General features: G+C 65.4%; 38 protein-coding genes, 1 tRNA gene and 1 pseudogene (2 of these 40 cut by a window edge). 13 read left to right on the top strand and 27 right to left on the bottom strand.

Translation table 11 applies throughout. The features are described 5' to 3' along the window. The 6 genes from QW863_RS07660 to QW863_RS07635 all read right to left on the bottom strand — a co-directional run. Nucleotides 1–85, bottom strand: the 5' portion of a protein-coding gene (locus tag QW863_RS07660; protein ID WP_315714603.1) for an ABC transporter permease. It extends 833 nt beyond the left edge of the window; 85 of the gene's 918 nt are visible here — the first part of the coding sequence; it begins with the start codon at nt 83–85; the stop codon falls past the left edge of the window. After that, nucleotides 82–1,023, bottom strand: a complete 942-nt coding sequence (locus QW863_RS07655; RefSeq protein WP_315714604.1) for an ABC transporter permease — start codon at nt 1,021–1,023, stop codon at nt 82–84. Before QW863_RS07655 ends, QW863_RS07660 begins: the two co-directional genes overlap by 4 nt. 15 nt (nt 1,024–1,038) lie before the next feature. After that, nucleotides 1,039–2,640, bottom strand: coding sequence for an ABC transporter substrate-binding protein (locus QW863_RS07650; RefSeq protein ID WP_315714605.1), 1,602 nt, complete (start codon nt 2,638–2,640; stop codon nt 1,039–1,041). A gap of 228 nt (nt 2,641–2,868) precedes the next feature. Then, on the bottom strand, nt 2,869–3,828 hold the full coding sequence (locus QW863_RS07645) for an N-carbamoyl-D-amino-acid hydrolase (RefSeq protein ID WP_315714606.1): 960 nt from the start codon (nt 3,826–3,828) through the stop codon (nt 2,869–2,871). Between the two features lie 75 nt (nt 3,829–3,903). Beyond that, nucleotides 3,904–5,433 carry an aldehyde dehydrogenase family protein gene (locus QW863_RS07640; protein ID WP_315714607.1) on the bottom strand — a complete coding sequence of 510 codons (1,530 nt, stop codon included), beginning with the start codon at nt 5,431–5,433 and terminating at the stop codon, nt 3,904–3,906. A gap of 10 nt (nt 5,434–5,443) precedes the next feature. Further along, nucleotides 5,444–6,325 (bottom strand): NAD(P)-dependent oxidoreductase, encoded by an 882-nt coding sequence (locus QW863_RS07635; protein WP_315714969.1) that lies wholly within the window; start codon nt 6,323–6,325, stop codon nt 5,444–5,446. 107 nt (nt 6,326–6,432) lie between these two features. Between QW863_RS07635 and QW863_RS07630 the strand changes: the two genes are divergently transcribed. From QW863_RS07630 to QW863_RS07620, 3 genes are all read left to right on the top strand, one after another. Next, nucleotides 6,433–7,389, top strand: coding sequence for a LysR family transcriptional regulator (locus QW863_RS07630; RefSeq protein ID WP_315714608.1), 957 nt, complete (start codon nt 6,433–6,435; stop codon nt 7,387–7,389). A gap of 83 nt (nt 7,390–7,472) precedes the next feature. Beyond that, entirely contained in the window at nt 7,473–7,796 is a 324-nt protein-coding gene (locus QW863_RS07625; RefSeq protein ID WP_315714609.1) for a hypothetical protein, read from the top strand. A gap of 126 nt (nt 7,797–7,922) precedes the next feature. Next, the gene (locus tag QW863_RS07620; RefSeq protein ID WP_315714610.1) at nt 7,923–8,576 is read left to right on the top strand and encodes a hypothetical protein; all 654 of its coding nucleotides are present in this window, start codon (nt 7,923–7,925) and stop codon (nt 8,574–8,576) included. Nucleotides 8,577–8,773: 197 nt separating this feature from the next. Here the strand turns inward: QW863_RS07620 and QW863_RS07615 are convergent. Both QW863_RS07615 and QW863_RS07610 read right to left on the bottom strand, forming a co-directional pair. After that, a pseudogene (locus QW863_RS07615) lies at nt 8,774–9,481 on the bottom strand (transposase). 264 nt (nt 9,482–9,745) lie between these two features. Further along, the gene (locus QW863_RS07610; protein WP_315714612.1) at nt 9,746–11,071 is read right to left on the bottom strand and encodes an FAD-binding oxidoreductase; all 1,326 of its coding nucleotides are present in this window, start codon (nt 11,069–11,071) and stop codon (nt 9,746–9,748) included. 241 nt (nt 11,072–11,312) lie between these two features. On the opposite strand from QW863_RS07610, the gene QW863_RS07605 reads away from it, so the two are divergent. After that, nucleotides 11,313–11,789 carry an Lrp/AsnC family transcriptional regulator gene (locus QW863_RS07605; RefSeq protein WP_008962239.1) on the top strand — a complete coding sequence of 159 codons (477 nt, stop codon included), beginning with the start codon at nt 11,313–11,315 and terminating at the stop codon, nt 11,787–11,789. A gap of 8 nt (nt 11,790–11,797) precedes the next feature. Here QW863_RS07605 and QW863_RS07600 read toward each other — a convergent pair whose 3' ends face one another. The 7 genes from QW863_RS07600 to QW863_RS07570 form a co-directional block, all read right to left on the bottom strand. Continuing rightward, nucleotides 11,798–13,450 carry an ABC transporter ATP-binding protein gene (locus QW863_RS07600; protein ID WP_315714613.1) on the bottom strand — a complete coding sequence of 551 codons (1,653 nt, stop codon included), beginning with the start codon at nt 13,448–13,450 and terminating at the stop codon, nt 11,798–11,800. Beyond that, on the bottom strand, nt 13,451–14,305 hold the full coding sequence (locus QW863_RS07595; protein ID WP_315714614.1) for an ABC transporter permease: 855 nt from the start codon (nt 14,303–14,305) through the stop codon (nt 13,451–13,453). Then, nucleotides 14,302–15,252, bottom strand: a complete 951-nt coding sequence (locus tag QW863_RS07590; RefSeq protein WP_315714615.1) for an ABC transporter permease — start codon at nt 15,250–15,252, stop codon at nt 14,302–14,304. The genes QW863_RS07595 and QW863_RS07590 overlap by 4 nt, the downstream gene beginning before the upstream one ends. Nucleotides 15,253–15,334: 82 nt before the next feature. Next, nucleotides 15,335–16,942, bottom strand: a complete 1,608-nt coding sequence (locus tag QW863_RS07585; protein WP_315714616.1) for an ABC transporter substrate-binding protein — start codon at nt 16,940–16,942, stop codon at nt 15,335–15,337. A gap of 50 nt (nt 16,943–16,992) precedes the next feature. Further along, a complete protein-coding gene (locus QW863_RS07580) occupies nt 16,993–17,712 on the bottom strand; it encodes an HAD-IA family hydrolase (protein ID WP_315714617.1) in 720 nt (239 codons plus the stop codon). 156 nt (nt 17,713–17,868) lie between these two features. Continuing rightward, on the bottom strand, nt 17,869–19,245 hold the full coding sequence (locus QW863_RS07575) for an aspartate aminotransferase family protein (protein WP_315714618.1): 1,377 nt from the start codon (nt 19,243–19,245) through the stop codon (nt 17,869–17,871). 13 nt (nt 19,246–19,258) lie between these two features. Next, nucleotides 19,259–20,101, bottom strand: coding sequence for a GNAT family N-acetyltransferase (locus tag QW863_RS07570; RefSeq protein WP_315714619.1), 843 nt, complete (start codon nt 20,099–20,101; stop codon nt 19,259–19,261). 169 nt (nt 20,102–20,270) lie between these two features. Between QW863_RS07570 and QW863_RS07565 the strand changes: the two genes are divergently transcribed. Together QW863_RS07565 and QW863_RS07560 are read left to right on the top strand one after the other, a co-directional pair. Then, complete coding sequence (locus tag QW863_RS07565; protein WP_315714620.1) at nt 20,271–20,939, top strand: haloacid dehalogenase type II; 669 nt, start codon at nt 20,271–20,273, stop codon at nt 20,937–20,939. A gap of 14 nt (nt 20,940–20,953) precedes the next feature. Continuing rightward, complete coding sequence (locus QW863_RS07560; RefSeq protein WP_315714621.1) at nt 20,954–22,228, top strand: FAD-binding oxidoreductase; 1,275 nt, start codon at nt 20,954–20,956, stop codon at nt 22,226–22,228. A 21-nt stretch (nt 22,229–22,249) separates the two neighbouring features. On the opposite strand, the gene QW863_RS07555 is transcribed toward QW863_RS07560, so the two are convergent. Next, nucleotides 22,250–23,173, bottom strand: coding sequence for a glyoxylate/hydroxypyruvate reductase A (locus tag QW863_RS07555; protein ID WP_315714622.1), 924 nt, complete (start codon nt 23,171–23,173; stop codon nt 22,250–22,252). Between the two features lie 215 nt (nt 23,174–23,388). On the opposite strand from QW863_RS07555, the gene QW863_RS07550 reads away from it, so the two are divergent. Further along, nucleotides 23,389–24,285, top strand: a complete 897-nt coding sequence (locus QW863_RS07550) for a GNAT family N-acetyltransferase (protein ID WP_315714623.1) — start codon at nt 23,389–23,391, stop codon at nt 24,283–24,285. A 130-nt stretch (nt 24,286–24,415) separates the two neighbouring features. Next, the gene (locus QW863_RS07545) at nt 24,416–24,853 is read left to right on the top strand and encodes a DeoR/GlpR family DNA-binding transcription regulator (RefSeq protein WP_315714970.1); all 438 of its coding nucleotides are present in this window, start codon (nt 24,416–24,418) and stop codon (nt 24,851–24,853) included. Between the two features lie 203 nt (nt 24,854–25,056). Here the strand turns inward: QW863_RS07545 and QW863_RS07540 are convergent, their stop codons facing one another. Beyond that, entirely contained in the window at nt 25,057–25,323 is a 267-nt protein-coding gene (locus QW863_RS07540) for a hypothetical protein (RefSeq protein ID WP_315714624.1), read from the bottom strand. 866 nt (nt 25,324–26,189) lie between these two features. Between QW863_RS07540 and QW863_RS07535 the strand changes: the two genes are divergently transcribed. The 3 genes from QW863_RS07535 to QW863_RS07525 all read left to right on the top strand — a co-directional run bounded on the left by QW863_RS07535 (nt 26,190) and on the right by QW863_RS07525 (nt 28,336). Beyond that, a complete protein-coding gene (locus QW863_RS07535; protein ID WP_315767524.1) occupies nt 26,190–26,363 on the top strand; it encodes a hypothetical protein in 174 nt (57 codons plus the stop codon). A 132-nt stretch (nt 26,364–26,495) separates the two neighbouring features. Beyond that, on the top strand, nt 26,496–27,695 hold the full coding sequence (locus QW863_RS07530; RefSeq protein WP_315714240.1) for an IS256 family transposase: 1,200 nt from the start codon (nt 26,496–26,498) through the stop codon (nt 27,693–27,695). 182 nt (nt 27,696–27,877) lie between these two features. Continuing rightward, a complete protein-coding gene (locus QW863_RS07525; protein ID WP_315714626.1) occupies nt 27,878–28,336 on the top strand; it encodes a hypothetical protein in 459 nt (152 codons plus the stop codon). 57 nt (nt 28,337–28,393) lie between these two features. Here the strand turns inward: QW863_RS07525 and QW863_RS07520 are convergent. The 3 genes from QW863_RS07520 to QW863_RS07510 all read right to left on the bottom strand — a co-directional run bounded on the left by QW863_RS07520 (nt 28,394) and on the right by QW863_RS07510 (nt 30,510). Further along, nucleotides 28,394–28,467 (bottom strand) — tRNA-Gly (locus QW863_RS07520). A gap of 424 nt (nt 28,468–28,891) precedes the next feature. Beyond that, nucleotides 28,892–29,500: a TMEM175 family protein gene (locus QW863_RS07515; protein WP_315714627.1), complete on the bottom strand. Its 609-nt coding sequence runs from the start codon at nt 29,498–29,500 to the stop codon at nt 28,892–28,894. Nucleotides 29,501–29,658: 158 nt separating this feature from the next. Next, nucleotides 29,659–30,510: a hypothetical protein gene (locus tag QW863_RS07510; RefSeq protein WP_315714628.1), complete on the bottom strand. Its 852-nt coding sequence runs from the start codon at nt 30,508–30,510 to the stop codon at nt 29,659–29,661. A gap of 372 nt (nt 30,511–30,882) precedes the next feature. On the opposite strand from QW863_RS07510, the gene QW863_RS07505 reads away from it, so the two are divergent. Continuing rightward, nucleotides 30,883–32,772 (top strand): acyltransferase family protein, encoded by a 1,890-nt coding sequence (locus tag QW863_RS07505; RefSeq protein WP_315714629.1) that lies wholly within the window; start codon nt 30,883–30,885, stop codon nt 32,770–32,772. 6 nt (nt 32,773–32,778) lie between these two features. Here the strand turns inward: QW863_RS07505 and QW863_RS07500 are convergent, their stop codons facing one another. Then, a complete protein-coding gene (locus QW863_RS07500) occupies nt 32,779–34,677 on the bottom strand; it encodes an acyltransferase family protein (RefSeq protein ID WP_315714630.1) in 1,899 nt (632 codons plus the stop codon). Between the two features lie 234 nt (nt 34,678–34,911). On the opposite strand from QW863_RS07500, the gene QW863_RS07495 reads away from it, so the two are divergent. Beyond that, a complete protein-coding gene (locus QW863_RS07495) occupies nt 34,912–35,382 on the top strand; it encodes a hypothetical protein (protein ID WP_315714971.1) in 471 nt (156 codons plus the stop codon). A 92-nt stretch (nt 35,383–35,474) separates the two neighbouring features. Here QW863_RS07495 and QW863_RS07490 read toward each other — a convergent pair whose 3' ends face one another. The 6 genes from QW863_RS07490 to QW863_RS07465 all read right to left on the bottom strand — a co-directional run. Next, nucleotides 35,475–50,534 (bottom strand): VCBS domain-containing protein, encoded by a 15,060-nt coding sequence (locus QW863_RS07490; protein WP_315714631.1) that lies wholly within the window; start codon nt 50,532–50,534, stop codon nt 35,475–35,477. 411 nt (nt 50,535–50,945) lie between these two features. Continuing rightward, nucleotides 50,946–51,263, bottom strand: a complete 318-nt coding sequence (locus QW863_RS07485; RefSeq protein WP_315714632.1) for a hypothetical protein — start codon at nt 51,261–51,263, stop codon at nt 50,946–50,948. Nucleotides 51,264–51,376: 113 nt separating this feature from the next. Beyond that, on the bottom strand, nt 51,377–52,360 hold the full coding sequence (locus tag QW863_RS07480; RefSeq protein ID WP_315714633.1) for a transglutaminase-like cysteine peptidase: 984 nt from the start codon (nt 52,358–52,360) through the stop codon (nt 51,377–51,379). 301 nt (nt 52,361–52,661) lie between these two features. Further along, entirely contained in the window at nt 52,662–53,996 is a 1,335-nt protein-coding gene (locus tag QW863_RS07475) for an HlyD family type I secretion periplasmic adaptor subunit (protein WP_315714634.1), read from the bottom strand. Nucleotide 53,997: 1 nt separating this feature from the next. After that, on the bottom strand, nt 53,998–56,181 hold the full coding sequence (locus QW863_RS07470) for a type I secretion system permease/ATPase (RefSeq protein WP_315714635.1): 2,184 nt from the start codon (nt 56,179–56,181) through the stop codon (nt 53,998–54,000). Nucleotides 56,182–56,433: 252 nt separating this feature from the next. Next, nucleotides 56,434–57,671, bottom strand: partial view of a TolC family outer membrane protein gene (locus tag QW863_RS07465; RefSeq protein ID WP_315729346.1) — the 3' portion only. Its footprint extends 292 nt past the window's final position; 1,238 of the gene's 1,530 nt are visible here — the last part of the coding sequence; its start codon lies off the right edge, out of view; the stop codon is at nt 56,434–56,436.

Raw genomic sequence — 57,671 nt, 5'->3', positions numbered from 1 at the left:
GGATCTTCGGCGCGACCATCAGGTCGGGCAGAACAGGCGCGAGGACGAGGCCTGGCGGCGGCGATATGGAGGTCGTGGCGGTCAATAGCGGATCCTCGGGTCGACCAGGGTGTAGGTGACGTCGATCAGGAGATTGACGAGCACGTAGACGAAGCTGAACAAGAGCACGATGCCCTGGATGACCGGATAGTCACGGCGCAGGATGGCATCGATGGTGAGCCGGCCAAGGCCCGGAATGGCGAACACGCTCTCGGTGACGACGGCGCCGCCGATCAGGAGCGCGATGCCGATGCCGACGACGGTGACGATCGGCACCGCGGCATTCTTCAGCGCATGAATGAACAGGATGCCGCCCTGCCCCAGGCCCTTGGCGCGCGCGGTGCGGATGTAATCCTGCTGCAGCACCTCGAGCATCGCGGCGCGGGTGATGCGCGCGATCAGCGCGATGTAGACGCAGCCGAGCGCGACCGCCGGCAGGATCAGGTTCTGCAGCCACGGCCAGAACCCTTGGGCCAGCGGCGTGTAGCCCTGCACCGGAAGCCAATCGAACTTCAGCGCGAAGACGTAGGCCAGGATGTAGCCGACCACGAACACCGGGACCGAGAAACCGAACACGGCGAAGGCCATGATGATCCGATCGATCCAGGTGCCCGCCTTCCAGGCCGCGATGACACCGAGCGGCACGGCGATGATGATCGTGAGGACCAGGGTGACCATCATCAGCGACAGCGTCGGCTCGATACGCTGGGCAATCAATGCCGACACCGGCAGGTTGGTGAAGATCGAGGTGCCCAGATCGAAGTGCAGCAGGCGCCAAACCCAGCTGCCGAACTGGACCAGGAATGGCTGGTCCAGTCCGAGATTGGCTCTGATACGCTCGACGTCGGCCGGGCTCGCCTGGTCGCCTGCGATCACAACGGCCGGATCACCCGGCGCGATGTAGAGCAGGCTGAAGACGAACAGCGCGACGATCGCCATCACCGGCAGCGTCGACAGGACTCGGCGGAGCGCATAGGTGAGCATGGGAGGTCTTTCGCCCTATGCGGTCTTCGACACGCCCCAGAACAAGGGGATCGGCCCCTTGGTCACGCCCGAGACGTTCTTGCGCCAAGCGGTATAGCCGAGGAAGAACCCGGTGGGTGCGAACACCACGTCGTCGATGGCCGCCTTGTTGATGCGGCCGGCGACCGCCTTCTCCTCGTCGAGCGACTTGGCGTTGAACCAGTTGGTGATCTCCTTCTCCACCGGCTCGCTGGTCGGCCAGCCGAACCAAGCCTTGTCACCATTGGCCCGCAGCGCGGTGTAGGCGGCCGGGTTGATGCAGTCGGCACCTGCGTGCCAGGTGTGGAACATGTGCCAGCCGCCTTGCGAAGGCGGCGTCTTCTGCGCGCGGCGGGCGCCGACGGTGCCCCAATCGGTGGCGACGAAGTCGACGGTCATGCCGAGCTTCTTGAGGAGATCGGCGGTAACGTCGCCGAATGCCTTGGTGATCGGCTGGTCCTGCGCGACCACGCAGGTGATCGGCTCACCCTTGTAGCCGGCTTCCTCGAGCAGCTTCTTGGCCGCCGCGAAGTCGCGCTTGCCCTTGAGGATGTCGCCGCCGGCCTCGGTGTAGAGCGGCGTGTCCGGGGTGAAGAAGCCGGGCAGCGGCTTCCACAGCGCGTTGTCGTCGCCGACCAGCGCGCGCATGTAGTCCTCCTGGCTCATCGCCATCAGGATGGCCTGGCGCGCCTTCACATTGTTGAACGGCGCATGCAGGTGGTTCATGCGGAAAGAGCCGACATTGCCGAGCGGATCGCCGATGTCGACGCCGATGTTCTTGTTGCCCTTCAGCACCGGCACCAGGTCGGTGATCGGGTTCTCCCACCAGTCGACCTCGCCGTTCTGCAGCGCGGCGGCGGCGGTCGCGGGGTCCGGCATGATCACCCATTCGACGCGATCGACCAGCACCTTCTTGCCGCCGGCGAGCCACACCGGCTTCTCCTGGCGCGGCACGTAGTCGGTGAACTTCTCGAACACGGCCTTGGCGCCCGGCACCCACTCGCCCTTGACGAATTTGAACGGGCCAGAGCCGACATATTCCGACATCTGCTTGAACGGGTCGGTCTGCGCAATGCGCTCGGGCATGATGAAGGCGCAGGGCGCATTGCCCTTGCCGAGCGCGAACAGCATCTTCGGATAGGGCTGCTTCAACACCCATTTGAAGGTCTTGTCGTCGACGACCGTCAGTTCGTTCTGCAGCGCCTTCAGCATCAGGCCCATCGGATCGCGCGCCGACCAGCGCGTGAGGCTGGCGACGACGTCCTTGGCGAGCACCGGCTCGCCGTCATGGAATTTCAGTCCCGGGCGCAGCTTGAAGGTCCAGGTCAGGCCGTCGTCGGACACCTGCTCGGATTCCACCATCTGGCGCTGCGGCACGAACTGGTCGTCGATGCCGTACAGCGTGTCCCACACCATCGCGGCCGCGTTGCGCACGACATATTGCGTGCCCCAGATCGGATCGAAATTGGCGAGATTGGCCTGTGGCACAAAACGCAAGGTGCGTGCGGCAGCGCCTTGTGCGATCGCCGGTGCCGCAATCCCCGTCAGCGCCAGACCACCCGCGCCCGCCAATCCCTTCAATACCGTCCTGCGATCCATGTTCTCTCCTGATGCAACATGCCAAGTTCAATTGCCGAAATTATAAGCAAGGTCCATGCCATGCACGTGGAGTGCATTCATTTGAACGCAAATGAGGCACGGAGCGCAAGCTTTTGCGTAGCCCGGGCGAGCGCAGCGCCCCCGGGTTCTCCCGCACAGTTCATGCGAACCCGCATGTTGCTTTCGCTCATGCGGGCTACGGAAAGTGCCGTGCAGCAACATCGTGCGTCACGCCTGCTTTCTGACGGGCGAGCCGTCGGCCATCAGCGTCTCGCCCTTGCGCTCGACGATCATGCCGTAAGCCTGCGGCTGGCGATGGACGTCGAAGTTGAAGACCGTCTGCTTGTAGGATCTGCACAAATCGAGGTCACAGCGCGCCAGCGCGATCTCATCGCCCTTGGTGGCACAGGCCGCGACGATCTCGCCGGAGGGTGCGATGATGCAGCTGCCGGCGATGTGGTCGATGCCCTCCTCGATGCCTCCCTTGGCGACGCCGATGACCCAGGTGCCGTTCTGATAGGCACCGGACTGCATCACGAGGCGGTTGTGGAACAGCGAGAGATCGTCATGCTCCGGCGCGGGCGGATTGTGCACCGGCGTGTTGTAGCCGATCAGCACCATCTCGACGCCCTGCAGCCCCATCACGCGATAGGTCTCCGGCCAGCGGCGGTCGTTGCAGATCGCCATGCCGATGACGCCACCGAAGGCGCTCACGACGCCGAAGCGCTTGCCGGGCTCGAAATAGCGCTTTTCCAGGTGCTGGAACTTGCGCCACGGCTCGTGCTCGGCATGTCCCGGCAGATGCACCTTGCGGTATTTCGAGACGATCGCGCCGGTCTTGTCGACGAGAATGGCGGTGTTGTAGCGGTGCACGATGCCGTCCTCGAGCGCCAATTCGGCATAGCCCAGGCAGAAGCCGATGCGCAGCTCTTTCGCGAGCGCGAACAGGGCCTGCGTTTCCGGCCCCGGCATCTCGCGCTCGAAATAGAGGTCGATCTCGGCCTGATCGGCCATGTACCAGCGCGGGAAGAACGTCGTCAGCGCGAGCTCGGGATAAACGATCAGGTCGCAGCCATTGGCGTGCGCCTGCCGCATCAACGCCATCAGTCGCGCAACCACCGCGGTCCGTGTTTCGCTCTTGGCAATCGGGCCGAGCTGACCAATGGCGACGTTGACGAAGCGCGGCATGTGTCCGTTCCTTATTTCGGAACTAAGTGGTCGTTCCGTGGCGCGCAGCTCTTGCACCGATCATGCCATGCCCGCTCAGTCGCGCAAGCCCGGCGCGTAGCCGAACGCCACGGCCGGCTCGGCCGCGGTCTCGACCCACACGCTCTTCACCTGCGTGTATTCGTACAGCGCCTCGATGCCGGAGGAGCGGCCATGGCCGCTGTTGTTGTAGCCGCCGAACGGCGAGGCGACATTGATGGTCTTGTAGGCGTTGATCCAGAACGTCCCGGCCTTGACCTGTGCTGCGACGCGATGCGCGCGCGCGACATCCCTGGTCCACACCGCGCCCGCGAGGCCGAACTCGCTGTCATTGGCGATCGCGATCGCCTCCGCCTCGGTGTCGAAGCGGATCGCGGCGACGACCGGACCAAACACCTCCTTGCGCGCGATACCCATGGCGTTGGTGACGTTCTTGAGCACGGTCGGCTTGACGAAATATCCGCCGTCCTGCGCCACGCCATTTGCGCCAGCGGCGATCTCCGCCCCCTCCGCCGCGCCTTCCCGGATCAACGACAGCACGTGATCATATTGCCTGGCGTTGTTGATCGGACCGATCTCGGTGTCCGCCGACAGCGGATCGCCGCATTTGATCTTCACTGCACCTTTTGCAACCAGATCGACGAAGCAGTCATAGACCGCGCTCTGCACCAGCAGCCTGGAGCCGGCGACGCAGCTCTGTCCGGCGCCGCCGAAGATCGCGGCCTGCGCGCCGACGGCGGCGCGTTCGAGATCGGCATCGGCGAACACGATGTTGGCGGACTTGCCGCCGAGCTCGAGCACCGACGGCAACAGCCTGCGCGCCGCAGCCTCGCCGATCAGCCGCCCGGTCGGTACCGAGCCGACGAACACCACCTTCCTGACCGCGGGCTGCACCAGCGCCGCCTGCCCCGTGGTGTGGCCGAAACCGGCGAGCACGTTGACGACGCCCTTCGGCAAGCCCGCGCGTTCGGCGATGCCTGCCAGCGCCAGCGAGGTCAGCGGCGTCAGCTCCGAGGGCTTGAGCAGCACGGCGTTGCCCATGCTGATCGCTGGCGCGATCTGCCAGCCCGCGGTGAAGATCGGCGCATTCCACGGCGTGATCTGCAGCACCACGCCCATCGGCTCGCGACGCGTGTAGTTGAGATGGCTTGAGGGCACCGGGATGACGTCGCCGTGGAATTTGTCGGCCCAGCCGGCATAGTACTCGAACATCTCCGCGACCTTGGCGACCTCGCCCCTGGTGTCGCGGATCGGCTTGCCGGCGGACAGCGCTTCCAGATGCGCCAGCGGCTCGGCCGCGGCGAGGATCGCCCGCGCCACCGCCTGCATCACGCGGCCGCGGCCCGCGGCGGTCAGCTTCACCCATTCCGCCTGCCCCGCCCCCGCAGCAGCAGCCGCCTTGGCCGCCACGTCGGCACCGGCATCGGCATAGGTGAACAGCAATCTGCCGGTGGCGGGATCATTCACCGAGACCGTCGCGCCATCGCCGACGATCAGGTCACCGCCGACATGGGAACCAACGGCCTCCAAGTCAGGCCAGAACGGCAGCGTGGCGGCGCGCAGGCGGGGATCGATGAAATGGGTCATGGCGGCACGCTCACGGCTTCGGCATCGGAGCGAGCTGCAGCTCGACGATGCGGTTGAAATCATCGGTGTCGGCGATGCTGGCGGCGCTGTCCGCCCAGATGCGCGCGGTGTCGGCGGCCATCGGCAGCGACAGTCCGAGCTCGCCGATGAACTGCGCCGCGAGCCTGACGTCCTTGCGCATCAGCTGCATGGTGAAGCCGGAGTCGAAGGCGCCGTTGAGAATCCAGTTGGGCACGTTGACGAGCGTGACGCCGGAGCGGCCGGAGCCGGCATTGAGCCCTTCGAGCAGCCGCACTGCGTCGACGCCCGCCGCATCGGCGATGCGCAGCGCCTCCGCGGCGGTCAGCAGATGCGCGGCGCAGAGGAGATTGTTGACGATCTTGGCGACGTTGCCGGCGCCGACGCCGCCGACATGGACGCGCTTGGCGCTCATGCGCTCCAGCACCGGCAGCACGCGCGCGAGATCATCGCCGTCGGCGCCGATCACCATCGTCATGGTGCCGGTCGCCGCGCCCTTCGGCCCGCCGCTGACCGGCGCATCGACGAAGCCCATGCCGCGCGCCTTGAGAAGGGCTGCGAGCCGGCGCGAGGTCTCGGGATGCGAGGTCGAGGTGTCGACGATGACGACGCCGGCCCTGGCCTGCGCGAGGATACCGCCGGCGCCTTCCACGATATCGGCGACGATGCCGGCGGTCGGCAGCGACAGGATCACGATGTCGGCGGCGGCGATCACGCCGCCGATGCCGTCGGCAATCGCGATGCCCTCGGCCGCGAGCGCCGCGCGCGTCGCGGCTAGCGTGTCGTAGCCGGTGACGGCGAAGCCCGCGCCCTTCAGCGTCAGCGCCATACCGCGCCCCATGTTGCCAAGTCCGATGATGCCGACCGCGGTCACGAGGCCTCCTGCCAGATTTGCCTCGCCAGCGTAGCCGCGCAATTCCGGAGCAGACATCAGCGCCGTCCGCCGCTAGTGTTGACCTCAGGTCAACACGTTCCGAAGCCATGTCCGCCCTGCTCGATCACCACCGCCTGCACTATCTGCACGAGGCGATCCGCCTCGGCTCGGTGCGCGCCGCCGCCGAAGCGCTCGACGTCAACGCGTCGGTGATCAGCCGGCAGATCGCGCTGCTGGAAAAGGAGCTCGGCCTCACTTTGCTCGAGCGCCTCAGCCGCGGCATCCGCGCCACCGCGGCCGGCGCGCTGCTGGTCGAGCGCTTCCGGCAATGGCAGGCCGACCAGGCCGACACCGTCGCCAAGCTGCGCGAATTGCAGGGGCTCAAACGCGGCCATGTCGACATCGTGCTCGGCGAGGGTTTCGTCAGCGACCTGATGTCCGGCCCGCTCGGCCGGTTCTGGCAACGCCATCCCGACCTCACCATGGCGTTCGATCTGGCCGGCACCAACGAGGTCGTGAATGCCGTCGCCGAAGACCGCCATCACATCGGCCTGGTGTTCAACCCATCAGCCGATCCGCGCATCCGGATCGCGACCGCGAGCCGGCAGCCGCTCTGCGCGATCATGCCGCCGGATCATGCGCTCGCGCGGCTCGGCCGTCCCTTGCGCTTGCGCGAGCTCGCCGATCACCCCCTCGGACTGATGCATCCGAGCTACGGCACGCGTCAGGTCGTGGCAATGGCGGAGGCCGCCGAGCGCATCGCCCTGTCGCCGAAGCTCACCACCAGCTCCATCAACGTGCTCCGCCACTTCGTCAGGAGCGGCCTCGGCCTGACGCTCCTGCCGGCCTTCGCGATCGCCGCCGATCTTGCCGACGGCTCCCTCGCCGCCGTGCCGGTGGACAACCGCCTGCTGGCCTCGAGCGAAGCCTGCGTCATCACCCGGCGCGGCCGCGAGCTGCCGCATGCCGCCAGCCATCTGCTGCGCTTTCTCAGCGGCCAGATGCGGGCGTTCCGGGTCGGCGGAGCCGCCGGCAAGACCAGGACGCGCGGCGCCGGACGTTGATCCGCACAGATCATCACGGATCGTTTTCCGTTGCGCTCGCGCGTGGGTTGCGATTGGATATTGTAATTTAGGGAATCGACTTCATGCGCCACGCTCTCGCGATCGCGTTCGGCCTGTGGGCGGCGACAGCAGCTCAGGCCGAGACCTGCCAGCTCATCGGCAACCAGATCCTGTGCGACGACGGGACGTCGGGACAGCGGATCGGCAACAACACCTATTGGAGCGACGGCTCCTCGTCCCAGCAGATCGGGCGCTTCACCTACAACAACGACGGCAGCAGCTCGCAGCAGATCGGCAACCACACCTACTACAGCGATGGCACGTCGTCGCACACGGTCGGAAGCACGACCTATTTCAGTGATGGCAGGACGTGCCGGCGGATGGGTAATCGCGTCTCGTGCGACTAGGCGATTCGGCCAATGTGACCGCCGCTGCAACGGCTTCTCGGAGCTGGAAATCTTCGAAATATAGGGAATTGAACCCTTGCATCGGGGCATGGCGGCTCCGGTCGACGGTCGTTCAACTGGCGTTTCATGAAGGTGGCCATCATGGAGTTTCGCTTTTCTTCAACGATCGAAGACGAGGTCTCCCACGTCCGCTTCCAACTTGGAAATCTCGAATTCTTTCGCGCCGAAAACTATGATGTGACCTGGCCAGATGCGCTCAAAGCGGAGATCGCGCAAGGTATAGCTCGGTTTTCAGATGAGAGACTGCGCGACGCGATCGTGCGTCACGACTTGCCGGGCGCCAGTCTGGAGCGCGTCGTGCTGTCATGGCGGCGGGTGGAGGATCGATTTGCTTCCGATTTCGTTGCGCAGCTTACGCGTCAGTTGCCAAAGGTCGTGCGCGTCCATGTCACCAAGTTTGGTCCGGGCGGGTCGCACAATGGCGCATCGATGGCGCCGCGATTAGTCGTAAGCTATCCGGAAATGAAGGGATTGGATTTCAACAGCGTTCTCGTCCATGAGTTCATCGAAGTCTTGCTTTGGAGAAAGTTCCGCAGCGAAGAAGCCAGACTGGGAAAGAGAGCCGCTCATGCCATCAAGGAGGCTGTCGTCGACAGGTTCTGCTCCTGCGACAACCTGAAACCCGTCGTTGGGAGCTACAGAAAACAAGCGAGCTATTCCCAGCTGCCTCCGGATTGGGAAGATTGGCTACCAGCTAAAGGGCTGACGTGGAGTCAGTAGCGACCAGGCCAAATCGAATGCGGCGTCATGCTGGCTGGCGTTGATGCTGCGGTGATGACGGCTGGCAAGCAGGAGGTCACAGTTCGGGCCGCCAAACAGTCAACCACCCGACGAATTCACTTTACGACCAAACCTTGACCGAAAATCCGGCGCGATGAACTTTTGAGGCGAGCCGGGTTTCGTTTGCTACCAAAACATCAGACTCGTCCGCAGTGACCTTGCCCCCAAGTTTTATCCAGATCTGAGTTCGTTCGGGCGGTTTGATGTGCCATCTGGGCGGTCGTAGCGGCGGGAGCTGGCGCGGAGCTCTCGGCATAGCGCAGCGCCAGATCCCGACGCGGATTGCAGGTGGCGGCGAACTCGGATGGCGTCTTCCATCCGAGCTGGGAGTGCGGTCGAGCGTCGTTATAGTCGGCCTGCCAGCATCGGAGCGCAACGCGGGCCTGGGCGAGCGAGGTGAACAGCGTCTCGTTCAGCAGTTCATCCCGCAGGCGGCCGTTGAAGCTCTCGATGAAGGCGTTCTGCATGGGTTTGCCGGGCGCGATGTAGTGCCAGGCGACACGGCTCTGATCGGTCCATGTCAGGATGGCATTGCTCGTGAGCTCGCTGCCGTTGTCGCTCACCACCATCTTGGGCTTGCCGCGCTCGGCGACCGGCCGGTCCAGCTCCCGGGCGACCGGGGCGCCCGAGAGTGAAGTGTCGGCCACCAGCGCCATTCTCGTCCTCCAGCGTCTTCACAGCCGCTTGGCCTCCGAGACGTCCATTCCGCCGAACTTGGCCTTCCACTTGTAGATGCTCGCGTCGCTCACGCCATGCTTGCGGCAGAGATCGGCGACCGGAACGCCAGCCTCGTGCTCCTTCAAAATCCCAATGATCTGTTCTTCCGTAAAGCGGCCGCGCTTCATGCTCTGGTCCTCGTTGGGCCAGAACGAACTTCAAACTGGATTAAGCCCCAGGGGCAAGGTCAGCGAATACCAACAAAATCAGAAAGTTGAGAACTCGTTTGGGGGGAAAAGGCATCATTGTTCTGCAACGCCTTCCAAGAGCAGGCCCCAAACGGACTGGACGAAGTCAGCCGCAGACCGAAGGGCCGCAGAGCGGAACCGGTGAATTCGGCGAACCGAACGGTCTGGCGCAGTCGGGGGCTTAACGTCCCGGAGACGCAACCTTCAGAAGTCTGCGACCGTCTTGGACTCATGCCGGGCGAAACGCGCGGGCGCGTAGGGCCTGGGATCGACGATCGGTTTGGCGGAGGTCACGAGATCGGCGATGAGATGGCCCGCACCTGGCCCGATGCCGAAGCCGTGGCCACTGAAGCCGGCGGCGACGATCAGGCCGGGCAGCGCGGCGAGCTCGTCGATCGCAGGCACGCCGTCGGGCGTGGAATCGATGTAGCTCGCCCACGCCGCCGTGACGCGGCTCTGCTTCAAGGCCGGCAGCAGCTCGACCGCGCGCGCCCGGGTCAGGCGGATGGTGGCCTGGTCCGGCCGGGGATCGAGGATGCGGGTCAGCTCCATCGGCGTCGGCGCGTCGAGCCGCCAGCGGCCGACCGTCTCGTGGCCGGCGCGCAGGCCTTCGAGCCCGCCGGGCAGCAGGCTGCGCCAGCGCCTGGCGAACATCGGCAGGAAGTGCGACGCGAAGCGCAGCTGCTGAAGTGTAGGATCGACGCGGCCGCGGCCGCTGATCGCGAGCGTATGGCCGCCGTCGCCGCGCCGGGTGATCGAGACGGCGGCGGTGTGCAGCGCCGGGGGCAGCGGCTCCGCCGACGGCGACAGAGCGAGCGCCGAGGCGCGGATCGAGGCCATCGGCAGTGCGACACCGAGCTGATGGCAGAACGACGAAGCCCAGGCGCCGGCGGCGAGCACCGCGACCGGCGTGCGGATGGTGCCGCGCTCGGTGATCACGGCCGACAGCCGGCCGCCGCTGGTCTCGACGCCGCGCACGGCGCACATCTGGTGCACCGAGCCGCCCTGCTTCAGGATCGCGCGCGCCACCGCGGGCGCGGCATCGGCGGGGCTGGCGGTGCCGTCGGTCGGCGAGAACACGCCGCCCTTCCAGCTGCGCCCGGTGGCAGCGCCGCGCTCCGTGGCCTGACGGCTATCGAGCATGTGCGTGGTGACGCCGGCGGTTTTGGCGAACTCGCCCCAGCGCGCCCAGCCGGCGAGCTCCGCCTCGTCATTGCTGAGATAGAACAGGCCGCAGCGCGAGAAGCCGGTCGCCTCGCCGCTCTCGGCCGCGAAGCGCTCCCACAGATCGAGGCTCAGCGTCGCCATCGGCAGCTCGCGCGCATCGCGGTTCTGCTGCCGGCACCAGCCCCAATTGCGGCTGGACTGCTCGGCGCCGATGCGGCCCTTCTCGATCAGCGCCACCGCGAGCCCGCGCCGCGCGAGGTAATAGGCCGTGAACACGCCGACGATGCCGCCGCCGATGACCACGGCATCTGCACGCGCGGGCAGCGTTGGCGATGTCTCGACGTGCACCAGCGGTGCGGGCATGCGGTCTCTCCGGCTGTAGGCTTCGACAGGTTAGAGCGGTATCAGGCCGCACGGGCGCCGGATTCGCGGCCGGGACGGCATATCATTCTGCCGGCCGGCGCAGCGCCGGCGTATTGTTTTGCATCGCATAATCCCGGCGGATACGGCCCCATTCTTGCTTTACGGACATTTCGTTGGGCCAAGCGCAGAATTTTCTGCTGTAATGGGGACCCGACCTCGCGCCACACGGGACCACGGCTTCATGAAGCTCGATCGCATCGACATCAAGATCCTGCATGAACTGCAGAAGAACGGCCGCGTCACCAATGTGGAGCTGGCCGAGCTGGTCAATCTGTCACCGAGCCCCTGCCTGATGCGGGTGAAGAAGCTGCAGGCGGAAGGCTATATCGAGGGCTACTCGGCGCAGATCTGCGTCTCCAAGCTCGGCCAGACATTGACCGTGTTCACCGAGGTCACCCTGAAGAACCACCGCCAGATCGACTTCGCCCGCTTTCTCGCCGCGGTCGAGAAGATCGACCAGCTGATCGAGTGCCACCTCGTCTCCGGCGGCTACGACTACATGATGAAGTTCGTCACCGCGGGGATCGGCGAGTACCAGACCATCATGGAGCGGCTGACCGACATGGACATCGGAATCGAGAAGTACTTCAGCTTCGTCGTGCTGAAGTCGCCGATCGTCAAGCCCTATCTGCCGCTGACCAGCCTGTTCCAGATGTAGCCGCGCGGTCAGCGCTGGCAGTATTCGCGGACCTGCTCGGGATCCTGGCGCAGATTGTCGAGCCAGGCGGGATCGAGCTTCGGCACCGACGACAGCAGGAGCTTCGTGTAGGGATGCTCCGGCCGCGCCATGGCCTCGGGCGTGATTTGCTCGATCTTGCGGCCGCGATACATCACGACGATATCGTCGCAGATCGCCTCGACCACCGACAGATCGTGGCTGATGAAGACATAAGCGAGATCGAGCTCGCGCTGCAGCTCCTTGAGCAGATCGATGACCGCCGCGGCGACGACGGTGTCGAGCGCGGAGGTGATCTCGTCGCAGATGATGAGCTTGGGATCGGCGGCCAGCGCGCGGGCGAAGTTGACGCGCTGCTTCTGTCCCCCCGAGAGCTCGCCCGGACGGCGCAGCCGCAGGCTGCGGGGCAGCTTCACCATGTCGAGCAGCTGATCGATGCGGGCGCTGCGGTGCTGGCGCGGCATGCCGTGATAGAATGTCAGCGGCCGCCCCAGAATGTCCTCGACCGTATGCGCCGGGTTCAGCGCCGTGTCGGCATGCTGGAACACGATCTGCACCTGGCGGAGCTGGTCCGCATCGCGGCTGCGCGCGCTGCGCCCGAGCTCGCGGCCGTCGAACACGACGCCGCCCGCAAACGGCGGCAGGATGCCGGCGATGGCGCGGGCGAGCGTCGACTTGCCGCAGCCGGATTCGCCGATGATGCCGAGATTGCGTCCGCGCGCGACGCGCAGGCTGACGTTCTCGACGGCCACGATCGCGGGCAGGCCGTCCGAGCGCAGCGGACCGTAGCCGACCGACACCTCGTGCACTTCGAGCAATGCCTCGGCCGCCACGGACGCCTCCGCTCGCGGTTCATGATGCGGCGCGATGGCGGCGAGCAGCTGGCGCGTATAGGGGTGCCGCGCGCGCTCGAGAATGTCGGCGGTCGTCCCGCTCTCCTGCACCTCGCCATTGCGCAGCACGACGATGCGGTCGGCGATCTGGGCGACGACGGCGAGATCATGCGACACGTAGATGCCGGCGATGCGATGCGCCGAGATCACCGACTTGAACGCGCGCAGCACCTCGACCTGGGTGGTGACGTCGAGCGCCGTTGTCGGCTCGTCGAAGATCAGCACCTTCGGGCTCGCGATCAGCGCCATCGCCGCGGCGAGCCGCTGCAGCTGGCCGCCGGACACCTGGTGCGGATAGCGCTCGCCGATCGTGTCGGGGTTGGGCAGCGACAGCGCACGGAACAGCGCCGCGGCCTTGCTGCGCGCCTCCTCCACCGGCATCACGCCGTGGATGCGCACGACCTCGATGACCTGATCCATGATGCGGATTGCCGGATTGAACGCCGCGGCGGCGCTCTGCGGCACATAGGCGATCTTGGCGCCGCGCACGGCCGCCTTGTCCTTCTCCGAGAGTGTCACCATGTCGACGCCATCGACCGTGACCGAGCCGCCGACGATCTGGCAGCCGGCCCGCGCATAGCCCATCAGGCTCATCGCGATGGTGGTCTTGCCGGAGCCGCTCTCGCCGATCAGCGCGACGATCTCGCCTTCGGCGATGTCGAGATCGACGCCCCTGATGATCTCGATAGTGCGGCCGGAATCGGTGGTCGCCTCGACGCGAAGATCGCGGATCTGCACCAGGCTCGTCATCTACGACGCCTCCCGGTCGCGGATCTTGGTCGGCAGATTGTCGATCAGGAGATTGACGGCGATGGTGAGGCTTGCGATCGCCAGCGACGGGAAGATCACGGCCGGCGCGGCATAGGGCAGCCCGCCGATGTTCTCGCGCACCAGCGCGCCCCAATCGGCATAAGGCGGCCGCACGCCCAGGCCGAGAAAGGACATTCCGGACAGCAGCAGCACGATGAACACGAAGCGCAGGCCAAGATCGACCAGCACCGGGCCGATGATGTTGGGCAGGATCTCGGCGCGGATCAAATAGAACAGGCTCTCGCCGCGGATCCGAGCCACCGTGACGAAATCCATAGTGTTGATGTTGACCGCGAGCGCGCGGGCGAAGCGGTAGGCGCCGGGAATGTAGATCACCGCCATGGTCACGATCAGCACCGGGATCGACGAGCCGACCGCGGCGACGACGACGAGGCTGAACAGCTTGCTCGGAATCGAGCTCAACGCGTCGAGCAGCCGGCTCAGCACCATGTCGACGACCCCGCCGGTGATCGCCGCAATCATGCCGAGCGTGACGCCCGACACGCCGGCGATGATCACGGAGGCCACCGAAATGCCGAGCGTATAGCGCGCGCCCATCAGGATGCGCGAGGTCATGTCGCGTCCGAGATAGTCGGAGCCCAGCCACAGCTCGCGGCTCATGGGGCCGAAATAATCGGTGTCGACGATGTCGCCGATCGGATGCGGAATGATGGAGGGCGCGACGAACGCCACGACGATCCAGAACGCCACGATCAGCGCCCCGGCAACCCCGACAGCGTTGATGCGGTAACCGAAGCGCGGGGTTCGCGAGGCGGATTTCGCGGCGCTCGTCATCGCAGCCTCGGATTGGACAGGATGGCGATGATGTCGGCCGTGGTGGTCAGCAGCAGGAAGCCGAAGCAGAAGATGATGGCGCAGCTCTGGATCAGCGGCAGGTCGCGGGTCGACACCGCGTCGACCATCAGCTTGGCGATGCCGGGATAGTTGAAGACGGTCTCGATGATGATGACGCCACCCAGGAGATAGGACAATGACAAGGCCACCGCATTCACGATCGGGCCCAGCGCATTGGGCAGCGCATGGCGGAGCACCAGACGGCCGCGCGAGGCGCCCTTCAAGAGCGCCATCTCGACATAGGGCGTGTTCAAGGTCTCGATCACGGCCGCCCGGCTCATCCGGATCATCTGCGCCGAGATCACTATGGTTAACGTCACGACCGGCATCGCATAGGCGCGGGCGAAATCAGAGGCGGTGCGGATCTCGCTGATGAAGGACACCGCCGGCAGCCAATTAAGATAGACAGCGAACAAAAGCACAGCGAGGGTCGCGATCATGAACTCCGGCACCGACACGATGCCGATGACGGCGATGGTCAGACAGCGATCATACAGCGTGTTGCGCAGCATCGCCGCGGTGATGCCGAGCGTCAGCGCCAGCGGTACCGCGACGGTCGCGGTGAGGCCGGCGAGCTTGAGGGTGTTGACGAGGCGCCCGCCGATCAGCTTCGCGACTGGCATGTTGTTGGCATATGACACGCCGAGATCGCCCTGCACGACGCCGGCCAGCCAGCGCAGGAAACGGAAAATGGCGGGATCATCGAGATGCATCGCCTTGCGCAGCCCCTCGACCGCCTCGGGGGTCGCGGCCTGGCCGAGCAGGATGGTCGCGGTGTCGCCCGGCAGCATCGCGGTGGCGAAGAAGACGGCGAATGAGACAATGATCGCGGTGACCAGCGCGATCGCCAGCCGGGCCAGGATGAGGGATGCGATCCGATGTTTCAAACTTTGGGTCCGCGAGCCTGATCAGATCATGGTCATCGTGGCGCCGACCCGAGTGACCGGCGCCACGCGACTCAGACAGCATTCACGAATCGAGCCAGACATATTCGGCGAAGGCATATCCCATCATGCCGCCGAGCGGGCTGGGCTCCAAGCCCTTCAGCCTCGACGAGGTGGCATCGATATTGGAGATGTAGGCCGGAATGATGGTGCCCGCCTCCTCCGCGATCATCGCCTGCATCTCGGCATACATCTGCTTGCGCTTGGCTTGGTCGAGCAGGCCGCGCGCCTCGAGCATCACTTTGTCGAACTTCTCGGACTTGAAGCGGCTCTCGTTCCACGGCGCCTCGGAGGCATAGAGCAGCGAGAACAGGATGTCCGGCGTCGGGCGCGGATTGATGTTGCCGAAATGGACCGGCGCCTTCAGCCAGTAATTGTCCCAATAGCCGTCCGAGGGAACGCGCTGCACGTCCAGCGTCAGGCCGATCGCCGCCGCCGAGGCCTGGATCACCATGGCCATCTCGATTGCCGAATTCGCCGCTTCCGAGGTCACGACCGGGATCGACGTGCCGAGCACGCCGGCCTTCTGGAACAGCGATTTCGCCTTGTCCGGATCGAACGGCTTCGGCTTGAGGTCGGGGTTGTGGAAGAAATTCGCCGGAGAAACCGGCTGGTCGTTGCCGACGACGCCGAAGCCACGCAGCACCGACTTGACGATCTGCTCGCGGTTGACGAGGTGCTTCATGCCATCGATGAAGTCCTTCTTGTTGCCCGGCGCCATGTCGAGGCGAATGTTGAGGTCAGTGTAGTTGCCGGTCGTCGATTTCGACAGCGCGATCCCCTCCTTGCCCTCGATCAGCCGGAGCGAGCGCGGGTTGATGCTGGCGGCGAGCTGGATGTCGCCGGAGAGCAGCGCGTTGACGCGCGCATTCTCCTCCGTGATCGCGATGAACTCGATCTGATCGAGATAGGGGCCGTCCTTGAAATAGTTCTTGTTGCGCACGCCGATGGAGCGGACGCCCGGCTCGAAGGCCTCGCGGACGAAGGCGCCGGTGCCGTTGCCCTTGGAGAAATCGGTGGTGCCGTCGGCGACGATCATGAAGTGATGCAGCGCCAGGATCATCGGCAGGTCGGCGTTGGGGCTCGCCAGCGTGATCTCGACGGTGGTCTTGTCGACCGCCTTGAAGCCGGTCATCTGCGCCGCGATCTTGGCGACCTTGGAGCCTGTCGCCTTGTCGAGATGCCGCTTCAGCGAGAACACGACGTCGTCGGCCGTCAGCAGCTTGCCGTCGTGGAAGGTGACGCCCTTCTTGAGCTTCACGGTCCAGGTCTGCGCATCCTGGGACTCGACGGATTCGGCGAGCTCCATCTGCGCCGCGCCGCTCTTATCGAGCGTGGTGAGCCGATTGTAGAACGAGCAGCAGCGCACATAGTCGGTCGAGAAGGACGCCTTGGCCGGATCGAGCGTGTCGGCCGTCGAGGTGGACCAGCCCGCGGCCTTGATCGAGCCGCCCTTCTTCGGCGTGGCCGCGAATGCGCGCTCGGCGCGACCGAGCATGGTGCTGCCGGCAGCGAGCGCGACGCCATTGGCGAGCATCATCTTCAGGAGATCCCGGCGCGAGGCGCCGCGCCGGATTGCCGCCTCGACCAGCACATCGTCACTCGGAGTCCAGTTGTTGATCCCTTTGCTCATGTCATCCGTCCCCTGTTCGATCCGGCAGAATGAAAATCGTCAGTCGCACATCATTTGGCAGGCACCTGGTCCACCGCGTCGGCCAGCTCGGCCATCGAATGGAAGTGGAAATCCGGCTTGGTGAAGGACGCCGGCGCGATGGTGCCGCCATAGCCCTGCTTGTCGTGGCGCCGCTCGATCCAGCAATTGATGACGCCGAGCTGCCGGGAGATGCCGATGTCGTGATACTGGCTCTGCGCCACATGCAGGATCTGTGACGTCGAGCCGCCGTCACGTTCGATGAAATCGAACACCTGAGTGAAGAAGGCGGGATCCGGCTTCTCCGTCCCGGTGTCGTCGACCGTGAAGCTCGCGTAGAACGGCGAGCCCAGCTCGCGCTCGAAATGATCCAGTGCCCAGCGCCGCGCATTGGTCATCGCGATCAGCTTGTAGCGCCGGGCGAGACGCGCCATGGCGGCGGCGCTGTCCGGGAAGGCCTTCCAGCGTGCGGCGGAGTCGCGGAAGCGCTCGCCGAGCGCGGTCTGCCTGGGCAGATCGAGTTGTGGTGCGATGATGTCATAGACCCGGACGAGATCATCCGGAAAGCGGTCGGCGTCCGCCGCGTAGCGTGCCGCGCGGTACAGGCTCAGCGCCTGCTCACCGTCGATTGCCTTGTTTGCTTCCGCCGCGATCTCACCGAGGCTCGAGACGATCCCGCTTTCGAAGTCGATCAGCGTGCCGACCACGTCGAAGGTCAGGTACCTGAATTGAGCAAGATCGAGCTTGGTCATTCTGTGAGGCCCTTCCGCGTCATCGGTCCTAGTGTGAAGCCGGGTTCCGGCGAAAACTTCCGAATTGCGAGGACCCGACGGCAGAAAATTGCGAATAGGAGGAGCCGCCGACATATCGGCCCTGCTGCACACGCACCGATATGCCCGTGCCCACCTTCACGCCATGGCCTCGCGGACGTCCGGATCGGCCAGGGTCTGATCCAGCGTCCGTGCGGTGCGTTCGAGGATGGCATCGATGTCCGCGTCGCTGCAGCACAGCGGCGGCGCGTAGCCGAGCACCCCTGTCGGGAAGGCACGGATGACGAGGCCGTTGGCCCAGGCGCGATCGAAGATGCGGCGCGACGGCTCGGCGCTCGCCGGCAGCGGCGTCTTCTTCTCCTTGTCGGTCACGAGCTCGATGGCCGCCAGCAGGCCACGGCCGCGCACCTCGCCCACCAACGGATGGTCCTGCAGCGCGCGCAGGCCCGCCATCAGCCGCGCACCCGCCCGCCGGCCATTCTCCAGCAAGCCATTCTCATAGAGATCAAGCACGGCAAGGCCGACCGCCGCGCTCACCGGATGCGCCGAATAGGTATAGCCGTGCCCAACGGCCGAAGAACCTGCGCCATCGGCAATAACGCCATAGACATGATCGGACATCAGCACCGCGCCCATTGGGACGTAGCCGGAGGTCAGACCCTTCGCGACGGTCATGAAGTCCGGGACGATGTCGTCATCTGTGCAGGCGAACAGCGGTCCGGTACGACCGAAGCCGGTGATCACCTCGTCGGCGACGAACAGGATGCCGTGCCGCCGGCAGCGCTCGCGCATCGCCTTCATCCAGTCGTCCGGCGGCACCAGCACGCCGCCCGAGCCCTGGATCGGCTCGGCATAGAACGCGGCCACCCGTTCGGGACCGCCGACCTCGGCAATCTTGGCTTCGAGGGCCGCGAGCGAGGCCGCGATGACGGCGTCGGGATCGCTGCCAACGGGGTTGCGGTACGAATAGTGCGACGGGATCTTGTGCTGCCAGTTCAGTGGCACGCCGAAATTGGCGTGGAAGGCCGGCAGCGCCGTGAGTCCTGCACCGACCGTCGACGAGCCGTGATAGCCCTGCTGCAGCGTGATGAACTGATCGCGCTGCGGCTGCCCCCTCGCGTGCCAATAGTAATGGATGAAGCGGACCGTGCTGTCGACGGCGTCCGAGCCGCCAAGCGTGAAATAGACGTGGTTGAGATCACCCGGCGCGCGCTCGGCGAGCGCTGCCGCGAGCCGGATGGCCGGCTCCGAGGCGAGGCTGAAATAGCCAGTGGCATAAGGCAGCTCGCGCATCTGCCGCGCCGCCGCCTCGACGATGCTCTCATGGCCATAGCCGGCATTGACGCACCACAGCCCGGCGAAGCCGTCGACCCATTGATGGCCCGAGGCATCGGTCACGATCGCACCCTTGGCGGATTTCAGGACCCGCGCGCCGGCGGCCTCGTGTCCGCGATAGGACGCGACCGGATGCACCAGATGGGCGCGATCGAGTTCGATGAGCGAGTTGCTGAGCATGATGATCTCCGGTTCAGCCGAACGCCTGGCTGGCCAAGGCAAATGATGTCGGGGCGCGCCGCCTCGTGTGACCAGCGGCCGGCCTAAGCATGACGATGCCGCCGCCGACATGATCGAGGCCCAAGCCGCCCAGCCATGGTGCGAGTCCCGTCTCGCTGCCGGTGTCGACGCGGATGAACTTGCCCTGTCGCCCAGCGAGGAAATGCGCGACGAGCGACTTGGCGTCCTCGCTACTGAAAGCGACCACGGGGCCAATCACGAGACCGCGGCCGAAGTGACGCAGCGCGGCGAACCCCGCCGCACGGCCCTGGCGCTCCAACACCGCGAACTCTCCGATGGATGCGATATGGGCTATCAGGTCGCGGCGATCCGCGCCAAAGGCCGCGATGTCGAGTGCCGTGATGACGGCGATGTCGTCGGGCGTGGCCGCACGCACGGCGTCGGGCTGCGCGACAGCTTCCGCGAGATGTCCCTGATGCTGCACGATCTCACCGCTGCGGCGGAAGCCGAGCTTCTCATAGAGCTGCAGTCCATCTTCTGTCGCGACGAGCTGCAACCGCCGCTCACCGGCGAGCGCCATCGCCTGCTGCATCAGGCACCGTCCGAGCCCCTTCCCCCGCTCCGCCTCGTCGACAATGACCATGTTGATGGTCCCGGCATCCTGGCCATACGGCGTCATCAGCACGGTGCCGATCACGCGACCGTCCGCCGCGACCGCCACGCAGCCCTTGCTCAGCGCAAGCGCCATCTGCCAGTCCTCGCGACGATGCGGCCAGCGGACCTGCTGCGACAGCCGCGTCGCTGCATCCAGGTGCTCCCCGCTGAAAGCTCTGAAGCTCGCGGCGTCGGACGTCATGTCATGCACTCCCATCTGCACCGGAGTCTGGGCGAGCGGCCCCCGGCAGATCGTCTGAAGGCGATGATGCCGACAACATCTTCCGCCGCCGAACCGGGGCAAAGCCGCATCTTATGCTGGCGGGGCGGCCTATCATCGGACGTCGAGACCACGACCGGCATGAGGATCCATGAGCCGCTTTCGCCCGAAATACGTGACCTTCGACTGCCACGGCACGCTGATCAATTTCGAGATGGCCGAGGCCGCACGCGATCTCTACAGCGCACAGCTCTCCGAGTCGGCGATGACGGAGTTCGTGAAGGTCTTCTCGGCCTACCGCCTCGATGAAGTCCTCGGCGCGTGGAAGCCCTATGCCGAGGTCGTCAGCAACGCCCTGGCGCGCAGCTGCCGCAAGATCGGCATCCCCTTCAAGCCCGAGGATGCCAAGATGGTGTATCAGCGCGTGCCGACCTGGGGTCCACATCCGGACGTACCGGCGGGTCTCGCCAAGGTGGCCAAGGAGATCCCGCTGGTCATCCTCTCCAACGCCATGAACGTGCAGATCCCCTCGAACGTCGTCAGGCTCGGCGCGCCGTTCCATGCCGTGTTCACGGCGGAACAGGCGCAGGCCTACAAACCGCGGATGCGCGCCTTCGAATACATGTTCGACATGCTCGGCTGCGGCCCCGAGGACATCACGCACTGCTCCTCCTCATTCCGCTACGACCTGATGACCGCGCACGATCTCGGCATCACCAACAAGGTCTGGGTCAACCGCGGCCACGAGCCGGCCAATCCCTATTACGGCTACACCGAGATCAAGACCATTTCCGAGCTGCCCGGCGTGTTCGGCCTGTAAGCAGAGTGCCCGCGATGAAATATGTCTCCTACTGGCGCGACACGGCGACCGCATTTGCCGGCGGCCATAGCGGGCCCGTGGAGGGGCGTTACGACGTCGCGGTGATCGGCGGCGGCTTCACCGGGCTCGGCGCGGCACTGCAGCTCGCCAAGGCCGGCGCCAAGGTGATCGTGCTCGAAGCCGATCAGGTCGGCTCGGGCGCGTCGGGACGCAATGGCGGGCATCTCAACAACGGGCTGGCGCACAGCTATCCGGCCGCGAAGGCCGAGCTCGGCACCCGGCGCGCGATCGCGCTCTACAAAGCGTTCGACGAGTCGATCGACACGCTCGAGCGCCTGATCGCGGAAGAAGACATCGCTTGCGGTTTCCGCCGCTCCGGCAAGCTCAAGCTGGCGTCCAAGCCTGGCCATTTCGCGGGGATCGCAACGAACTTCGAAGCGATCCACCGCGAGGTCGATCCCGACACGGCGCTGCTCTCGCCGGCCGAGCTGAAATCCGAGATCGGCTCGCCCTTTCACGGCGGCATGCTGTTCAAGAAGAGCGCGATGATGCACATGGGCTGCTTCGCCGCGGGCCTCGCCTCTGCCGCGAGCCGCCGCGGCGCCGTCATTGTCGAGCAAGCCGCCGTCACTGAACGGGTGCAGGACACCAAGCACTTTCGCCTCACCACGGCCAAGGGGACGGTGAGCGCCGAGCAGGTGCTGCTCGCCACCGGCGCCACCACGCCGGCGAGCTTCAGCTATTTCCGCCGCCGCATCATTGCCGTCGGCAGCTTCATCATCGCGACGCGGCCGCTGACGGAGGCCGAGGCGGCCTCGGTGCTGCCGGGCCACCGCACCTACGTCACCTCCATGAACATCGGCAACTACTTCCGCCTGTCGCCGGACAATCGCCTGATCTTCGGCGGCCGCGCGCGCTTCTCGGCGACATCGGATCAGCAGTCCGATGCGAGGAGCGGCGCGATCCTGCGCGCGGCGATGGAGCGGATGTTCCCGCAGCTTGCCGGCATCGACATCGACTATTGCTGGGGCGGCCTCGTCGACATGACCGCCGACCGTTATCCGCGCGCCGGTCGCCAGGGCGGGCTGTGGTACGCGATGGGCTATTCGGGTCACGGCGCGCAGCTCTCGACCCATCTCGGCATGATCATGGCCGATGCGATGCTCGGCCGGCCCGACCGCAATCCGATGAAGGACGCCGGCTGGCCGGTCGTGCCAGGCCATTACGGCAAGCCCTGGTTCCTGCCGTTCGTCGGCGCGTATTACAAGACCCTGGACTGGATCCGCTGAGCCGTGACGGCGCGACCGCGATCAGTAGCCGCGGCTGCGGTCGACGAGGCCAACCAGATCGAGCCCGGCGCGGTGTCGCTTGATGTTCGCGGCGACCGCGAGCGCCGCTGTTTCCGGCTGCGTGACGCTGGCGACATGCGGCGTGATCAGGACGCGCGGATGCCGCCACAACGGGTGATCCGTCGGCAGCGGCTCGGGATCGGTCACATCAAGCACGGCGCCCGCGAGATGCCCGGAGTCAAGTGCTCCGAGCAACGCCGCCTGGTCGAGCTGCGCGCCGCGGCCGGTCTGCACCAGCGAAGCACCTCGCGGGAGCTTGGCGAGCAGTTCGGCATTGAGCAGGCCGCGCGTCTCCTCCGTCAGCGGCAGCAGGCAGACCAAGATGTCTGTCACCGCGAGCATCGCATCGAGGCCGTCGGCGCCATGGTACGTAGTCACGCCGTCGATCGCGTGCCGGCTGCGGCTCCAGCCCGAGAGCGGAAAGCCGAACGGCTTGAGCCGCTCCAGCACCGCCCGGCCGAGCAGCCCGAGGCCGAGCACGCCGATGCGCCGCACATGTGCCTGCGGCTGCGGGATAGCGCGCCAGAGCTGCTGCCGCTGATGATCGAGATAGACGGTCCAATTCCGGTGCAGCGCCAGCACGGCCAGCGTCACGTATTCCTGCATCATCCTGACGATGCCGTCCTCGACCATGCGGACGATCTTGACGCTCGCCGGCACCGACGCGGCGTTGAACTGATCGATGCCGGCGCCGATCGAGAACAGGATCTCGATATTGCGATAGGCGCCGAGGTCCGGCGGCACCAGCCAGGTAATCATGTAGCGGACTTCATCGGCATCGACCTGCGCCGGATTGATTTCGAACGGAAGATCCGGAATCTCACGCGCAAGCACCTCGCGAAAGATCGCGCCGCGCGTGGCATCGGAGTTGAACAACAAGGTCATGCGGTCATCCCAGCGGCCGATCTGGCTCGTCGCGCCTCCGATCATGGCGGTCGCGGCCTGCGTTACGTGCCGAATACAGGGCAGGATTGAGAAGAATGTTGCGAAGTTCGCCCGCAGACGCCTCAATATGCGGAGGTGACGACAGCATGCTCGCTCTCGACCTCATCGAGGCTGGGTGACGCGTGGCGGGCGGAACGAAGACAGGGACAGCGTGCATGGACAATCCGGACGTGGAATCGCGAATCGCCGACGTGTTCGAGATGCGCCTCGCCGACATCGACAGGGTCGACCTCGCGCAGTTGCTCGCCTTGTCGATCGCCGTCCAATGGCCCCATCGGGCGGAGGATTGGCAATTCATGCGCAGCATCGGCCGCGGCGTCGTCGCGCTCGATGAGATCGGTCGGGCCCTCGGATCCGCCATGTGGTTTCCCTACAGCGACGGCTTTGCTGCGGTTGGGATGGTCATCACCTCGCCGCGGCTGCAGGCCCTTGGCACCGGGCAATGGCTGATGCATCGGGTGATGGCCGAATGCGGCGGTCGGACGCTGCGCCTCAACGCCACGCGCGCCGCCTATCGCCTCTACCGATCTCTCGATTTCAAGCGTGAGCAGACTCTGTTTCAGTGTCAAGGTGAGGCGATTGCCTCGGACGCGGCGCCGGCCGAAGCGGGAAATATTCGCGTGCTGATGGAGGCAGACCTGCCGGCGCTGATCGAACTCGACGCGGCTGCTTATGGCGTCCGGCGAGCCGGGCTGATGACCGGACTGTTTCACCAGTCGCGCAGCTTTGGGCTGTTTCGCGCGGGGCGGCTGGAGACGTTCGCGATGTGCCGGCGGTTCGGACGCGGACATGTCGCGGGGCCGGTGGTCGCATCCTGCGACAGCGACGCGATCGCCGTGTTGGCGCCGCACGTGGCAGCTCACGAAGGCCAGTTCCTCAGGCTCGACACTCATCGAGCGACAGGAGAGTTCCGCGACTTTCTCGCGCGGTCGGGGCTCGCTCTCTTCGATGCCGTCACCACGATGTCGCTGCGGAACGACGTGAAGGGTGCCTTCCTGCGCGGCAACGACCAACCGAAGATCTACGGCGTCGTCAGTCAGGCCTTCGGCTAGCCCCTGCGTCCCGGAACAGAGCGCGGACCAAGCCCTCAGTCTCCAACTATCAAAACTGCGGAGCCCTCCCGATCTGTCGCCGGCGGCACCCTTGCTACACTGATCCGTTTCCTCGCTATGATTCGCTACACTGCGTTCGACGATGTCCCTCTCAGTGATCTGCTATTCGATGAACGTGGCGGCGCTGGCGACGCGACGTCCTGCCACGCAGCTGATGCTGATGGGCGGGCTCTATCATCCCTCGTCGCAATCCTTCTCATCGGAGGAAGGCCTGTCCTATTTGCGCAAGCTCGGCATCAACAAGGCCTTCATCTCGGCGGGCGGCGTACATGCGAATAGGGGCGCGAGCTGCTCGAACTTTCATGAGACGGCGGTCAAGCAGGCGGCCATCGCAACGGCGATCGAAAGCATTCTGGTCGCCGATGCGAGCAAGCTCGACAGCCTGAAGCCGGCCTTCTTCGCCGACCTCCATGCGTTTTCCAGGATCATCATTGGCGGGGCCGTATCGCGTGAGCACCGCAAGCCGTTCAAGCATCTCCCGGTCGAGTATGTAACCAGGACCGACTGAGGAAGCCGCTTCGCGCCCTGCAAATTGGCGCGCTTCTGAGGTCGCCGCGACCGAGACGCGTGGGGCGGGGCGGGGTTCGCGGTGTAGCGGCACGCCATCGCCATGCGCAACTGAGATACATGGTCAATGACGGCCCCGTCGCCATGTATCCGGCGCAAACGCTTTCCGCCAGGCGCTGCGGGCTGCTTAAGGGGAACGACTGCTCAAGCGGTCGCGAGGCGCGCCTTACCAACTCGCAAATTTGAAAAGATGCCTCCAAAGAACTGCTGGTTATTGGGAAGCATTTCCACGGTGCAGAAAATCGGTGCCATAAAATTGCGCCCGAGATCGCCGACACGAGGATCGGGTTGACGGTCTTCTGAGTTTTGCGCGGCGTCTACGTCGATATCGATCGCGGACTTTACAGTTTCAAGCATAACTCCGACTTTTAACTTCGGCGGATGGCTCGTCGTGACTTCCGGAATACTCATGGTGGACAAAAGCCGACCATCCACGTTTTGGATGGGCTGTTTGCCGGCGATGCTTGGCCATAAAACACCAGCGCGCGCAAATATTACATCATGGTACGGCTACCCGGACTGCAATCGCGGATCGGGCTGAAGGAACGCACAAAATCGCTCGAGAAGGACGGTGTCCGAGCTCAATTGAGGCCGACCGAACCCAATTGGGTACGGCTATCGAGCGAATTTACTGGTACGCCTGAGCCGCTCGGCTCTTCATCGAAGCGGCGTGTAAGGCAAGCGGCTTGCCGTTGCCCTTCCCCCTATCGAACCGCCTTGCCTTAAAGGGCGATGCCTCCGAACGCGGCCGCACCAGTTTCGCACCAGAAACGAACTGAACAAACCGCGACAGGCGCTATCAACATTGGGCAAAAATGCTGCAAAATCAATAAACCTATTCAATCTCCTCCCGCTCATAACGGTCTGGTTACAGGTTCGACCTTTGGTGAACAAGCAACAATAAATTCGGCAGCCAAACGGCACCGCCCCGCGGGGCTCTTGCTGAAGGTTCTGCAAATTCGGCAGGGTGAAAATCGACAAGATTGCCGAATGCGAAAAATGTCGGTGATCCTTCCTTTTTGCTTGCCGCAGCATCCAATTGTACGATGTGCCTTCGACGACTATTTTGCTTAGGCATCGCAAATTGCAGTATTTCCAGATGAACAAGTCCTCCGACCTGCTTTGATTGGCGGGTACGCGAAGACCACAGACTGAAGCCCGCAAATTGCCCTTGTAGATGAGTCCAGAAGAAGCGAATCTACGGGTGGCGCGCGTGGCGGACCGGCGGCAAGGCCTTGGCAGCGTCGCCTCCCAATGCGGTCGGAACGCTCGATTGGATGTTTGCCGAATACCGCTCTGATCGCCGCTACGCCAAGCTCGATCCTAAGTCCAAGCGTAATCACGAGGTCGGATTCAAGCTTGTCGGCGGCTACGTCCTGAAAGATGGCAAGCGACTGGGCGAGAAGCGCCTCACCGCAATCGATACGGTCGTGTCCCCGGAGGTGGTGTAGCTCGGTGGAGCAAAGCCGCCCGGACGCGCGCTCCCAAATAGCGCCGTAGCGGGCGGGCGGCTTTGCGGTGGTCACCGGCAGTTCTCCGGTAGGATCGGGTTGCGACACGCCAACGCAACCGAGGAACCACCGATGACCGAAGACATGATGAACCTGCGCACGCTGGTAGAGAAGACCCCAGACGCCGATCTGCTGCGCGAGATGATCGGCTTTGCGGCCCAGCGCCTGATGGAGCTGGAGGTCGAGAGCCAGACCGGGGCTGCCTATGGCGAGAAGAGCCCCGAACGTCTGGCCCAGCGCAATGGCTACCGCGACCGGATCTGGGAGACCCGCGCCGGTGCGGTGGAGCTGCGCATCCCAAAGCTGCGCAAGGGCTCCTATTTCCCCGGCTTCCTGGAGCCGCGGCGCATGGCCGAGAAGGCGCTCACCGCCGTGGTTCAGGAGGCTTACGTTCAGGGCGTCTCGACCCGTTCGGTCGACGATCTGGTGCAGGCGATGGGCATGACCGGCATCTCCAAGAGCCAGGTCAGTCGGTTGTGCGGCGAGATCGACGACAAAGTGAAGGCCTTCCTCGGCCGTCCAATCGAGGGTGACTGGCCCTATCTTTGGATCGACGCCACCTATGTGAAGGTGCGCCAGCAGGGGCGCATCGTCTCCGTCGCGGTGATCGTTGCAGTCGGCGTCAACAGCGACGGCCGGCGCGAGGTTCTCGGCATGGACATCGGGCCGTCCGAGGCCGAGACGTTCTGGACCGCCTTCCTGCGCAAGCTGGCCCGCCGCGGCTTGCGCGGCGTCAAGCTGGTGGTGTCCGACGCCCACGAGGGCATCAAGGCCACCGTGACCAAGGTGCTCAACGCCAGCTGGCAACGCTGCCGCGTCCACTTCATGCGGAACGTGCTGGCTCATGCCGGCAAGAGCGGACGGCGCGTGGTCTCCGCCTTCATCGCCACGGCCTTTGCCCAGGACGATGCCGAGGCCGCTCGCACCCAATGGCGCAAGGTCGCCGATCAGCTCCGTCCCAAGCTGCCCAAGCTTGCCGGCTTCCTCGACGAGGCCGAGACCGACGTGCTTGCCTACATGACGTTCCCGCCGCAGCATCGGACCAAGTTGCACTCCACCAATCCGATCGAACGCCTCAACGGCGAGATCAAACGGCGCACCGAGGTGGTCGGCATCTTCCCCAATGAGGACGCTATCGTCCGCCTCATCGGAGCTGTCCTGCTCGAACAGAACGATGAATGGGCGGTCCAACGCGCCCGCTACATGACGCTGGAAACCATCGCGCCATTGAGCGATGATCCGAACGTCAGCCTCACGGCTATCGCCAGCTGACAGGCCCGGCTCCAGCCGGCGAACGCGGTGGGCCGCCAGCTACACCACGCTTGGGGACACGATCATCGATACGGCACTGACCGACGACCGCTGCCCTGATCGGCTGGGAATGGCTCCAGCGCGAGACAGACGTCTTTGCGACTTTCGACGTGTCGCATTAACGCCCGAAAGGGCGCCCGAGTATGGTCCGCATCATCGATGAGAAGACTAGGCAGAAGGACTGGATACCGCTGTTCGACGATACAGGTGCACCGGTTTATCCCGAGTTGATGGCGGAGCTCGACGCCATCAAACGCGACCGCATCGGCGGCCTAATGCTGTGCCGGGATTGGGGCGAGCGCGGACCATGGCCGACATGGCCGAAGCCGGATCAGCCGGATTTCACGCACGTGAGCCGCAAGGTCAAAGAAGTCATCCGTGCTGCTGGCCTTCGCGATGAATTGTCGTTCACATCGTTCCGGCATGGCGGCTTTACTGAAGGTGGCGACGCCGAACTGACTGACCGCGAGATGCTGGCACAGGGCCGGCACACGACGGTGAAGGTGCTGCCAAAGTACACCAAGCGCACGACGCGGCAGATCGTCAACGGCGCCAAAAAGCGGTGGGCAGCTCGAACAAAGGAAGGACATTTGTCCGAATGAGCATCAGCCTGCTTGTCCGAATGGAAAGCTGACGGCGCGACAAGTGCCTGAAATCGTTGGAGCGGGTGAAGGGAATCGAACCCTCGTATTCAGCTTGGAAGGCTGCTGCTCTACCATTGAGCTACACCCGCATTGGGCGTTCCCTAACATGGTCCGCGGCGGGTCTCAACCTCTTCGGGGCGAGGTTTCGAAGCGGATGGGTCCCGGATCCGGCCTGATGGAACGGCCCGAAGCGATCGCAGCGCGCGACCTCGAGACCGCGGCGCGGCACCCTGGGGGCGGCCGGTTCCGTAATCGGCCCCCCTACCCTCGCCGCCCGGACCGTCCTATATTGGCGTCACCATCAACAACGAAAGGAGGTGATCCAGTGTCTTTCACCAAGCGCTGTCACCTCGCTGGGATCGCCCGCTGAGCGGCTCTTCATGAGCGACGTTTGAGGGCGTGATTCGTCAGCGGATTGCGCCATCGCGGCTCGGCAACGGGGCGGTCTCGGCCCTGGACCAGCGAGTTCAAGAACGGAAGCGCGGCGGGTCTCACGGCCCGCCGCGTCTTTTTTTATGGCAACTCCGCCTGCTCGCCGGCCGACGGCGCCGGGCTGCGGACGAACCGCCGCGCCAGGAAGCCGCCGAAGCCGAGCATCCAGAAATACTGCACGTACTCCGGTGCAAGCGCTGCGATCACGATGCCCGGCACGAACACGATGACGGGAAAGATCGCGCCGGCGATCTCGGCATGGCGGCCGCTTGGAAGCGCGAGCCACCACAGCGCGGCGTTCAGCGACGCAATGATGGTCAGATGCAGGCCATAGAGGACGGCCACCGCGCTGCTCAGCCTGTAGCCGCCGTAGAGCCCGTTGGTGACCGGCAGCAGCACGATCGACAACAGGAAGAACAGATTCAGGATGACCACGGGCCGGCCCGCGAACGGCTGCCGGGCCAGCCGCCGGTGGTGGCTGATCCAGAACACGCCGGCGATGATGAAGCTGAGGACCAGCCCGGCAAGCCGCCCGGAATAGGTATGCACCAGGTCGATCCAACCCGGCATATGCGCGAAATTGGGCTTCGGCAGGTCGTAGGCGAGAAGCGTCATCGCAACACCGAAGATGGTGTTGGAGAGCGATTCCAGCCGGCGCATCTCGAACAGGTCGGACTGAGGCTCTGCCATGTCGAATCGGAAGCAACCGAGGCGAGGAACGGAGATGAGGACTCACCTTCTATAGCAGCTCCGGCGCCGCGCCGCCCGACTTCGCTGCCGCCCTTGGGCGGCAGGCTGTCACGTCACTCGCCACCCTCCAGACTAAACCGGCCCTCGAGCGTCAGCCCTCACCGGCAGGCATAGATGTGGCCATCGAAGCCGCGATAGCTGTGCGTCGCCGGATTATAGCTGCGGAATTGGACGCAGGCCGGCAGTCCCGCGGTGCGCAGTCGCGGCCTGCCCTCCGCCTGCAGCCGGGCCGAGGCCGTGGTTGCGGTGGCGGGCCTCGCGATCACGATCATCGGCCGGCTGGCGACCATGCGCGATGTTCTGCCGGCATCCTTGACCGCTGCATCCCTGGCGGCGACCACAACGGCCTGCGCCTGGGCCGCCTTGCCGGACGACGGCTTGCCCGATGAGGCGCCGGCTGGCGATGGCGTCGTCCCAGGCGGATTGGCCGCGGCCGTCTTGGCAGAGGACGGCTTGGCAGATGACGGCTGGGCAGAGGACGGCTTGGAAGAGGACGGCTTGGAAGAGGACGACCTGGCAGAGGGCGGCTTGGTCGCTGGCGCCAGCGCCGATGGCGATTTCACGGACGGCTTGGTCAGGGAGGGCTTGCCGGCGGCTGGCTCTGCTACGGCGACCTTCTGAGCCGCATCCTGCTTGTCCGCAACTGCGGCCTGCTTCGGCTCAGCCGACGCGGCGGGTGTCGTCGCAACCGCCTCCGCAGCCGCGGCAGGCTTGACCTCGGGACCGGCCGAAATGTCGGCGCTGGCCGCCTGGCTCGGAACGGACGGCGCGGGATTGACCGACGCGGTCTTGTCGTCGGCTGGGGTCTTGTCCTCGGCGACCGGCGCCTCAGCCGGCTTCTTGATCAGCTTCTTGCATTCCAGCGGGAACACCAGCTCGCCCGATGCCGTCAACCCGATCGGCTCGCATCCGCCGAACGGCCCGCTCTCCTTGCCCTGATCCTTGGCCACCTCGCCTGCGGATGGTGAGGAGCCGCCCGGCTCGGCGCTTCGCGCAAGCGAAACGCCAACCGCAACCTGAAATAGAACAACGCCGCACAACAATCCGGCCCGGCCGGCCTTCCGCCCCAATGTACGCATGACACGCTCGCTCGACGCATGAACTCCGACAAGGCCATCACGCCATTGAGGCAAGTCTGTGAAGGCAAGCCGCGGATTCCCGCTGCGGTGTCAATTCGATGGCATTGTGTCCTGTCTGCACGACCAACGGTGCCGCAGGAATCCCTCAATGCGGTTGCAATCGGAGCCTACCAGGGTCGCCTGCGTGCAGTGACCGTCGGGCATTGACGGCCGCCGCCAGATGCGAGCGTCCGGACAGCCCCCTTGAGCGCAACCGACTATCGTCCCGACATCGACTGCCTGCGCGGCTTCGCAGTGATCTCGGTGATCGCGTTCCACTACGACATCTCGCCGTTTCGCAGCGGCTATGTCGGCGTCGACATGTTCTTCGTCATCTCGGGCTTCCTGATCACGCGGATCATTCATGCGGAGGTGCGGACCGGAACCTTCTCGTTCGCCGCGTTCTACCGGCGCCGTGCCCGGCGCATCCTGCCCGCCGCCTTCGCGATGCTGTGCGTGACCCTGCTCGGCGCCAGCGTGATCCTGTTGCCGCGGGATGCGGTGTCCGTGGCGCAGCAGGCGCTGGCCGTCCTCGTCTTCTGCTCCAACATCCTGCTGTGGTCGCAGCAGGGCTATTTCGACGCCGCCGCCATCACCAAGCCGCTGCTGCACACCTGGTCGCTCGGGGTGGAGGAGCAGTATTATCTGCTGTTTCCCACGCTGGCGCTCGCCGCCTTCGCGCTGCGGCGGTCGCTGATGCTTGCGAGCTTCGCCACGGTCTGCGCGACCTCGTTCCTGCTCTGCGTGATCCAGACCCGGCTGCAGCCCGCCGCCGCGTTCTTTCTGTTGCCGGCCCGGGTCTGGGAGCTCGCGCTCGGCGCGCTGCTGGCCGTGGAAGCCCTGCCGGCGCCGCAAAGCCAATGGCTCAGGATCACGGTGGCCGCGCTGGGCTGGATCGCGCTCGGCGCCGCCGTCAACCTGTTCTCGCCGCACACGCCCTATCCCGGCACGGCCGCGCTGCTGCCGTGCCTCGGCGCCGCCGCCGTGATCTGGGCCAATCCGCCCCCGAGCAAGGCCGTGCTGACCGCGGTCAAACCGATGATCACAATCGGGCTGTGGTCCTACTCGCTCTATCTCTGGCACTGGCCCGTCGTCTCGCTGGCGACGGCGGTCTGGGGTCCGCCGAGCTCGATCGCGGACAAGCTGGCGCTGCTCGGAGCCTGCACCGTGCTGGCGCTGACGAGCTTCCATCTGATCGAGCAGCCGGCGAGGCGTGCGCAGTCGCCGATCGCGGCGCGCGCGCTGGTCGCGAGCGCATCGGTCGTGCTGCTGGCCTCGCTCTCGATCATCGGACTTGCCGGCTTTCCCGCCCGCTTCTCGCCGCAGGAGCGGGCGCTGGCGGAATTCATCAGCTACGACCATAAGTCCGCCTACGAGAGCGGCACCTGCTTCCTCGATCCGGGCCAGACGTTCGCGGCGTTGCAGCCGTCATGCCTTGCCAAAGGGCAGCGCCCGCGCATCCTGGTGTGGGGCGACAGCCACGCCGCTCACCTCATCCATGGCCTGACGCGAGCCCTGCCCCAGGCCTCGCTGCTGCGCGCCAGCCTTGCGCAATGCGTCCCTCACGCCGAAGCGGGCCAGTCCGCCGCCTGCATGGATTTCAACCGCCGGCTGCCTCGGCTGGTGCGCGAGCTCACGCCCGACATCGTCGTGCTGTCGGGCAATTGGACACGCACCGCGATGACGCCGGCCGCACAGGCCAGCCTGCTCGCCACGATCAACGCGATTGCGGACACCGGCAGCAGGGTGGTGGTGGTCGGGCCGAGCCCGCAATTCGATCGTCCGCTGCCGCATTTGCTCATCGCGGCGAAGCGCTTCGGTGTCGGGACCGACGGGCACATGCTGGATCTGCTCGGCGAGGTCGACGACTTCATGCGCACGCGGCTGACGGACGTGGCGCAGACCGAATACGTGTCGCCGCTCGCGCTGCTGTGTCCGGCGGGAGATTGCGTGCTCCAGACCTCCGACGGCGCGCCGCTCGCCTGGGACGATGGTCACCTCACGGCGCAGGGCTCGGAGCTCGCAGGCGCACGGATCGTCGCGGCGTCGCCGGCATTGGCCGCAGCCGCAAGCGCCGCAGCCGACAGCGAATAGCGCCACCTAATCGTCCGACAGGAAACTCGCGAACACCGGCGCAGCGCGCTCGCCCATCCGCTGGGCCCCTGCCACGGTGAAATGACCGGCATCCTGGAACAACCACACGCCCCCCTCCACGACCGGGCAATCCCGGTCGCAATAGACCTCCGAGGGCCTGAGCAGCGTCACCTTGGCGAGCGGCCTGATCGCCTCCGACAGGACGGCGTCGATGACGCGGTTGGTCGCGATCGCCTCGCTCTTCGGCACGGCATCGCACGGCTTGGCCGGCGCGTGCCAGCGCGGCCCCGGCAGCATGCGCAATTGATCGAAGGCGCAATTCACCGGACGGACCTGGCCGCCGACGACGAGGAAATGCCGGCCGGGCCGGTCGAGCAGACGGATGGTCTCGGCGAGATGACCGGCGACCGCGGCGTTGCGGGCGCGCGCTGCCGGCCCTTCGCCGAGGTCGAGATAATGCTGCCACGCCTGCCCGATCACGACGAAATCGGCCTGCGACTGCCGGATCCGCGGCAGCTCGCTGTCGCGCAGCTCGGCGCAGACCTGGGCGCGAGGTCCCTCGGCGGTGAGCCCCGCGAGGGTGGGACATCCGCTCATGGTGGACACGTGCCCGATCATCCCGCGCGCCTTCAGCGTCGCATCGAGCGCGGCGACATATTGCTGGACATAGGAATCGCCGAGCAGCTCGACGCCGCGCGTGCCCTCGAGATCGCCGAACGCGCACAGACGGCCGACGGTGCGACCGCATTTGTTGAGGCCGAAGCCCTGCAGCTGGAACAGCGCGAGCTGATCGTCGGGCAGCCGCGACACGACGCCATTGGCGCGGAACGTCACATGGGTGAGCGCGGCACCGACGATGAGCACGGTCGCAAAGCTCGCCACCTGCGCGCCCCTCGGCCACGGCAGCCGCCGCAGCGGCCGCTCGACGATGACGAACATCAGCGTGGTCAGCACCGCCATCAGCGCGAGCTGCGCCGCCAGTCCCGCCGCGGTCTGCGCCGCATCGCCGAAGATGAAGCGGACGAAGAAGATCACGGGCCAGTGCACGAGATAGAGCGAATAGGACGCAGCGCCGACGGCGCGAACCGGGCGAGCCATCACCAGCGACGTCGGGGCATTGGCCGCGATGATGACGGCTGTGGCGATGCAGGGCAGCAGCGCGGCGACGCCTGCCTGGAATTGATAGCAGCCGATGAGGAGAAGGCTGCCGAACAACAGAACGTCGCCGCAGGCGGCGGCGAGAGAGCGTGCGCGCGGCGACGCTGCCAGCCGGGCCTCGAGCGGAATGGCGAGCGCGCCGAGGGCGAATTCGAACACCCGGAACGGCGTCAGGAAGAACACGGCGTCCGGATCGCGCGATGACCAGAGTGTGGCCGCGGCAAGGGACAACAACCCGATCGCGGCAATGGCACCGAACACATGCCGGCGCGTGCCGAGCCACATCAGCAGCAGCGGCGCCAGCGCGTAGAATTGAACCTCCGCCGACAGCGACCACAGGTGCAGCAGCGGCAACTGATCCGCGCTCGGCGCGAAATAGGCGCTGGCCTCGCGCCAATATTGGATGTTTGCGATCGAGAGCAGGCCGTGTGTCGCCTCCTTGGCGAGCTGGCGCAGGGCTTCCGGCGACAGGAACAGCCAGCCGACCGCGAACGTGGCCGCAATGGTCACAACCAGCGCCGGCAGGATGCGCCGTGCCCGCCGCAGATAGAAGTCCGACAGCGAGAAGCGCCGCGCGGCGACATCGCGCAGGATCTGCCCAGTGATGAGATAGCCGGAGATGACGAAGAAGATGTCGACGCCGGCATAGCCGGCCTCGAAGCCGGTGATCCTCAGATGGAAGAGAATGACGATGACGACAGCGATCGCCCGAAGGGCATCGATGTCAGCCCGATGACTGCGTTCCAATGTCGTCCACTCCGCGCATTCCTCGAGGCGGACGAGTTGCGCAGACACGGATGGCAACAGCGGGAAACAGTCATGACGTCATCGGACCCATCCGATGACACCGCGCGGGCGATGCTATGGCGGACGTGAAGGAAGTTTGCTGAAGTCGGCCGCAAGTTCGGCAATCCGTTGAACGATCAGCTCGAATACGGCAATCTGGCGACGCTGAGGGACAATGCGGGGCTGAGGACGGTGATGAACCTGTTGCGAGGAGAATGGCGGGGAGCGTTCGCGGGAATAGCCGTCGCGGCGCTGCTGGCGGCGGCCACCGCAGCCTCGGCGCAAGCTCAGACGCCTGCTCCCGCGCCCGGTCCCGCTCAGACCACGGTCGAGCGCAACGCCAAGGGCGTCGCCGGCAAGCCGATCCAGGTCGGCATCTATCTCAACGTCCAGCCCGACTGCTCATCCGGGCCCCTTCCCGCCATCCGCCTTGTGTCGCCGCCCGGCAACGGCACCGTCACGATCAAGCGCGGCAAGGTCAGCGCCACCAACTACAAGCAGTGCCTCGCCCTGGAAGTGCCGGGCTTCATCGCCTTCTATCAGTCGAAGGCCGACTTCGCCGGCACCGACACGGTGACGCTCGAGGTCAAGTTCCCGCAGGGCCGCACCGAAGTGCAGCGGATCATGATCAACGTCGGCGTCGGGCCGGCAGGGCAGAAGATCTGAGCCGAAGCGCATCGGCGCGCCGCCGCCTCCAGCCATGAAAAAGGGCCGCCTCATGGGCGGCCCTTTGCTTCTGCTGTTCCAAGCCGACCGGATCAGACGTGGACCTGCGTCTGGGCGTGGCTGTTGTCGATGATCATCTTGATCACGTCGTCGCCGGCCGTGAGGTTGCCGCCGGTGTCCTTGATCGTCGCGACGTTGGTCCAGCCGGAGCCGGCGTTGATCTGCAGCGTCAGGTCGCCGTTGTTCAGCACGCCGCTGCCGTTGGCGGAGGCCAGGCTGGTGTGCCCGCCGCTGTCGACGAAGCGCACCGCGTCGGCATGGTTGCCGGACACGCTGGCCAAGAGGCCCGAGAGGTCGATGACGTCGCCGGATGTGCCGGTCTGGAAGTCCAGGATGGTGTCGAGCCCGCCGCCGGCGAGATCACCGGCGTTCCACTTGAACGTGTCCGATCCGCCATTGCCGGTCAGCTTATCCGAGCCGGCGCCGCCGATCAGGACGTCGTTGCTCGAGGAACCGTTGATGACGTCGTCATAGGCCGAGCCGATGACGCCTTCCATGTTCTTGTAGGTGTCCTGGCCGATCCCGGACAAGGTCGGGCCGGTAGTGTTGCTGCTGCTCTGCGTCAGCGTGAAGGTGATGCCGGCCGTCGCATCCGAGAAGTCGAGCAGGTCGATCCCTGCCCCGCCATCGATGGTGTCGTTGCCGCCGCCGCCGCGGATGATGTCGTCGCCATCGCCGCCATTGATCGCGTTGACAGCACTGCTGCCGATAAGGATGTCGTCGCCCGAGCCGCCGGTCACGCGCTCGATATTGGCGATCGAGCTGAAGCCGGTGGCCGTGCCGGCGCCGAGATTGACCGTCACGTCCTCGCTGGTGATGTAGGTCAGGGTATCGCTGCTGCTGCTGCCGAGATCGGCGGTCACGGCCTCGATATTGCTGAGCTTGGTTCCGTTGACGTCGGTGATCACGCCGCCGGCAACCGTGACATAGATCAGATCCTGGGACGACGTCCCCTCGATGACGAACGTGTCGGTGCCGATGCCGCCGTCGACGGTGTCGACGCCGTCGTTGACGCCCCAATAGAAGGTGTCGTTGCCGGAGCCGCCGATGGTGACGTCGTTGCCGCTGCCGCCCCGGATGGAGTCGTTGCCGGCGCCGCCGTTGATGTAGTCGTTGCCGGCGCCGCCGAGCAGCGTGTCGTTGCCGCCGAGGCCGTAGATGCCGTCGTCGTCGGCACCGCCGTTGAAGTTGTTGCCGCCGCTCGACCCGATCATCACGTCGTAGCCGTTGTTGGCATTGGCCTCGAGCGGGTTGTCGACCGTGGCGGTGATCGCGTCGCCGTCGTTGGCGCTGTAGCCGGACAGCCACGGGGCCGAACCGACCACCCACGACTTGTCCGACAGCGAGTTGATGGTGAGGTTGAGCGCACCATTGTCGAGCGCATTGAAGGCCAGATAGGTCGATACGGACGATACCGAGTCGGTGGCCGTGACCTTGTAGACATACAGGCCCGCGTCGTTGTTGCTCGGATCTCCGGTGAACTGATTGCCGGTCCGGTGGATCCAGCTGTCGTCGCCGGTCGAGCTGTAGACGAGGCTGTAGGTGTAGGTGACCGTCCCCATTCCGCCCGAGAACAGCGTCGCCGCGTCCAGGCTGACCACGTTCGGCGAGTCGCTGTTCTTCGACAGCGCATAGCGTCCGTCGGCGCTCGTGGTGTCCACCACGGCCAGCGGCGCGGGCTCATTCGTGCCGCTGATGGTCACGTCGATGACCTGGCTGGCCGTGCCGTCGACCGACTTCACCGTCAGCGTGTCATGCTTGACGTCGCCATTGTTGAGCGCCTGCACGTTGGCAGCCGAATTGTTCAGCGTATAGCCCCAGTCGCCTGTCACCGCATTGAAGATGAAGGTGCCATACGTCCCCGCCAGCGAAGCCGGCGTCTGGAACTGGGCTTCTCCGCTATCGACGTCGGTGACCGTCAGGGTCCCGCCTGCCGTCAGCGTGCCGTCCTCCTTGACCGCACCGCTTGCCATGCCCGCGATCGACGCCGCATCGTTGACGCCGTTCACCGTGACGGTGACGGTCTGCATCGTCGTCCCGCCGTGACCGTCATCGATCTTCACCGTATAGGTCTGATCGATATGGTCGCTGGCGCGCAGCGACTGGATGTCGGCGTCATTGACGGCGAACGTCCAGTTCACCTTGTGGCCGGTATTGTCGACCGTGGCGCTGAACGAGCCGTAGTAGTTGCTGCCGGCCGGTGTCGTGTAGGTCACGGTCTGGGCATCGCCGTCCACGTCGGTGAAGGCGATCGCGCCGGACGCCTGCTCCACTCCCGGTGTCACGACCGTGCTGGGCTGCACCGAGATGTCGTCGATGACGGCGCCGCCGCCGCTCGCGAACTTGATGGTGGTCGACGTCGAGGTCGCGGTGAACTGGTAGGTCTGCTCCGTCCAGCCAAAGTTCCAGGCGCTCGTCGTCAGAAGGGTTGTTCCATCAACGGCTGATGTCACGGCCGTACCGTAGGTCATCACGTAGAAGTCGACGGTATAGGTCACGCCGACGACGGTGCTGATGGTCTGGCTCATCGAGCTCGATGCGCCGTAGAAATCGGCCGAGCCGCCGTCCGTGCGGCCGCCCACGACGGTGACGGCATGGGCGCCCCCGACCGTCCACGCATCCAGCGTGTAGAAGTTGCCGTTGTAGTAGCCGAACGAGCCGTTCTGGATCAGGTTGCCGCTCGGCGCCGCATAGGAGGCGTCCTCCGTGACGCTTGCCGTGGTCGTTCCCGCCCCGAAGGTCGGCGCGTGGTTCGGCGCCGTGACCGAGCCGGTCTGGCCGCTGGTCACGTTCTCGGCAAAGCCCTGGCCGTCGGTGTAGGTGACGTTGGCCGAGATCTTGTGGCCGACGTCGTTGGAGCCCAGCGTGTAGGTCGAGCCCGTCGCGCCGTTGATGACGGCGCCGTCGCGCAGCCAGTGATAGACGACGTTCGACGCGGCACCATCCGGATCGCTGCCGAGATTGGCGGTCAGCGTCTGACCTTGCGTCGCCGTGCCCGACACCGTCACGCTCGCAGCGCCGTCATTGACCGGCGTGATGGTCAGCGTGAAGGCGTCCGAGACGGCATATTCGCCGTCGCTGGCGTAGACCGTGACGTTGACCGTGCCTGCGAAATTGGCCGACGGGGTGCCGCTGAAGGTGCCGGTCGTGGCGTCGAAGTGCAACCACGCCGGCAGGTTGCTGCCGTCGCTGAGGTTCGCCGACAGCGTCAGCGGGTTCGCGGTGCCATCGAAGCGGCCATCGACATCGGCAAACGTGTTCGACGGGATGGTGAAGCTGAACGGCTGATCTTCCGCCGAGCTGCGGTCGGTCAGCGCGTTCTGCAGGACCGGCGCGTCATTGTTGCCGAGGATCTGGATCGTCACCGTCTTGGCGGTGCCGTCCTCCGTGTAGACCGTGAAGCTGTCGGTCAGCGTGGTCTCGCCTTCCTTCAGCGCCTGGATTCTCGGGTCGTTGTTATAGATGCCGTAGGTCCATCTGCCATCGCTGCCGATGTCGTACCAGCCGTAGCCGTTGGCCGTGTTCGAGGACGTCGCCTGCCACACATCGTTGTGCCCGTCGACGTCGGTCGCATTGAGGTCGCCGCGGGCGATGCCGTAGAGCGGGCTGCTCTGGCTGTTCGCGATGCCGCCCTCCTCGGCGACGGTGCCGGTGGCGTCACCGCTGATCACGGCCGCGTCGTTGACGCCGGTGACCGTGATCTTGAGCGTCGCGGTGTTCGACACCGCGCCCGACGGATCCTTGTCGGTATAGGTGAAGGTGTCCACCGCGGGCACGCCCGCCGCCAGCGCATCGGCCTTGTCGGCGACATAGGTGTAGGAGCCGTCCGAATTCAGCGTCAGATGGCCGTAGGCGCCCTCGATCGAGGTGCCGACGCCCGCCCCCTGCGTCACGCTGCCGGTGCCAGCCACGACGCCGGACACGACGAGCGAGCTGACGGGGTTGTCGACGTCGCTGTCGGCCACCGAGCCGCCGGTCGAGCCGCGGATCACGCCGTTCGCCGCCGAGATGTTGAGGCTGCCATCCTCCAGCACCGCATGGGTGTCGGAGTTCGCCACCGGCGGGTGGTTGGCGGGGATGACCTCGACGCTGACGGTCTGGGTGGCACTCAGATTGCCGCCGCCGACATTGCCGTTGTCGTTGATGGTGATCGTGACCGACCCCGGATGGTCGCTGTTCGGGGTGAAGACGGCAGAGGCCAGATAGGTGTTCAGATCGCTGATCTTGAACCCGCTCATCGAGAGCGTCTGTTCAGCGTTGAAGACGCCGAGCGACGGAATGGACAACGTGCCGCCGGAGATGTCGAACCTCACGGACTCGACGACATCGCCGTCCGCGTCGGAGAAGGTGATCGCGTTCGCTCCGGTGAAGGCGAACGAGGCGCCTTCATTGGCCGTCACATGCGTCGGGGCATGGATCTCCGGCGCATCGTTCACCGGCGCCACGTTGATCGTCAGCGTGCCGGTGTCCGTCTGTCCGGCCGCATCACGCACCGTGTAATCCACGGTATCCGCGCCATAGAAGTCGGCCTTGGGCTTGTAGACATAGGTGCCGTCGGCATTGAAATGGATCGTGCCGCCCTTGGCCGTCGTGAAGTCACCCGCCACCACGCTCAGCGTGTCGCCCGTATCCGGGTCGCGGTCGTTGTGCAGAACGCCCTGCACCGGATTGGACACGGTCAGCGTCGTGTCCTCGTTCACGCTGGCCGTGTCATCCACGGCCCTGGGAGCATCCTCGATCGGGTTGATGTTGATCGTGATCGTCTGCGTCGCGCTCAGATTGCCGCCGCCGACATTGCCGTTGTCGTTGATGGTGATCGTGACCGATCCCGTCGCGTCGTTGTCGGCTGATGGCGTGAACACCGCCGACGCCAGATAGGTGTTCAGGTCGCTGATCTTGAACCCGCTCATCGAGAGCGTCTGGCTGGCGTTGTAGACGCCGAGAGACGGGATCGCGAACGTGCCGCCGGAGATGTCGAACCTCACGGACTCGACGACATCGCCGTCCGCATCGGAGAAGGAGAACGCGTTCGCGCCGGTGAAGGCGAATGGCGTATCCTCGTTCGTCGTCACCTGCGCCGGCGCATGGATCTGCGGCGCGTCGTTGACCGGGGTCACCGTGACATCGATCGTCTGCAGTGCGGTGTTGACGACGTCGGTGTGGACGTTGCCGTCCGACAACGTAGCCTGGTCGGTAACCTCCGCGACCACCGACAGCGAGAACGTGCCGTTGTAATTCGCGGGCGGCGTGATCTGCAGCGGATGGCTGTCGAACGCGGCGATCGCGGCGGCGCTATCGATCACCCACTTGCCGGCGTCAGCGCCGGTTCCGGCATGGCCGACCGAGAAGGTCGCGCCGGCCGGATAACCTGTAATAAGCAGCCGCAGGCTTTCGGAGCCGTCGGTGTCGGTGACGGCGGCACTGATGAGCTTCAGGTTGATCGTGGTGTCCTCGGCACCCGAGGCCGGGCCGAGATCCATGAAGCCCAGCGTCAGCGCGTCCGCCTTCGGTGCGACGTCGACCGTGACATGCGCGGTCGCGGTCCCGCCATCGCCGTCGCTGACCGTGTAATCGAAGCCGGCAACGCCCGAGAAGTTCTTGTCCGGCGTGAACACCGGATTGCCGTTGGAGAGCGAAACGGTGCCGTGCGTCGCGTTCGACACGCCGCTGACGGTCAAGGTGTTGTTGTCGACGTCGGTGTCGTTGTTGAGCAGGCTGAGCAGCGCGTTGACCGTGAGCGGGCTGTCCTCGCTCGCTTGCACCGCGTCGTCATGAGCCACCGGCGGCGTGTTGAAGACGCCGGTCAGCGTGCGCGTGCCGTCGGTGAATGCAAAGCTCTCATAGTTCGTGAACGTATCGGTCAGGCCGTTGTGGGTGACCTGCACGCCGATCAGCGTCACGCCGTCGGTGGCGAACACCTTGGTGTAGGTCGCCTCGGCGAACTTGAAGCCGAACTTCACGGTGTCGGTGTCAGATCCGCCGTCGGACACAACGCTGGTGTTGCCGGCAAACCGGAAGAGATCCAGCGTGTCGCTGCCGGAGCCACCGTTGAACACGATGGTCGACGGCGCGATCGCGGTGCCGCTGATATCGGTGATCGTCACCGTGTCGCTGGCAGTGCCGCCGGTGATCGTGATGCGCTCGATCTCGTCGGCGCGGATGGTCGCTCCGTTCGGACCGTCATAGCGCACCAGAATGTCGGTGGCGTTGCTGGCGGAGGGATCGTTCAGCGTCGGATTGATCTCGGTGCCGGTCGAGGTCTTGCCGATGGTGAAATTGCGCGCATTTCCATCGCCCGTGATCGCGAGCACGTCGTAGTTCGGAAAGGTCGTGCCAGACTCCGAGCCGCCGTCGATGACGTCGCTGCCGTCGCCCACCGTGTAGAGGAAGGTGTCGTTGCCGGCGCCGCCGAACAGCCGGTCGCCACCTCCTCCGCCGATGATGATGTCGTTGCCGGCGCCGCCATACAGGACATCGCCGCCCACGCCGTTGCCGCCGACCAGAATGTCGTCGCCATTTGAGCCGTGGGCCTCGGTCACGCCGCCGAGCTTGTCGGTGCCGACCACCTTGTCGGTCACCGCGGCGCGGTCGGTCACGCTGTGAGCCCCGACCGTCTCGCCGAGGACCGTCGCCGAGGTATCGCCGAGATTGACGAACACCGGCGAGTTCGGCGCGTCATAGCGAGTCGTCGTCACCGTGCCGGCAGCATCGACCCGGACGGTGAAATTGTTGGTGAAGACGTCATGGTCGCGATCCTCGACCGCGAAGGCGAAATTGATGTCGAGATACTGGTCGGCCGCGCTCGAGGTCCCGATCGGCGCGGGGTGATCGAGCGGCTGCAGCAAGGTGAAGTTGTAGGAGCCGGTGCCGGCCTCGGACAGCGTCACCGTGAAGACCGCGGCATCAGCCGCGTTGCCGGTCACCAGACCATTCTGGCCGATGTAGCTGCCACCGCTCATGCGATAGGCGGTCAGCGTGGTGTGATCGGCCGACATGACGTAGGTCAGACCGAAGCCGAGCGAGGTCAGCCCGGAGAGCTGGTGGTTGGCCGCATCGTAGGCGCGCACTGGCGACGCGCCGAGGAACGTCACCGACGGACCGGAGCTGTCGCCATCGGCCCCATAGGTGATGCGCAGATCGACCGCGCCGGTCGAGACGCTGCCGGCTGCCTCCGAGATCGCGACGGTGTCGACGTCCTGCGACTGCGGGCTGTCATCGTTGACGGTGATGATGATCTGATCGTGCAGCGCAACGGAATCGCCGTCGGAATCGGTGGCGGTCACCGCCGTCGACAGATCGAGCGTCAGCGTGTTGTCATGGCCGGTGCCCACGTGGTCCAGCGCGCCCTTCAGACGGAACGAATACTGGCCGGTGTTGGCATCGACCTGGAATTCGAAGATCGTGACGCTGCCAGCCTTGGCGATCAGCGTGTTGTCGACCCCGATGCTGTAGGTCAGCGCCACGCCGCCCGACGTCAGCGACAGCAGCTCGGGCGCGAGGTTGGTCTTCTCGACCGTATAGGTGCCGGGCCTGTCGGCGCCGAACGACACCAGCGAGCTCAGATTGCCGGTGAAGTAGGAATCGTTGCCGTTGCCGTCGCCGTTGAGGTCGCCGCCATGGTTGCCGGTCGCGGTCACTACCGTTCCGTTCGGCAGCTCGCTCTCGTAGACCGCCGCTCTCAACACCGTCGCGGTCGCGACGGGGGTGTCGTCGTCGATCGTCACGGCGAATGACGAGCTGGCGCTGTCGCCATCCGCATCGGTGGCGGTGAAGCCGAAGGTCAGCTTGACGTCGTTCTCGTTCTGGCCGGCCGGATGATCGACGTGCTTCAGCAGCGTGAAGCTGTAGCTGCCTGCACCGGAATCATCGAGCGAGACCTTGAACACCTGGCTGGCCACCGACGGCGGGTTGCCGTTGGTCGGATTGCTGCCGGTGTAGCCATAGACCGTATTACCGACGACCCAGAGCTTGACCTGGACGCCCTCGACCGTCAGCGAGCCCGCGTCCGAAGTGGCGTTCTGGCCGTTGGTGATGCCGCTGAACGCGACCGCGCGGTTCACGCTGCCGCTGTTGTTGTCGTCGGCGCCCCAGGAGATCGCCAACGAGCCGTTGGCCGTGACATTGGCACCGGCGACGTCGCCGGTGGCCGCTCCGGTGTTGCCGCCGGAAAGCCCATCCTCGTCGACGGTCCCGGCATCAGCCGTGCCGATCGCGGGCCGGCCGTTGTCGTCATTGATGGTGACGGTGAAGTTGCCGCCGGAGGCGGTATCGCCATCGGCATCGGTCGCGGTGAAGCCGAGCTTCAGCGACAGTGCATTGGTCTGGCCCGAGCCGACGTGATCGACATTGTCCAGGAGCTCGAAGGTGTAGCTGCCGGAGCCGTCGTCGGACAGCGTGATGTGGAACACCTTGCGGTCGTTCGTCGTGAGCTGGCCGCCATTGTCGTTGGCGACGCCCCAGACCTCGGTGTCCGACACGCGGATGAACTGCACCGCCGTGCCGTTCGACGTCAGCGTCGGGCTGCCTGCGCCGATGGTCTTGACCACGTCGCCGGTATGGATCGCGCTATCGAACGCGACGCTGCGATTGGCCGCGCCCGAATTGTTGTCGTCCGCGCCCCAATTGATGTTGAGCGCGACACTGGCCGCGGTCTGGGTCTGGAACACCTCCGCCTCGGCGGATCCGGTGGTGTTCTCGGTCACCGTCGCTGCGGTCGGCGAACCGAGCACCGGCACGTCGTCCTTGACCGAGACGGTGAAGCTGTTGCTGGACGTGTCGCCGTCGCCATCGGTCGCCGTGAAGCTGAAGGACAGCTTGACGATGTTCTCGCCGCTGCCGGCGGGATGATCGAGGGTGCCGAGCAGCTTGAAGCTGTAGGAGCCGTCGTTCTGGTCGCTCAGCGACACTTCGAACACGCGGGTGCCGTGGGCGAGATCGCTGCCGGTGTAGCCGACCAGCACGCCATTCTCGAAGCTGTACTTCACCGTCTGGCCGTCCGACGTCAGCGCCAGGTTGCGGCCTGCGCTGTCCTCGGCGTCGACATTCGCGCCTGCGCTCGTGTAGCGGAAGCCGACCGAGCGGTCGCCGAGCCCGCCGCCCGAGGTCTTGTTGCTGTCGTCGGCGCCCCAGCTGATGTTGAGGTCGCCGCTGACCGCGGTCGGCTCCTTGGAGGCATCGGTGCCGCCCGGCAGATCGTCCTCGTCGACGGTCCTGGCATCGCCGGCCGCCGCCACCGGCGCGGTGTCGAGCACCGTGACCTTGAAGCTGCTGGTGACGCTGTCGCCATCGGAATCGGTGGCCTTGAAGCCGAACGTCAGCGGCAGGCTGTCATCGTTCTGGCCGGACGCCGGGTGGTCGATGTTGTCGTACAGCGTGAACTTGTAGCTTCCATCGCCGCTGTCGGACAACTGGATGGTGAAGACGGTGCGGTGATCCGCGGTAACCGCCGTCAGCAAGGTGCCGTCGCCGGAGATCGTGTAGCTGATCGCCGAGCCGTCGGAGGTCAGGCCCGTGGCGCCGGCGGCGGTCGTGAAGGCCACCGCGCGGTTGTGCCCGACACCCGTATTGTTGTCGTCGGCGCCCCAGGAGATGTCGAGGCTGCCGGTCTGGACCGTCGAGTTCGATGCATCCGGATGGCTGGTGTCGTAGCCGTCGGTCGGCAGGCTGGCCTCGCTGACGGTCTCGTCCTCGGGGCAGCCGACGGTCGGCACGTCGTCCGTCACCGCCACCGTGAAGCTGCTCGCGGCGCTGTCGCCGTCGGAATCGGTGGCCTTGAAGCCGAAGCTCAGCGCCAGGCTGTCGGTGCCCGACTTGCCATGATCGAGGTTGTCGAGCAGCGTGAACTTGTAGCTGCCGTCGCCGTCATCGCTCAGCGTGACGGTGAAAACGGTGCGGTGATCGGTGGTGACCGCGCTCAGCGTGGTGCCGTCGGACGAGACCACATAGCTGACCGCATAGCCGTTCGACGTCAGCCCGTCCGGTGCAGTCGTGTTGAAGAACGCCACCGAGCGGTTGTTGGTCGCGCCGGAATCATTGTCGTCGGCGCCCCAGGAAATCGCGAGACGGCCGGTCTGCACCGTCGAGTACGGCGAATCCGGGAACAGGACGTCATAGAGATCGGTCGGCAGGTTGGATTCGCTGACGGTCTCGCTCTCGGCGTGTCCGATCGTCGGGACGTCGTCGACCACGGTGACGGTGAACGTGCTGCTGCTCGAATCGCCGTCGGAATCGGTCGCGGTGTAATCGAAGGTCAGCTTGACGACGTTGCTCTCCTGCCCGGCCGGATGATCGAGATTGCCGAGCAGCTTGAAGGTGTAGGTGCCGGTGCCGTCGTCATCGAGCGAGACCTCGAACACGCGCTGACCGGAATTGAGGCTGTTGCCGGTGTAGCCGACCAGCACGCCATGATCGAAGGCGTATTTCACCTGCTGACCGTCCGACGTCAGGCCACTGAGGCCGACGTCGCTGCCGTTGGTCACATGGACGTCGTCGGCGGCGTTGGACGTATTGGCGAAGCGAACCGAGCGATCGGCGGCGCCGCTGTCGTTGTTGTCGGCACCCCATTTGATGTTGAGCGCGCCGGTCACCTGAGGATCGCGGCTGCCGCCATCGTGGCCGCCGAAATCGTGATCGCCGAAATCGGGGCCGCAATCGCCGCCGCCAGCGTTGAGATCAGCTTCGCTGATGCTCTTGGCCGTCCCGGTATGCGCCTCCGGGCTGTCGTCGTTGACGCTGACCTTGAACGTGCCGCTGACCTGGTCGCCGTCGGAATCCGTGGCGACGTATTTCAATGTCAGCGCGATGCTGTCCTCGGTGTTGGGCACCGGGTGGTCGAGATTGTCGAGCAGCGTGAAGCTGTAGGATCCGGAATCGAGGTCGGACAGCTTCACCGTGAACACGGCGGCATTGGCCTTGTTGTCGGTCCAGTTGCCGTTGCCGTCGATGTAATGCTGTCCATCGAAGCGGTAGGCCGTGATCAACGTGCCGCCTTCGCTGACGCCGTAGGTCAACGCGACGCCGTTCGAGGTCAGGTGCTGCGCGGCGAGCGTGGTGGTGGCGTCGGATGCGAAGGTGACGGCGCGGTCGCCGTTCACCGGGGACGCACCAGTGATCCCGACATTGCCGAGATTGTTGGCGCTGTCGCTGCCCCAGGAGATGCCGAGATCGCCCGTTGCGACCGTGTTCTGGCCGGGGACGTCGCCGGGCCCGCCCGCGAGCCCGGTCGGGAGCCCGTCCTCATCGACCACGCCGGTCGCAATCTCCCGGTTCAGCACCGGCGCGTCGTCGTTGATCTTGACCTTGAAGGTGTCGGAGACCGCATCGCCATCCGAATCCGTGGCGACGAAGCCGAGGGTGAGCGTGACGTCGTCCTCGGTGTTGTGGGCCGGATGATCGATATTGTCGATCAGCGTGAAGCTGTAGGACCCCTGCCCCTGGTCGGACAGCGACACCGTGAACACCGCAGCCTTGGCCGGATCACCGGTGGCATGGCCCTCGCCGTCGACGTAGGTGTGATGCGCTTCATCGTAGCGGTAGGCGGTCAGCAGCGTGCCGTCGGAGGACACGGTGTAGGTCAGTGCGACGCCGTTCGACGTCAGATGCTGGCCGGTGAGCGTCGAGATCACGTCGGAGGCGAAGGTGACGGCGCGGTCGCCATTGACCGGCGTACCGTTGATGCCGCCGTCGACATGGCTGTTGGCACTGTCGGCGCCCCAACGGATGCCGAGGAAATCGGTCACCGTCAGATTGGCGCCGGCTGCGTCCTTGCCGTCCGAATAGGAGTTGCCGGGATTGCCGAGACCATCCTCGTCGACCACGGAGTAGCTGACGCGCTCGCCAAACACCGGGGCGTCGTCGTTGACCTCGACATTGAAGCTGCCGTGGATTGCGTCGCCGTCGGAATCGGTGGCGACGAAGCCGAAATACAGCCCTTGATTATCCTCGCTGCCGTGGACCGAATGATCGAGATTGCCGGTGAGATTGAACGTGTAGGAGCCCTGGTCCTGATCCGACAGCGAGACGGTGAACACCGCGGCGCTGGCGAGGTCCTCCGTCGGCTTGCCGTTCGCGTCGACATAGGTCTCGTGGGCGGCGTCGTAGCGATAGGCGGTCAGCAGCGTGCCGTTCTCGGAGACCTGATAGCTCAGCGCAATCCCGTTCGACGTCAGCCCCAGTTCCTCGAGCGAGGGAACGGTGTCGGCGGCGAAAGTGACGGCGCGATCGCCCTTGACCGGGGCGCCATCGATGCCGCCGTCGACATGGCTGTTGGCGCTATCGGCGCCCCACAGGATCGCGAGCGTCTTGGTTACCGTGAGATCGGCGCCGGCGACGTCGCTGCCTTGCGCATAGCTGTCGCCGGCATTGCCGAGTCCGTCCTCGTCGACCACGCCGGCGCTCGGCGCATCGCCGAACACCGGCGCGTCGTCGTTGACCTTCAGGGTGAAGCTGTCGGTGACTGCGTCACCGTCGGAATCGGTGGCGACGAAGCCGATGTTGAGCGTGATGTCGTCCTCGGTGCCGTGCACCGGGTGATCGAGATTGCCTTTCAGCTCGAACGTATAGGAGCCGTGATCCTGATCGGACAGCGCCACGGTGAACACCGTCGCGTGGGCCGAATCCGTCGGCTTGCCGTCTGCGCCGACATAGGTCTCGTGCTCGGCGTCATAGCGATAGGCGGTCAGCAGCGTGCCGTTCTCGGACACGACGTAGGTGAGACCGAAGCCGTTCGAGGTGAGATTCTGGGCGTCGAGCGTCGCGACCACGTCGGCCGCGAAGGTTACGGCGCGGTCGCCATTGACCGGCGCGCCATCGATGCCACCATCGACATGGCTGTTGGCGCCGTCGGCGCCCCAGCGAATGCCGAGCGTATCGGTGACCTTCAGGCTTTCGCCATAGGCGTCGCCGTCGTCCTTGTAGCTGTTGCCGGCGTTGCCGAGGCCGTCCTCGTCGACCACCGAATAGCTCGGCTTCTCGCCGAAGCTCGGGGCGTCGTCATTGACCTTCACCGTGAAGGTGTCGGTGATCGCATCGCCATCGGAATCGGTCGCGACGAAACCGATGTTGAGGGTGATGTCGTCCTCGGTGCCGTGCACCGGGTGATCCAGGTTGCCCGACAGCGCGAAGGTATAGGAGCCATGGCCCTGGTCTGACAGCGACACCGTGAACACCACGGCGCCCGACAGGCCCTCGCCTTCCAGCGGCTTGCCGTTGGCGTCGACATAGGTCTCGTGCGCGGCATCATAGCGATAGGCGGTCAGCACGGTGCCGTTCCCCGACACCTCGTAGCGCAGGGCAAAGCCGTCGGAGGTCAGATCCTTTGCCTCGAGCGAGGCCGCCACGTTTGCGGCGAAGGTGACGGCGCGGTCGCCATTGACCGGCGTTCCGTTGATGCCGCCGTCGACATTGTTGTTGGCGTCGTCGGAGCCCCAGCGGATTCCGAGCGTATCCGTGACCGTCAGGTCTTCGCCATAGGCATCATGGCCGTCGGCGTAGCTGTTGCCGGCATTGCCGAGCCCGTCTTCGTCGACCACCGAATAGCTCGGCTTCTCGCCGAAGCTCGGGCCGTCATCCGCGACGTTGACGGTGAAGGCGCTGTTGACGGGGTCGCCGTCGGCGTCGGTCGCAACCACCTTGAAGGTCAGCGGCAGCGAGGCGTCGTTGGCGCCGTTGTGGTCGATATTGTCGGACAGCGTGAAGGTGGCGCTGCCGGAGCCGGTGTCGGACAGCGACACGGTGAAGATGGTGCGTGCGCCCTCACCCTCGCCTGCGGTCGCGATGATCTCGGTGCCGTTGGCCGACAGCGTGTAGGAGATGGCCTCGCCGTTCGAGGTCAGGCCCAGCGCCTGCAAGGTCGCGATCTCGGACGCATCGAACACCAGCGAGCGGTCGCCGTCGACCACGGTGCCGTTGGAGCCGCCATCGACCTTGCTGTTGCCGTTGTCGGCGCCCCAGCCGATGTTGAGGTCCACGCTCGCGGTGGTCGGCTCGAAGCCGTCGCCGCCCACGACCTTGGCGACGAGCTCGCTCTCGCCGCCGCCTTCGCTTCCGCCGCCGGTGTGCTCGGCGACATTGATCGCCTCGACGGTGCCGGCGACCGGCGAATCGTCGTTGACGCCGATCACGATCGTCACCGGCGCGGTGTCGCCGCTGCCGTCGATGGCGATGACGTTGATGGTGAGGTTCAGCGTGTCTTCGGTGCCGAACACCGGATGATCGAGCGGCTGCAGCAGCGTGACCGTGCAGGTCCCCGCGATCGTCGAGTTGGCGTCGAGCGTGACGGTGAAGACCTGGTTGGCGACGATCGAGGGATCACCGCCGATATAGCCGATCAGCTCCGGCTGGCCGTTGACGGTGGTGATCGCAAAATGCAACTCCTGGCCGCCGGACGTCAGCCCGGCAAGACCAGGCTGTGACGCCGCGAACGCAAAGGCGCGGCCGATCACGTCGGTGCCAAAGTCGACGTTCAGCGAACCGGTGAAGCTCGTCACCACGCCGCCGATGTCGCCACTACCGCCGGGCCGGCCTTCGGACAGGCCGTCCTCGTTGAGCACCACGCTGTCGGCAACGCCGGCGATTGGCGTCGGATTCGGCGTGACCGGGTTGTCGCCGAATTTGGTGGTGAAGTCCTCGGGTCCCAGCAGGCCGAGCGGCGTGCCGACGGTCAGCGGGTCGACCTTGAACGTCCCGAAGTTCGCGCCGGCGGGCACGCCGGGCGCACCGGGCGTACCCGCGGCGGGCAGCACCGACTGGTCGGTGGTGACCGGAAACAGCTCGGCGAACTGATCGCCATTGATGATTCGGTCGGGGCCGACTTCGAAGCTGACGTCCTTCAGCGGGGCGCCGTTGGCGTCGAAAACCGGGTCGATCGAGACCGTCGACTGATTGTCGAACAGGATGATCAGGCGGTCGCCGATCTTGACGAAGGTCAGCCGCTCGCTGGCGATATCGCTGAAATCGATCTGGCTCTGGCCGTCGAGATGAACCGTAACGGCTTGGTTGCCCGGCGGTTTCCCGATCTTGAGGTGCTTGGCCGAGGCGCTGGATGGCTGCGTGGACGTGCCGGTCAACTGGGCCAGCAGGACAGGAGCATTCATGCGCCAAAACCTCCAAATATGGGGCGCTTTGGTGGCGCCCCATTTCTATCGTTAAACTATTATTAAACGAGAATACGGGTCAATATTACCGGTTCTTGTTAATCGGATTTTAGGGACTTTGGGTAAATGCAGTCAAGTGCAGCGGCATTTATTAAGAGAAACAAGGCTGTGCCTATGCTTCCGTCCCCCGCGCGGCAGGGGCGGAACGACAAGAATAAATGGAGGCAGGGCCGGGAGAATTACTGCTAATTGGCAGTTATTCGATCACACAATACTTGGGGAACAACACGCACGCTGTTGGGAATAAAAGCTTGCCGCCATGAAACGGCCGAAATGGAACCGGCCTCTCGCGAATTATTTGCGAAAGGCAGGAACTATTCTTGAGGAGCGTCGAAGTCGCGGCAGATTGCCTCAGATGCGACTGACCACGCAGGCCACCGGTTCGTATTTGCGGAAATACAACAATGCCTGGTCACCGATGCCATCGAGCCACACGCCGCGGCCCGCATAGCGATAGCCGTCGCCCATCGGGACGAGACGGACCGGAATCGCACGGTGAGGATGGAGGTAGAGTTGCGCGGTAACGATCTCGCCCGGCGCGAGCACGGGACGAGAGCGCAGCACGTAGCTGCCGCCATTCTCGCAGGCGATCGAAAACGCAGCGCCCGGCAGCATCACCGCGTGAGCCTGTGCACCGCCGATGAATCCACCGATCGCCGACAGGGCCAATGCCCCGCAAACCATGACTCGCTTGATATTCACCGCGGCCCCCTGCTCGCCAGCTTCCCTGCGCGCATTAAGACCGCAAATGACCTCGGCTACAAGCCGTCCACCTGCGACATTCAGAGCAGCAGCGGCCGCCCCGGATTCCCGCCGCCGCCGATGTCGGCCTCCGCCGCCGGCGTGACGTCGCTCTCGCTTTCGTGGTGCGGCCGCTCGGCATAGGGCGCAGCGAACAGGCTGACGCCGCGGTGATCGATGGCAAACAGCGGCATGAAGGACTGCAGATCGCGGCCTTCCATCAGAGCGGCCCGCCGGTTGTCGAGCACGGACCATTTACCGTCGAGCCGCACGGCGACGACGGCGTGATCCTGCCGCACGGCGAGGTCCCGGACCAGCAGCAGCTTGAGATCCGATTCGGGCGTCCCCGCCGCCAGCAGCAGCGCGTATTTGGCAATCGCGTAGTCTTCGCAGTCACCGAGTCCACTGCGCAAGGTCTGCAGTGGCGAACTCCAGACGTCCGGCAGGCCGTGTTGCTGATCGTCGCTGACGTAGCGCACCGCTTGGTTGACGCCGCGATTGATCATTTCCGCGCGCGTGCGGCCGTCGCTCGCCGCAGACGCCGACCGGGTCAGCGCGACGAAGAGGCGCTCCGAGGCCGAGCAGCGCGCGTCATCGCGGTTGCAACGTTCGACCGAGATCCGCTCGCTCGCCATCGCGCCCTGAATGCCGCGCCACTTCACCCACAGCACACCCTCGGGTGCGCGGAACGTCATCAGGCCGAACGGCTCGTCGCTGGGAGTCGCGACCGCGGGTCCCTGCGGAGCGTCGCTGACTGATCCCGCAGGCCCGGCCGGGTCGGTCGATGCGACTTCCACAGCAGCGGAGGCGGAGCGACGCAGGCCGTCATGCTTGGCAAGCACGGCATTGATGGTGAAGAAACGGACGGGCGGCGGTACCGGCAGCGCGCCATCCGCAGTGCCTTGCGGAGATCTACGATTTGAAGTCTCGGCGAACGCAGCGCCGGCACAACCGGCCACGACCGACAACACCAGCGCAAGTCCCAGCGCGCGCGGGAGAACCCGCGGCCGATCGATCCGCAACATCAGTGACGCCCCGTATGCTCCGGGGCATCGGCCGACGTCATCGCGTCGATCCCTGTCCCGGTTGTTATCGGATCAGGGATAGGGCCGGCGCTGCTGCGGGCCGGTTAAACCGCGGTGATGTTCGCCGCCAAGCTGCGAACGCGACTAATCACGGCCGACCAAATCGCGTCGCATTTGAACGATTCAGATTTTGGCAACGCTGTCCGCCGCACGGGGCGCCCCGGATGAGCGCAGCGGCATTCTGGGTCACACGCGCTTTCGTGGAGAACCCGGGTTTCGGTGCGCTCGCGCGGACGCCTGCTCAGCGCTCGCGCAGCGCCTCGTCACGCAGCATGCGGGCGGGCTTGACCAGATAGTCCAGCACCGATTTCTTGCCCGTCAGGATCTCCACGGTCGCGACCATGCCGGGGAGGATCGGAAGCGGCTGCTGGGCGGTGCCGAGATGGTTCTTCTCGGTACGCACCATCACGCGATAGAAGGTCTCGCCGCGCTCGTTCTTGTCGCCCTTCTCATCGGTGATCGTGTCGGCACTGATGCGCTCGACGCGCCCGTGCAACGAGCCGTACACAGATGAATCATAGGCGCTGAGCTTGACCACCGCCTCGTGGTTGGGACGGATGAAGGCAATGTCCTGCGGACGGATGCGGCCCTCGACCAGCAGCGTATCGTCGAGCGGCGTGATCTCCATCAGGCTGGCGCCCGGCGCGACCACCGCGCCGATGGTGGTGACGTTGAGCTTGTTGACGATGCCGCGCACCGGCGAGCGCAATTCGGTGCGCCGCACCCGGTCCTGAGCCGACTTGATGTTCTCGTCGAGCACGGCGAGATCACCGCGGGATTTCGCGAGATCGTCTTCGGCCTGCGCGCGGAAGGCGGTGACGATGTTGAGCCGGCGCGAGCGCGCCTCCTGCACCGCCGCCTCGGTCTTCACGATGCTCGCCTGCACCACCGCGAGCTGGCCGCGCATGTCGGTCGCCTGGCGGTCGGCGCGCAGCATCTCGATCTCCGGCACCACCTTCTGGTCGAACAGCTTGCGGGTCAGTCCCAGCTCGCGATTGAGCAGCGCCAGCGTCTCCGAGAAGCGCTTCTCGGTGGCCCTGAGCTCGTCGATCTCCTTGCTCTTCTGCTGTTCCTGCTGCTGCACCACGTCGGTGTCCTGCGCGAGCTTGCGTGCATGGGCGTCGAACACCGCGCGCTCGGTCTGCACCGCGCGCGGGGCGTCGGCGACGAGGTCGTCGGGAAACTCGACCGGGCTGCGGCCCTCGGTCTCCGCCGCGAGCCGGATCACCCGGGCCGCCATCGCGCCGCGGCGCTCGCGGATCTCGCCGAACTGCGAGGCGAAATTGGTGTCCTCGATGCGCGCCAGCGGCTGATCCTTCTCGACGATCGCGCCTTCCTGCACCAGGAGGTCGGCGATGATGCCGCCTTCCAGCGACTGCACCACCTGGGTCTGGCGCGACGGCACGACCTTGCCGTTGCCGCGCTTGACCTCGTCGAGCACGGCGAAATGCGCCCAGATCAGGAAGGTGAAGAACAGGCCGAGCGAGGCGAGCAGCAGCATCCGCGCCGTCTTCGGCGTGCGCAGCTCGACGGCAGCCCTGATGTCGTTGGAGAACGCGAAATCGCTGTGCGCCATGTCACCTCGTCCCCTGGACCGGCTTCACCGCGTGGCTCGCGGCCGGCGCCGCCGCGGGCTGCTGCGGACGCAGCATGGTGAGGATCTGCGCGGTCGGCCCGTCGGCGACGATCTTGCCGGAGTCGAATACCAGGATGCGGTCGACCAGCGACAACAACGACGGTCGGTGGGTCGAGACGATGATGGACATCTCGCCTTTGGCCAGCGACTTCAGGCGCTCGAGGAATTCGCCCTCGCTGCGGACGTCGAAATGTGCGGTCGGCTCGTCGAGGAACAGCACGCGCGGCTTGCGGATCAGGACGCGCGCGAGCCCGATCGCCTGCTTCTGCCCGCCCGACAGGCTGCGGCCGCCTTCGGCGATCATCATCTCGTAGCCCTGCGGATGACCGGCGATGAAGGTCTCGACGCCGGCGAGCCGCGCGGCCTCCAGCACCTCCTCATCGGTCGCCGCCGGACGGCCGAGCGTGATGTTGTCGCGCAGCTTGCCGTAGAACAGGTCGGTATCCTGCAGCACGAAGCCGATGCCGGCGCGCAGATCGGCCGGGTCGTATTGCTGGATGTCGATCCCATCGATCAGGATGCTGCCTTCGGTCGGCGGATAGAACGCGGTGGCGAGGCGACCGACCGTGGTCTTGCCCGAGCCGACGCGACCGATGATGCCGATCTTCTCGCCGGGCTTGATGTCGAAGGAGACGTTGTCGAGCGCCTTGGTCTGGCTTCCCGGATAGGAGAAGCTGACGTTCTTGAACTGGATGCGGCCCTGGTTGATCTCGCGCGCGACGTAGATCTTCTCCGGCGGACGCTCACGGTCCAGCGACATCAGCCGGTCGATCGAGCGCAACGCCGACGTCGTCTGGGTGAAGCGCGTCATCAGGCCGGCGATGCCTGCGATCGGACCGAGCACGCGACCCGACAGCATGTTGGCCGCCACCAGCGCGCCGACCGAGAGCTTGCCGTCGAGGATCAGGAACACGCCGACGACGACCAGCAGCAGGCTGCAGAACTGGCTCGCGACGCTCGCCGCTGTCATCGCCATCGAGGCCCAGAACTGGACGTCCTCGCTGGAGCGCGCCTGCGCCGCCACCGAACGCTCCCACACCGTCTGCACCCGGCTCTCGCCGGCCACCGCGCGGACCGTCTCCATCCCGTTGAGCGATTCCACGAGAATGCCGTGACGCGCGGCGGATTGCGCCTGCATCTGCCGCATCGCGCGTTCGAGCGGCCGCTGGATCAGCAGCCCGACGGCGATCATCACCGGCAGCATCAGCAGCGGAATCCAGGCGATGGGACCGGCGATGATGAACAGCACGATGATGAACACGACCGCGAACAGCATGTCGGTCGCCGACACCACGGTGCCGGAGGTAAAGAACTCGCGCACCGAATCGAAGTCGCGGAGCTGATTGGCGAGGATGCCGACCGATGGCGGCCGCTTGTCCATCTTCAGCGACATCACGTGCTCGAAGATGTTCGCGGCGAGCACCACGTCGATCTTCTTTCCGGTCATGTCGATGATGCGGCTGCGCACCACCTTGAGCAGGAAGTCGAATCCGATGGCCAACATGAGGCCAACGCCGAGTGCGACCAGCGAGGGGATCGCGCCGTTCGGGATCACGCGGTCGTAGACGCTCATCGTGAACAGGGGCGCGGCCAGCGCCAGGATGTTGACGATGAACGCGGCGATCGCGACATGGCCGTAATTGGCGCCGAAGCGGCTGACCACCGACCAGAACCAGTGCGTCTTCGGCACTTCACCGGCTGCCGCCACGCGCGGATCGGCAATTGTGGCGGGCCGCACCAGATAGGCGAAGCCGACATACCGCGCCGCGACCGCCTCGAAGCGCTCGATCGCCGGCTGTTCGCGGCGCGAAGGATCGACGATGGTGAGACGGCCGGCGGCCTCGTCGATCGTCAGCAGGATGCGCGTGGTGCCGTCGTGAAACATCAGCACGCAGGGCAGCACCAGCGCGGGAATATCGCTCAGCGGCCGTTCGACCAGTTGCGCCTCGAGCCCGGCCCGCTGCGCGGCGCGCTCGTAGAGCGCGATGCTGAGCACGCCGCTGTCGAGCGGCAATCCGGACAGCAGCGCGCTGCGGCTCAGGGCGCGGCCGTGATGAGCAGCGAGGTAAAGCAGACTGTCACTGAGAGGATCAGCTGCTGGTGCGGCTGCGCTCATCTGGGGCATCACGTGCGCCGTCTCTTCGAGCTCGAACCTTGTCGGACGAATGTTCAACGACGCCTCGGAAATCCATCTGGCCCACCGAGCAACGCGGACCGGCACCCATTGCTTCTTGCTAATAATTTGCCTTAGCCTAATTCTTTGGCCCGCACTTGGCTTTTCTGAGATTTTTATAGGTGTTTCGCGACAAACTCAGCGCAAAGTAAATGCGTATGGTGAAAAGCCGGCGCGACATGCACCGGCTCTTGTTAGTCTCACCTATTTCGGCGCGTGCCCGTTGGGGCTCTGAGCGTATCCGCCGTATTTTCCGGACGCGACGAACAGCGTCGTATCCTCGGGATCGCTCGAGGCCCACCGATCGCCAAAGGTAATCGGCGCGGGATGCTTCGGCGTACCGTCATGCAGGCCGAACATCGGCACCGGACCGGCGGAGCTCAGCGGCTGCGGTCCGGGCGCCGGCGCACTCAGCCGAATGGGCGCCAGGCTGTAGCCGATGAAGCCACTCGGCGTGTCCACCGGCTCGGTCTCCGGCGGATGCCCGGTCTTCAGGTAGTTCAGCATCTGGCCCATCGCGGCGAGCAGCTGATAGTCGGCAAACACCACCACACCGCGCGCCGACACCAGCGACACGTTGGCGTTGAAGTACTGGTTCTGGGAGTTCAAGAGATCGATCAGCGTGCGCTGGCCGAGCTCATACTCCTTGTTGTAGGCGACGAACGTGCGGCGGGCCGCTTCGACATCGCGGACAAGAGCTGAGACGCGATCGGCGGTGATGATCCGGGCCGCCCAGGCCTTGTCGATCGACTCCAGCGCATCGCGCTGCAGACGAGCATGCTTCTGCTGCTCCTGGATCATCCGCTGCGCGGCTTCTTCGCGGCGCCAGCTGTTCTGGCCGCCGTTGAAGATATCCCAGGATGCAACGACCTTGCCGCTGACCTCGTCGTAACGATTGTTGTAGGTGATCGATTCCTTGCCGGTCGTCGCGCGGCCTTCGAGCGAAAGCGTCGGCAGGAAGGTGCCGGTGGTGGCATCGAATCCCCGCTTGGCGGCCGTCACATCCGCCGCGGCAGCGCGCAGGGTCGGATTGAACTTGTAGGCGATGTCGAGCGATTCCGCCTTGTCCCGCGGCATGTCGGACAGCCGGCCGGGGAAACGCAGGTTATAAGGCTCGACGCCGACGACCTTGCGGTACTTCGCGCGCGCCACTTCGAGGCTGAGACGGAATTCCTCGAGCACGGCCTGCGCTGCCGCAACCCGTTCCTCGGCCTGCTGCGTGTCGCCCTCGCCGGCCCGGCCGCCCTGGAAACGGGCCAGCACGTTCTTGCGCAGTTCGAGATGAACCTTGAGGTTCTTCTCGGCCAGAGCGACCAGCCTGGAGTAGCGCACCACGTCGACATAGGCTTCGGCGGCATCGAGACCAATCAGTTCGGTTCGCTCCAGCACGCGGTACGCGGCGGCATCGACCCGCGCGGCCTGTCGCCACACTTCATTGATCG

The sequence above is a fragment of the Bradyrhizobium sp. SZCCHNR1017 genome (genome assembly GCF_032381375.1).
Classification (GTDB): domain Bacteria; phylum Pseudomonadota; class Alphaproteobacteria; order Rhizobiales; family Xanthobacteraceae; genus Bradyrhizobium.
The sequence above is the reverse complement of the archived record's forward strand: the minus strand, read 5'-3'. Positions and strand labels throughout refer to the sequence as shown.

Excerpts from the sequence above, each read along its gene's own strand:
- QW863_RS07620 (WP_315714610.1), top strand. The coding sequence starts at position 7,923 with ATGAAGGTGGCCATCATGGAGTTTCGCTTTTCTTCAACGATCGAAGAC.
- QW863_RS07580 (WP_315714617.1), bottom strand. The coding sequence starts at position 17,712 with ATGACCAAGCTCGATCTTGCTCAATTCAGGTACCTGACCTTCGACGTG.
- QW863_RS07495 (WP_315714971.1), top strand. The coding sequence starts at position 34,912 with ATGAACCTGTTGCGAGGAGAATGGCGGGGAGCGTTCGCGGGAATAGCC.
- QW863_RS07550 (WP_315714623.1), top strand. The coding sequence starts at position 23,389 with ATGGACAATCCGGACGTGGAATCGCGAATCGCCGACGTGTTCGAGATG.
- QW863_RS07535 (WP_315767524.1), top strand. The coding sequence starts at position 26,190 with ATGTTTGCCGAATACCGCTCTGATCGCCGCTACGCCAAGCTCGATCCT.
- QW863_RS07480 (WP_315714633.1), bottom strand. The coding sequence starts at position 52,360 with ATGTTGCGGATCGATCGGCCGCGGGTTCTCCCGCGCGCGCTGGGACTT.
- QW863_RS07560 (WP_315714621.1), top strand. The coding sequence starts at position 20,954 with ATGAAATATGTCTCCTACTGGCGCGACACGGCGACCGCATTTGCCGGC.
- QW863_RS07595 (WP_315714614.1), bottom strand. The coding sequence starts at position 14,305 with ATGACGAGCGCCGCGAAATCCGCCTCGCGAACCCCGCGCTTCGGTTAC.
- QW863_RS07515 (WP_315714627.1), bottom strand. The coding sequence starts at position 29,500 with ATGGCAGAGCCTCAGTCCGACCTGTTCGAGATGCGCCGGCTGGAATCG.
- QW863_RS07555 (WP_315714622.1), bottom strand. The coding sequence starts at position 23,173 with ATGACCTTGTTGTTCAACTCCGATGCCACGCGCGGCGCGATCTTTCGC.
- QW863_RS07610 (WP_315714612.1), bottom strand. The coding sequence starts at position 11,071 with ATGCCCGCACCGCTGGTGCACGTCGAGACATCGCCAACGCTGCCCGCG.
- QW863_RS07645 (WP_315714606.1), bottom strand. The coding sequence starts at position 3,828 with ATGCCGCGCTTCGTCAACGTCGCCATTGGTCAGCTCGGCCCGATTGCC.
- QW863_RS07490 (WP_315714631.1), bottom strand. The coding sequence starts at position 50,534 with ATGAATGCTCCTGTCCTGCTGGCCCAGTTGACCGGCACGTCCACGCAG.
- QW863_RS07640 (WP_315714607.1), bottom strand. The coding sequence starts at position 5,433 with ATGACCCATTTCATCGATCCCCGCCTGCGCGCCGCCACGCTGCCGTTC.
- QW863_RS07470 (WP_315714635.1), bottom strand. The coding sequence starts at position 56,181 with ATGCCCCAGATGAGCGCAGCCGCACCAGCAGCTGATCCTCTCAGTGAC.
- QW863_RS07600 (WP_315714613.1), bottom strand. The coding sequence starts at position 13,450 with ATGACGAGCCTGGTGCAGATCCGCGATCTTCGCGTCGAGGCGACCACC.
- QW863_RS07575 (WP_315714618.1), bottom strand. The coding sequence starts at position 19,245 with ATGCTCAGCAACTCGCTCATCGAACTCGATCGCGCCCATCTGGTGCAT.
- QW863_RS07655 (WP_315714604.1), bottom strand. The coding sequence starts at position 1,023 with ATGCTCACCTATGCGCTCCGCCGAGTCCTGTCGACGCTGCCGGTGATG.
- QW863_RS07625 (WP_315714609.1), top strand. The coding sequence starts at position 7,473 with ATGCGCCACGCTCTCGCGATCGCGTTCGGCCTGTGGGCGGCGACAGCA.
- QW863_RS07650 (WP_315714605.1), bottom strand. The coding sequence starts at position 2,640 with ATGGATCGCAGGACGGTATTGAAGGGATTGGCGGGCGCGGGTGGTCTG.
- QW863_RS07475 (WP_315714634.1), bottom strand. The coding sequence starts at position 53,996 with ATGGCGCACAGCGATTTCGCGTTCTCCAACGACATCAGGGCTGCCGTC.
- QW863_RS07605 (WP_008962239.1), top strand. The coding sequence starts at position 11,313 with ATGAAGCTCGATCGCATCGACATCAAGATCCTGCATGAACTGCAGAAG.
- QW863_RS07630 (WP_315714608.1), top strand. The coding sequence starts at position 6,433 with ATGTCCGCCCTGCTCGATCACCACCGCCTGCACTATCTGCACGAGGCG.
- QW863_RS07530 (WP_315714240.1), top strand. The coding sequence starts at position 26,496 with ATGACCGAAGACATGATGAACCTGCGCACGCTGGTAGAGAAGACCCCA.
- QW863_RS07525 (WP_315714626.1), top strand. The coding sequence starts at position 27,878 with ATGGTCCGCATCATCGATGAGAAGACTAGGCAGAAGGACTGGATACCG.
- QW863_RS07585 (WP_315714616.1), bottom strand. The coding sequence starts at position 16,942 with ATGAGCAAAGGGATCAACAACTGGACTCCGAGTGACGATGTGCTGGTC.
- QW863_RS07570 (WP_315714619.1), bottom strand. The coding sequence starts at position 20,101 with ATGACGTCCGACGCCGCGAGCTTCAGAGCTTTCAGCGGGGAGCACCTG.
- QW863_RS07540 (WP_315714624.1), bottom strand. The coding sequence starts at position 25,323 with ATGAGTATTCCGGAAGTCACGACGAGCCATCCGCCGAAGTTAAAAGTC.
- QW863_RS07565 (WP_315714620.1), top strand. The coding sequence starts at position 20,271 with ATGAGCCGCTTTCGCCCGAAATACGTGACCTTCGACTGCCACGGCACG.